General features: G+C 53.0%; 44 protein-coding genes, 2 tRNA genes and 2 pseudogenes (2 of these 48 only partly in view). 30 read left to right on the top strand and 18 right to left on the bottom strand.

What is annotated here, in order from left to right:
- The 4 genes from recC to recD all read left to right on the top strand — a co-directional run.
- Window positions 1-59, top strand: partial view of an exodeoxyribonuclease V subunit gamma gene (recC, locus tag ACLJRE_RS01445; RefSeq protein ID WP_023212725.1) — the final stretch only. 3,313 nt of this gene lie to the left of the window's left edge; the window shows 59 of its 3,372 coding nt (coding positions 3,314-3,372); its start codon lies beyond the left edge, outside the window; the stop codon is at window positions 57-59.
- Between the two features lie 177 nt (window positions 60-236).
- Window positions 237-3,125 (top strand): pitrilysin, encoded by a 2,889-nt coding sequence (ptrA, locus tag ACLJRE_RS01440; RefSeq protein WP_023212726.1) that lies wholly within the window; start codon window positions 237-239, stop codon window positions 3,123-3,125.
- Complete coding sequence (recB, locus tag ACLJRE_RS01435; RefSeq protein ID WP_023212727.1) at window positions 3,118-6,663, top strand: exodeoxyribonuclease V subunit beta; 3,546 nt, start codon at window positions 3,118-3,120, stop codon at window positions 6,661-6,663. The genes ptrA and recB overlap by 8 nt, the downstream gene beginning before the upstream one ends.
- On the top strand, window positions 6,660-8,495 hold the full coding sequence (gene recD, locus ACLJRE_RS01430; protein WP_023212728.1) for an exodeoxyribonuclease V subunit alpha: 1,836 nt from the start codon (window positions 6,660-6,662) through the stop codon (window positions 8,493-8,495). Before recB ends, recD begins: the two co-directional genes overlap by 4 nt.
- Window positions 8,496-8,597: 102 nt before the next feature.
- On the opposite strand, the gene argA is transcribed toward recD, so the two are convergent.
- Window positions 8,598-9,929, bottom strand: a complete 1,332-nt coding sequence (gene argA, locus ACLJRE_RS01425) for an amino-acid N-acetyltransferase (protein WP_023212729.1) — start codon at window positions 9,927-9,929, stop codon at window positions 8,598-8,600.
- A gap of 232 nt (window positions 9,930-10,161) precedes the next feature.
- Here argA and amiC point away from each other — a divergent pair, with 232 nt between their 5' ends.
- Window positions 10,162-11,415 carry an N-acetylmuramoyl-L-alanine amidase AmiC gene (gene amiC, locus ACLJRE_RS01420; protein WP_023212730.1) on the top strand — a complete coding sequence of 418 codons (1,254 nt, stop codon included), beginning with the start codon at window positions 10,162-10,164 and terminating at the stop codon, window positions 11,413-11,415.
- A gap of 109 nt (window positions 11,416-11,524) precedes the next feature.
- Here the strand turns inward: amiC and ACLJRE_RS01415 are convergent.
- Together ACLJRE_RS01415 and ACLJRE_RS01410 are read right to left on the bottom strand one after the other, a co-directional pair.
- A tRNA-Met gene (locus ACLJRE_RS01415) sits at window positions 11,525-11,601 on the bottom strand.
- Window positions 11,602-11,630: 29 nt separating this feature from the next.
- Window positions 11,631-11,707, bottom strand: a tRNA-Met gene (locus ACLJRE_RS01410).
- A gap of 207 nt (window positions 11,708-11,914) precedes the next feature.
- Between ACLJRE_RS01410 and mltA the strand changes: the two genes are divergently transcribed.
- Both mltA and tcdA read left to right on the top strand, forming a co-directional pair.
- Window positions 11,915-13,012, top strand: coding sequence for a murein transglycosylase A (gene mltA / locus ACLJRE_RS01405; RefSeq protein WP_000678621.1), 1,098 nt, complete (start codon window positions 11,915-11,917; stop codon window positions 13,010-13,012).
- 108 nt (window positions 13,013-13,120) lie between these two features.
- Window positions 13,121-13,927: a tRNA cyclic N6-threonylcarbamoyladenosine(37) synthase TcdA gene (tcdA, locus tag ACLJRE_RS01400; protein WP_000117748.1), complete on the top strand. Its 807-nt coding sequence runs from the start codon at window positions 13,121-13,123 to the stop codon at window positions 13,925-13,927.
- A 51-nt stretch (window positions 13,928-13,978) separates the two neighbouring features.
- Here tcdA and rarD read toward each other — a convergent pair whose 3' ends face one another.
- The 3 genes from rarD to csdA form a co-directional block, all read right to left on the bottom strand.
- Window positions 13,979-14,866, bottom strand: a complete 888-nt coding sequence (rarD, locus tag ACLJRE_RS01395; protein ID WP_014343890.1) for an EamA family transporter RarD — start codon at window positions 14,864-14,866, stop codon at window positions 13,979-13,981.
- A 290-nt stretch (window positions 14,867-15,156) separates the two neighbouring features.
- Window positions 15,157-15,600 carry a cysteine desulfurase sulfur acceptor subunit CsdE gene (gene csdE, locus ACLJRE_RS01390; RefSeq protein ID WP_000184197.1) on the bottom strand — a complete coding sequence of 148 codons (444 nt, stop codon included), beginning with the start codon at window positions 15,598-15,600 and terminating at the stop codon, window positions 15,157-15,159.
- A complete protein-coding gene (gene csdA, locus ACLJRE_RS01385; RefSeq protein ID WP_023212731.1) occupies window positions 15,600-16,805 on the bottom strand; it encodes a cysteine desulfurase CsdA in 1,206 nt (401 codons plus the stop codon). Before csdA ends, csdE begins: the two co-directional genes overlap by 1 nt.
- Window positions 16,806-16,997: 192 nt before the next feature.
- Between csdA and ACLJRE_RS01380 the strand changes: the two genes are divergently transcribed.
- The 4 genes from ACLJRE_RS01380 to rlmM all read left to right on the top strand — a co-directional run bounded on the left by ACLJRE_RS01380 (window position 16,998) and on the right by rlmM (window position 19,996).
- Entirely contained in the window at window positions 16,998-17,225 is a 228-nt protein-coding gene (locus ACLJRE_RS01380) for a YgdI/YgdR family lipoprotein (protein WP_000750393.1), read from the top strand.
- A gap of 346 nt (window positions 17,226-17,571) precedes the next feature.
- Window positions 17,572-18,489: a glycine cleavage system transcriptional regulator GcvA gene (gene gcvA / locus ACLJRE_RS01375; protein WP_000044409.1), complete on the top strand. Its 918-nt coding sequence runs from the start codon at window positions 17,572-17,574 to the stop codon at window positions 18,487-18,489.
- Window positions 18,490-18,507: 18 nt separating this feature from the next.
- On the top strand, window positions 18,508-18,903 hold the full coding sequence (locus ACLJRE_RS01370; protein WP_000203913.1) for a DUF423 domain-containing protein: 396 nt from the start codon (window positions 18,508-18,510) through the stop codon (window positions 18,901-18,903).
- Window positions 18,896-19,996 (top strand): 23S rRNA (cytidine(2498)-2'-O)-methyltransferase RlmM, encoded by a 1,101-nt coding sequence (gene rlmM / locus ACLJRE_RS01365; RefSeq protein WP_001045497.1) that lies wholly within the window; start codon window positions 18,896-18,898, stop codon window positions 19,994-19,996. Before ACLJRE_RS01370 ends, rlmM begins: the two co-directional genes overlap by 8 nt.
- A 58-nt stretch (window positions 19,997-20,054) precedes the next feature.
- On the opposite strand, the gene fucR is transcribed toward rlmM, so the two are convergent.
- The 5 genes from fucR to fucP all read right to left on the bottom strand — a co-directional run bounded on the left by fucR (window position 20,055) and on the right by fucP (window position 25,889).
- The gene (gene fucR / locus ACLJRE_RS01360; protein WP_000642330.1) at window positions 20,055-20,765 is read right to left on the bottom strand and encodes an L-fucose operon activator; all 711 of its coding nucleotides are present in this window, start codon (window positions 20,763-20,765) and stop codon (window positions 20,055-20,057) included.
- A 57-nt stretch (window positions 20,766-20,822) separates the two neighbouring features.
- Window positions 20,823-21,245 carry an L-fucose mutarotase gene (gene fucU / locus ACLJRE_RS01355; RefSeq protein ID WP_000920848.1) on the bottom strand — a complete coding sequence of 141 codons (423 nt, stop codon included), beginning with the start codon at window positions 21,243-21,245 and terminating at the stop codon, window positions 20,823-20,825.
- A 1-nt stretch (window position 21,246) separates the two neighbouring features.
- Complete coding sequence (fucK, locus tag ACLJRE_RS01350; RefSeq protein WP_023207777.1) at window positions 21,247-22,665, bottom strand: L-fuculokinase; 1,419 nt, start codon at window positions 22,663-22,665, stop codon at window positions 21,247-21,249.
- A 100-nt stretch (window positions 22,666-22,765) separates the two neighbouring features.
- Entirely contained in the window at window positions 22,766-24,541 is a 1,776-nt protein-coding gene (gene fucI / locus ACLJRE_RS01345) for an L-fucose isomerase (protein ID WP_000724126.1), read from the bottom strand.
- Window positions 24,542-24,572: 31 nt separating this feature from the next.
- A complete protein-coding gene (fucP, locus tag ACLJRE_RS01340; RefSeq protein ID WP_000528622.1) occupies window positions 24,573-25,889 on the bottom strand; it encodes an L-fucose:H+ symporter permease in 1,317 nt (438 codons plus the stop codon).
- Between the two features lie 555 nt (window positions 25,890-26,444).
- Between fucP and fucA the strand changes: the two genes are divergently transcribed.
- A complete protein-coding gene (gene fucA / locus ACLJRE_RS01335) occupies window positions 26,445-27,092 on the top strand; it encodes an L-fuculose-phosphate aldolase (protein WP_000440831.1) in 648 nt (215 codons plus the stop codon).
- Between the two features lie 16 nt (window positions 27,093-27,108).
- A complete protein-coding gene (gene fucO / locus ACLJRE_RS01330; protein ID WP_000013562.1) occupies window positions 27,109-28,257 on the top strand; it encodes a lactaldehyde reductase in 1,149 nt (382 codons plus the stop codon).
- Between the two features lie 91 nt (window positions 28,258-28,348).
- On the opposite strand, the gene xni is transcribed toward fucO, so the two are convergent.
- The 5 genes from xni to queF all read right to left on the bottom strand — a co-directional run bounded on the left by xni (window position 28,349) and on the right by queF (window position 34,881).
- Window positions 28,349-29,104: a flap endonuclease Xni gene (gene xni / locus ACLJRE_RS01325; protein WP_023207775.1), complete on the bottom strand. Its 756-nt coding sequence runs from the start codon at window positions 29,102-29,104 to the stop codon at window positions 28,349-28,351.
- Between the two features lie 170 nt (window positions 29,105-29,274).
- Entirely contained in the window at window positions 29,275-30,642 is a 1,368-nt protein-coding gene (gene sdaB, locus ACLJRE_RS01320; protein WP_000626384.1) for an L-serine ammonia-lyase II, read from the bottom strand.
- 58 nt (window positions 30,643-30,700) lie between these two features.
- On the bottom strand, window positions 30,701-31,990 hold the full coding sequence (gene sdaC / locus ACLJRE_RS01315) for an HAAAP family serine/threonine permease SdaC (protein WP_000450462.1): 1,290 nt from the start codon (window positions 31,988-31,990) through the stop codon (window positions 30,701-30,703).
- A 564-nt stretch (window positions 31,991-32,554) separates the two neighbouring features.
- Window positions 32,555-33,919, bottom strand: coding sequence for a nucleotide 5'-monophosphate nucleosidase PpnN (gene ppnN, locus ACLJRE_RS01310; protein ID WP_000627973.1), 1,365 nt, complete (start codon window positions 33,917-33,919; stop codon window positions 32,555-32,557).
- A 113-nt stretch (window positions 33,920-34,032) separates the two neighbouring features.
- Window positions 34,033-34,881 carry an NADPH-dependent 7-cyano-7-deazaguanine reductase QueF gene (gene queF, locus ACLJRE_RS01305; protein WP_000100465.1) on the bottom strand — a complete coding sequence of 283 codons (849 nt, stop codon included), beginning with the start codon at window positions 34,879-34,881 and terminating at the stop codon, window positions 34,033-34,035.
- A gap of 68 nt (window positions 34,882-34,949) precedes the next feature.
- Here queF and syd point away from each other — a divergent pair, with 68 nt between their 5' ends.
- The 8 genes from syd (at window position 34,950) to ACLJRE_RS01265 (ending at window position 43,444) form a co-directional block, all read left to right on the top strand.
- Window positions 34,950-35,495, top strand: a complete 546-nt coding sequence (gene syd, locus ACLJRE_RS01300) for a SecY-interacting protein (protein ID WP_000343990.1) — start codon at window positions 34,950-34,952, stop codon at window positions 35,493-35,495.
- A gap of 611 nt (window positions 35,496-36,106) precedes the next feature.
- Complete coding sequence (locus ACLJRE_RS01295; RefSeq protein ID WP_023207774.1) at window positions 36,107-36,436, top strand: YqcC family protein; 330 nt, start codon at window positions 36,107-36,109, stop codon at window positions 36,434-36,436.
- The gene (gene truC, locus ACLJRE_RS01290; protein ID WP_000890028.1) at window positions 36,436-37,218 is read left to right on the top strand and encodes a tRNA pseudouridine(65) synthase TruC; all 783 of its coding nucleotides are present in this window, start codon (window positions 36,436-36,438) and stop codon (window positions 37,216-37,218) included. Before ACLJRE_RS01295 ends, truC begins: the two co-directional genes overlap by 1 nt.
- Before the next feature lie 18 nt (window positions 37,219-37,236).
- Window positions 37,237-37,686, top strand: a complete 450-nt coding sequence (locus ACLJRE_RS01285; RefSeq protein WP_000807736.1) for a flavodoxin — start codon at window positions 37,237-37,239, stop codon at window positions 37,684-37,686.
- A 481-nt stretch (window positions 37,687-38,167) separates the two neighbouring features.
- Window positions 38,168-39,526, top strand: a complete 1,359-nt coding sequence (gene gudP / locus ACLJRE_RS01280; protein ID WP_000097015.1) for a galactarate/glucarate/glycerate transporter GudP — start codon at window positions 38,168-38,170, stop codon at window positions 39,524-39,526.
- Window positions 39,523-40,863 carry an enolase C-terminal domain-like protein gene (locus ACLJRE_RS01275; protein WP_023212187.1) on the top strand — a complete coding sequence of 447 codons (1,341 nt, stop codon included), beginning with the start codon at window positions 39,523-39,525 and terminating at the stop codon, window positions 40,861-40,863. Before gudP ends, ACLJRE_RS01275 begins: the two co-directional genes overlap by 4 nt.
- A gap of 20 nt (window positions 40,864-40,883) precedes the next feature.
- On the top strand, window positions 40,884-42,224 hold the full coding sequence (gene gudD / locus ACLJRE_RS01270) for a glucarate dehydratase (RefSeq protein WP_000107113.1): 1,341 nt from the start codon (window positions 40,884-40,886) through the stop codon (window positions 42,222-42,224).
- A gap of 77 nt (window positions 42,225-42,301) precedes the next feature.
- Window positions 42,302-43,444: a glycerate kinase gene (locus ACLJRE_RS01265; protein ID WP_000706486.1), complete on the top strand. Its 1,143-nt coding sequence runs from the start codon at window positions 42,302-42,304 to the stop codon at window positions 43,442-43,444.
- Between the two features lie 43 nt (window positions 43,445-43,487).
- On the opposite strand, the gene barA is transcribed toward ACLJRE_RS01265, so the two are convergent.
- Complete coding sequence (gene barA / locus ACLJRE_RS01260; protein ID WP_000186400.1) at window positions 43,488-46,244, bottom strand: two-component sensor histidine kinase BarA; 2,757 nt, start codon at window positions 46,242-46,244, stop codon at window positions 43,488-43,490.
- A gap of 57 nt (window positions 46,245-46,301) precedes the next feature.
- Between barA and rlmD the strand changes: the two genes are divergently transcribed.
- From rlmD to ACLJRE_RS01240, 4 genes and pseudogenes are all read left to right on the top strand, one after another.
- Window positions 46,302-47,597: a 23S rRNA (uracil(1939)-C(5))-methyltransferase RlmD gene (rlmD, locus tag ACLJRE_RS01255; RefSeq protein ID WP_023212186.1), complete on the top strand. Its 1,296-nt coding sequence runs from the start codon at window positions 46,302-46,304 to the stop codon at window positions 47,595-47,597.
- Window positions 47,598-47,648: 51 nt separating this feature from the next.
- A complete protein-coding gene (gene relA / locus ACLJRE_RS01250; RefSeq protein ID WP_023212185.1) occupies window positions 47,649-49,883 on the top strand; it encodes a GTP diphosphokinase in 2,235 nt (744 codons plus the stop codon).
- A gap of 84 nt (window positions 49,884-49,967) precedes the next feature.
- Window positions 49,968-50,324 (top strand): type II toxin-antitoxin system ParD family antitoxin, encoded by a 357-nt coding sequence (locus ACLJRE_RS01245; protein ID WP_072196359.1) that lies wholly within the window; start codon window positions 49,968-49,970, stop codon window positions 50,322-50,324.
- Window positions 50,290-50,586, top strand: a pseudogene (locus ACLJRE_RS01240) (type II toxin-antitoxin system RelE/ParE family toxin). Before ACLJRE_RS01245 ends, ACLJRE_RS01240 begins: the two are co-directional and overlap by 35 nt.
- Before the next feature lie 18 nt (window positions 50,587-50,604).
- Here the strand turns inward: ACLJRE_RS01240 and ACLJRE_RS01235 are convergent.
- Window positions 50,605-50,748, bottom strand: a pseudogene (locus tag ACLJRE_RS01235) (fimbrial protein SteA); the annotation flags it as partial.
- A 591-nt stretch (window positions 50,749-51,339) separates the two neighbouring features.
- Between ACLJRE_RS01235 and mazG the strand changes: the two are divergent.
- The 5 genes from mazG to ACLJRE_RS01210 form a co-directional block, all read left to right on the top strand.
- Window positions 51,340-52,140, top strand: coding sequence for a nucleoside triphosphate pyrophosphohydrolase (gene mazG, locus ACLJRE_RS01230; protein WP_000210451.1), 801 nt, complete (start codon window positions 51,340-51,342; stop codon window positions 52,138-52,140).
- Between the two features lie 227 nt (window positions 52,141-52,367).
- Window positions 52,368-54,005, top strand: a complete 1,638-nt coding sequence (gene pyrG, locus ACLJRE_RS01225; RefSeq protein ID WP_000210864.1) for a glutamine hydrolyzing CTP synthase — start codon at window positions 52,368-52,370, stop codon at window positions 54,003-54,005.
- Between the two features lie 82 nt (window positions 54,006-54,087).
- Window positions 54,088-55,386: a phosphopyruvate hydratase gene (eno, locus tag ACLJRE_RS01220; RefSeq protein WP_000036734.1), complete on the top strand. Its 1,299-nt coding sequence runs from the start codon at window positions 54,088-54,090 to the stop codon at window positions 55,384-55,386.
- A gap of 135 nt (window positions 55,387-55,521) precedes the next feature.
- Entirely contained in the window at window positions 55,522-56,193 is a 672-nt protein-coding gene (gene queE / locus ACLJRE_RS01215; RefSeq protein WP_001199956.1) for a 7-carboxy-7-deazaguanine synthase QueE, read from the top strand.
- 971 nt (window positions 56,194-57,164) lie between these two features.
- Window positions 57,165-57,671, top strand: partial view of an MBL fold metallo-hydrolase gene (locus ACLJRE_RS01210; protein ID WP_001667037.1) — the 5' portion only. It continues 291 nt past the right edge of the window; the window shows 507 of its 798 coding nt (coding positions 1-507); it begins with the start codon at window positions 57,165-57,167; its stop codon lies beyond the right edge, outside the window.

Raw genomic sequence — 57,671 nt, 5'->3', positions numbered from 1 at the left:
TCATTGCGCAGTCCCGGCATTACCTGTTACCGCTGTTTCGTTTTAATCAGTCTCGTTGATTGTATGAAAATCGCGCCATTAAAAGGCTTCGACTATGATGCGCTCTTCGTCACGGACTGATGACTGATAAAAAGATGCTGCCTGGTTCAGCACAATAATATCCCGTTCTGCTCAGGTCGATGGTTTACGTGACCATACAGATGAGTGGGAATGAAAGTTAATGATGAGGTCCGTGAATGCCCCGCAGCACCTGGTTCAAAGCGTTATTGTTATTGGTCGCCCTCTGGGGGCCTGCAGTTCAGGCGGATATCGGTTGGCAACCGCTGCAAGAAACTATCCGTAAAAGCGATAAAGATACCCGGCAGTATCAGGCGATACGTCTTGATAATGACATGGTGGTGTTGCTGGTATCCGATCCGCAGGCTGTAAAGTCACTTTCTGCGTTAGTGGTGCCCGTTGGATCGCTTGAAGATCCTGAGGCTCATCAGGGGCTTGCTCATTATCTTGAGCATATGTGCCTGATGGGGTCAAAAAAATATCCGCAGGCGGATAGCCTTGCCGAATACCTTAAAAGACATGGCGGTAGCCACAACGCCAGCACCGCGCCTTATCGAACAGCCTTCTACCTGGAGGTTGAAAACGACGCGCTACCAGGCGCCGTAGATCGCCTGGCCGACGCCATTGCCGCGCCATTGCTCGATAAAAAGTATGCCGAACGCGAACGAAACGCGGTGAATGCCGAGCTGACGATGGCGCGCACCCGCGACGGTATGCGTATGGCGCAGGTAAGCGCCGAAACCATTAACCCGGCGCATCCAGGCTCGCACTTTTCTGGCGGCAATCTGGAAACGCTAAGCGATAAGCCGGGCAATCCGGTGCAACAGGCGTTGATCGCTTTTCATGAAAAATACTATTCATCTAATCTGATGAAGGCGGTGATTTACAGTAATAAACCCTTGCCGGAACTGGCGAGTATTGCCGCCGCAACCTATGGTCGCGTGCCGAATAAACAGATTAAAAAACCGGAAATTACCGTACCTGTCATCACCGAGGCGCAGAAGGGCATCATTATTCATTACGTGCCGGCGCTACCGCGTAAAGTGCTGCGCGTGGAGTTTCGTATTGATAACAATAGCGCGCAGTTCCGTAGCAAGACCGATGAACTGGTCTCTTATCTGATTGGCAATCGTAGCCCGGGGACGCTCTCTGACTGGCTGCAAAAACAAGGACTGGTCGAAGGTATTAGCGCGGATTCCGATCCGATTGTTAATGGTAACAGCGGCGTATTTGCCATTTCGGCAACGCTGACCGATAAAGGTTTGGCCAATCGTGATGAAGTCGTCGCAGCTATCTTTAGCTATCTCAATACGTTACGTGAAAAAGGGATAGATAAACGTTACTTTGACGAGCTGGCGCATGTGCTGGATCTCGACTTCCGCTATCCGTCGATTACCCGCGATATGGACTATGTCGAATGGCTGGCGGACACTATGATCCGCGTCCCGGTAGCGCATACGCTGGATGCGGCGAATATCGCCGATCGTTACGATCCTGCCGCTATCAAAAATCGCCTGGCGATGATGACGCCGCAGAATGCGCGCATCTGGTACATTAGTCCCCAGGAACCCCATAATAAGATTGCGTATTTTGTGGATGCGCCTTATCAGGTCGATAAGATTAGCGAACAGACGTTTAAAAACTGGCAGCAAAAAGCACAGGGCATTGCGTTGTCGCTGCCGGAGTTAAACCCCTATATTCCTGATGATTTCACGCTTGTGAAGAATGACAAAAACTACGTGCGGCCAGAACTGATTGTCGATAAAGCGGATTTGCGCGTGGTTTATGCGCCGAGTCGTTATTTCGCCAGCGAGCCAAAAGCTGACGTGAGCGTGGTATTGCGTAACCCGCAGGCGATGGACAGCGCCCGCAATCAGGTACTGTTCGCCCTTAATGATTATCTGGCGGGAATGGCGCTCGATCAGCTCAGCAACCAGGCGGCAGTGGGCGGCATTAGCTTTTCCACTAACGCCAACAATGGTCTGATGGTCACTGCGAACGGTTATACCCAGCGTTTGCCGCAGCTTTTCCTGGCGTTGCTGGAAGGATATTTTAGCTACGACGCCACGGAAGAACAGCTGGCGCAGGCGAAATCCTGGTATACGCAGATGATGGATTCTGCGGAGAAGGGAAAAGCCTACGAACAGGCGATTATGCCGGTGCAGATGATTTCGCAGGTGCCTTATTTTTCCCGTGATGAACGTCGCGCTTTGCTGCCGTCCATTACGTTGAAAGAGGTGATGGCCTATCGTAATGCGTTAAAAACGGGCGCTCGTCCGGAATTTCTGGTTATAGGAAATATGAGCGAAGCCCAGGCGACCTCTCTGGCGCAAGATGTTCAAAAACAGCTCGCGGCGAACGGATCGGCGTGGTGTCGTAACAAAGACGTGGTGGTTGAGAAAAAGCAGTCCGTAATATTTGAAAAAGCGGGCAGTAGCACCGACTCTGCGTTAGCCGCGGTCTTTGTCCCGGCCGGCTACGACGAGTACGTCAGCGCCGCCTACAGCGCGATGTTAGGTCAGATTGTTCAACCGTGGTTTTACAATCAGCTACGAACCGAAGAGCAACTGGGATACGCCGTTTTCGCCTTTCCGATGAGCGTTGGCCGTCAGTGGGGAATGGGATTCCTGCTACAGAGCAACGATAAACAGCCCTCTTACCTGTGGCAACGCTATCAGGCATTTTTCCCTGACGCCGAGGCGAAGCTGAGGGCGATGAAGCCGGAAGAGTTCGCCCAAATTCAGCAGGCGATCATTACGCAAATGCGTCAGGCGCCGCAAACGTTGGGCGAAGAAGCATCCCGTTTAAGCAAGGATTTCGATCGGGGTAATATGCGCTTTGACTCGCGTGATAAAATCATCGCTCAGATAAAATTGCTGACGCCACAAAAGCTTGCCGACTTCTTCCACCAGGCGGTGGTGGAACCACAAGGTATGGCAATATTGTCACAGATTGCCGGTAGCCAGAATGGAAAAGCAGAATACGTGCATCCGACAGGCTGGAAAGTGTGGGATAACGTCAGCGCATTGCAGCAAACGTTACCTCTAATGAGCGAAAAGAATGAATGATGTCGCCGAGACTCTTGATCCTCTGCGCTTGCCCCTGACAGGCGAGCATCTGATTGAAGCATCAGCGGGCACAGGCAAAACGTTTACTATCGCGGCGCTGTATCTGCGGTTATTGCTCGGTCTGGGCGGCAGTGCCGCATTTCCCCGTCCGTTGACCGTTGAAGAACTGCTGGTGGTAACCTTTACGGAGGCCGCCACTGAAGAGCTGCGTGGGCGAATTCGCAGTAATATCCATGAGTTGCGCATCGCCTGTCTGCGAGAAAGCACGGATAATCCGCTGTATGCCCGCTTGCTGGAAGAAATTAGCGACAAAAAGCAGGCCGCGCAGTGGTTATTACTGGCGGAACGACAAATGGATGAGGCCGCGGTTTTTACCATCCACGGTTTTTGCCAGCGTATGCTCAGCCTGAACGCTTTCGAATCCGGTATGTTGTTTGAGCAACAGCTTATTGAAGACGAATCTTTGTTGCGTTATCAGGCCTGCGCCGATTTCTGGAGGCGTCATTGCTATCCGCTGCCGCGCGACATCGCGCAGGTGGTGTTTGACGTATGGAAGGGGCCGAAGGCGCTCTTAAAGGATATCGATCGTTATCTGCAGGGCGAAGCGCCGGTCATTAAAGCGCCGCCATCGCAGGAGGAGACGCTGGCATCGCGTCATGAACAGATCCTGGCGCGCATCAACCAGGTGAAGCAGCAGTGGTGTGAGGCGGTTAGCGAGCTGGACGCGCTAATCGAATCATCCGGCATCGATCGCAGAAAATTCAACCGCGGCAATCAGGCGAAATGGATCGAAAAGATCACCGCGTGGGCGCAAGAAGAGACCAAAAATTATCAATTACCCGAGGCGTTGGGAAAATTTTCACAGCGTTTTTTAGCTGAGCGCACCAAAGCTGGCGGCGTGACGCCCCAGCACCCATTGTTTGTCGCCATTGATAACCTGTTGGGCGAACCGCTATCGATTAAAGATCTGGTTCTTACCCGAGCGCTCTCAGAGATCCGTGAAACGGTGGCTCAGGAAAAACGACGGCGCGGCGAGCTGGGGTTTGACGATATGCTCAGCCGTTTAGATACCGCGCTGCGTAGTGAAAGCGGCGAGGCGCTGGCTGCGGCGATTCGCATCCGTTTTCCGGTGGCGATGATCGATGAATTTCAGGATACCGACCCACAACAGTACCGTATTTTTCGCCGTATCTGGCGACATCAACCCGATACGGCGCTATTGCTGATTGGCGATCCTAAGCAGGCGATTTATGCGTTTCGTGGCGCGGATATCTTTACCTACATGAAGGCTCGCAGCGAAGTGAGCGCGCACTATACGCTTGACACTAACTGGCGCTCCGCGCCGGGGATGGTGAATAGCGTTAACAAGCTGTTCAGTCAGATGAACGACGCCTTTATGTTCCGCGATATTCCCTTCAGTCCGGTAAAGTTTGCGCCCAGAAACCAGTCGCTGCAATTTAAAGTGAATGACGCGCCTCAACCGGCGATGACCCTGTGGCTAATGGAGGGGGAAAGCTGCGGTTCGGGCGATTATCAAAGTTATATGGCGCAGGTGTGCGCCACGCAAATTCGCGACTGGCTGCGCGCCGGACAAACGGGCGACGCGCTGCTGACGAATGGCGATTCGTCGCGGCCCGTTCGCGCCTCGGATATCAGCGTGCTGGTGCGCAGCAGGCGTGAGGCCGCGCTGATACGGGATGCGCTGACCATACTGGCGATCCCCTCCGTCTATCTTTCTAACCGCGACAGCGTATTCGAAACGCTCGAAGCGCAGGAAATGCTGTGGGTGTTGCAGGCGGTGATGGCGCCCGAACGTGAGAATACGCTACGTAGCGCTCTGGCGACATCAATGATGGGCCTTACCGCGCTGGATATCGAAACGCTTAACAATGATGAAAATGCGTGGGATGCGGTTGTTGAAGAGTTTGATGGCTACCGACAGATTTGGCATAAACGCGGCGTCATGCCTATGCTGCGCGCGTTAATGTCGGCGCGCAATATTGCTGAAAACCTGCTGGCGACAGCGGGAGGCGAACGTCGGCTGACGGATATTCTGCATATTAGCGAACTGTTACAGGAAGCCGGTTCGCAGCTGGAAAGCGAACATGCGCTGGTGCGTTGGCTGGCGCAACATATCCTTGAACCCGATAGCAATGCTTCCAGCCAGCAACTACGTCTGGAAAGCGATAAGCATCTGGTGCAAATCGTCACCATTCATAAATCGAAAGGTCTGGAATACCCGCTGGTCTGGTTACCTTTTATCACCCATTTCCGCGTGCAGGACCAGGCTTTTTATCACGACAGGCACTCCTACGAGGCGGTGCTGGACCTTAGTCACGCCGAAGAGAGCATAGCACTGGCGGAAGCCGAACGTCTGGCGGAAGACCTGCGCCTACTTTATGTCGCGCTGACCCGTGCAGTGTGGCATTGCAGCCTCGGCGTCGCGCCGCTGGTGCGGCGTCGCAGCGATAAGAAAGGCGAGACGGATGTGCACCAAAGCGCGCTTGGGCGACTCCTGCAAAAAGGCGAACCGATGGATGCCGCAGGCCTTCGCGCCTGTATTGAGGCGCTATGCGACGAGGATATCGTGTGTCGAACGCCAGGCAATACGGATAACGACCGCTGGCAAATTTCCGCTGCATCGCACGCGGAACTCAGCGCCAGAACGCTGCAACGTCTGCTTTATGATAGCTGGCGCGTCACCAGTTATTCCGGTTTGCAGCAGCGGGGACATAGCGTGGCGCAAGATCTTATTCCTCGTCTCGACATTGACGCCGCAGGCGTTGGCGAAGCGGCGGAAGCGCCGGCAATGACGCCGCATCACTTTCCTCGCGGGGCATCGCCGGGAACATTTTTGCACAGCCTGTTTGAAGAGCTTGATTTTACTCAACCGATAGACCCCCAATGGGTACAGGAAAAACTGGAGCTGAGTGGTTTTGAAACGCGATGGGAGCCCGTACTTACCCGCTGGCTGGACACCGTGTTACACGTTCCCCTTAACGAGACGGGCGTTAGTCTGAGCGTGCTGACCGGGCGTGAAAAACAGGTCGAAATGGAGTTTTATCTGCCGATTGCCCAGCCGCTTACCGCCGGAGAGCTGGATGCGTTGATTCGTCGATACGACCCGCTTTCAGCAGGTTGCCCTGCTCTGGATTTCATGCAGGTTCGCGGCATGTTAAAGGGCTTTATCGACCTGGTTTTTCGTTATGAGGGGCGCTATTACCTGCTCGACTATAAATCTAACTGGCTGGGCGAGGATAGCGCCGCTTATACCCAGACGGCGATGGCTGCGGCGATGCAGGCGCATCGCTATGATTTGCAGTACCAGCTTTATACGCTGGCATTGCACCGTTACCTTCGTCATCGAATGGCGAATTACGACTATGAACGCCATTTCGGCGGCGTCATCTATCTCTTTTTACGCGGGGTGGATAGCGAACGTCCGCAGCAGGGTATTTTTACCACTCGTCCTGCGGCGGCGTTAATTAACCAACTGGATGATATGTTTGCAGGTGAAATGAGTGAGGAGGCGCAATGACAATCCAGGAGCGGTTGCTGGAGGCCGTTGAACAAAAACTCTTACGGCCCATTGATGCCCAGTTTGCTTTAACCGTCGCCGGTAACGACGATCCCGCCGTGACGCTGGCGGCAGCGCTGCTTAGTCATGACGCAGGTGAAGGTCACGTGTGTCTGCCGTTGTCGCGTTTAACGTTAACGGAGGAGGCGCATCCCTTACTGGTCGCCTGGATAAGCGAAACGGCTACGCCAATTGACTGGAAAAAGCGGTTACTGGCGTCTGCGACGGTTAGCTGCGGCGATAGCCCCGCGCCGTTAATTCTGTGCGGCGATCGCCTCTACCTGAATCGCATGTGGTGCAACGAGCGTACGGTTGCGCGCTTTTTTAACGAGGTTAACCAGGCCATCGCCGTAGATGAAGATCAGTTATCCCGTATTCTGGACGCGCTATTCCCTCCGACAGACGAGGTGAACTGGCAAAAGGTGGCCGCCGCTGTAGCGCTAACTCGCCGTATCTCCGTGATTTCAGGCGGTCCCGGCACCGGTAAAACCACCACCGTCGCGAAGCTGCTGGCGGCATTAATTCAAATGGCGGATGGCGAACGTTGCCGTATCCGGCTGGCGGCACCGACCGGGAAAGCGGCCGCACGCCTGACGGAGTCGCTCGGCGCGGCGTTGCGTCAGCTTCCTCTTACCGATGCGCAGAAAAAGCGTATACCGGAGGACGCCAGTACGCTGCACCGACTGCTGGGCGCACAGCCCGGCAGCCAGCGATTACGCCATCATGCGGGCAACCCGCTGCATCTGGACGTGCTGGTGGTCGATGAAGCATCAATGATTGATTTGCCGATGATGTCACGTTTGATTGACGCTCTGCCGCCGCACGGGCGGGTCATTTTTCTTGGCGATCGCGATCAGTTGGCATCCGTTGAGGCGGGTGCTGTGTTGGGCGATATTTGCGCCTATGTCAACGCAGGGTTTACGGCGGAACGCGCCCGACAGCTAAGTCGACTAACAGGGAGCGCCATTCCGGCGGGGGCCGGAACGCAAGCCGCGTCTTTACGCGATAGCCTCTGTTTGTTGCAAAAGAGCTATCGTTTCGGCAGCGATTCTGGCATCGGCAAGCTGGCGGCGGCGATTAACTGCGGCGACAGGTCGGCAATCCAGGCTGTTTTTCAGCAGGGGTTTAGCGATATAGAGAAGCGTACATTGCAAAGCAGCGACGATTATGCCGGGATGCTGGATGAAGCGCTGGCGGGCTATGGTCGCTACCTGCGGTTGCTGCATGAGAAAGCGACGCCGGAGGCAATCCTTCAGGCTTTCAATGAGTATCAACTGCTTTGCGCGCTGCGTGAAGGCCCATTTGGCGTGAGGGGACTGAATGACCGCATTGAGCAGGCGATGGTGCAGCAACGAAAAATTCAGCGGCACCCGCATTCTCGCTGGTATGAAGGGCGTCCGGTAATGATTGCGCGCAACGATAGCGCGTTGGAGCTATTTAACGGCGATATTGGTATTGCGCTCGATCGCGGGCAGGGGTTACGCGTCTGGTTTGTGATGCCGGACGGCACGATCAAGTCCGTTCAGCCCAGCCGTCTGCCGGAACATGATACAACCTGGGCGATGACGGTACATAAATCACAGGGGTCTGAATTTGATCACGCCGCGCTGATTTTACCCAGCCAGCGTTCGCCGGTCGTGACGCGGGAGCTGGTGTATACCGCTGTTACGCGGGCGCGGCGGCGGTTATCGCTGTATGCCGATGAACGGATCCTGGCAAGCGCGATTGTGACGCGTACGGAGCGGCGCAGCGGATTAGCCACCTTATTTGATGAAGTCAGTCGTACCGGATAAGACGAGTTCTCGCCGGATGGCGACGCGTAGCGGCTTATCCGGCCTCCAAATGATGCTTTCGAGCGTAGGCCTGATAAGCGCAGCGCCATCAGGCCCCTCTTGTTATCCTAAATCCGCCATCAGCACCTTTGAACGTCGCTGATAGTTATACATTTTTTTCTTGCTCTCAGGCAGTAACTCAATATCGACAGGCGTGAAACCGCGCTCCTGGAACCAGTGAATACTGCGCGTCGTCAGCACAAACAATTTACTCAGCCCCATTTGCCGCGCCTGGGCGGCAACCCGCTCCAGAAGCACTTCTCCACGCGATGAGCTGCGATAATCCGGATGTACCGCTACGCAGGCCATTTCGCCTATTTTCTCTTCCAAAAAAGGATACAGCGCCGCGCAGGCGATAGTCATATTATCGCGCTGAATAATGGTAAATTTATCGATCTCCATCTCCAGTTGTTCACGGGAACGGCGTACCAGAATGCCCTGCTGTTCCAGTGGGCGGATAAGCTCCAGAATACCGCCAATATCGTTGATGGTGGCGCGGCGGATCTGCTCGGCGCTCTCCATGACGATCTGCGTACCGATACCATCACGCGAGAACAATTCCTGTAATAGCGAGCCATCTTCCTGATAGCTGATCAGATGGCAACGACGGACGCCGCTACGACAGGCTTTTACCGCGCCGCGCAAAAAACGTACGGTTCCGGAGTTGTAATCGCCCAGCGCTTCCAACTCTTCCACCCGCGCCTGCGCTTCATTCGGGAAGAGTTCAGAAATGATGCCGCCCTCGCTATTGGTAACGCCCTGAGAAGAACAGAAACCGATCATTTTTTCCGCTTTCAATTTAACGGCGAGTTGAGTGGCAATCTCTTCTGAGGTCAGATTAAAACTTTCGCCGGTCACTGAGACGGCGACCGGCCCCATCAGAACGATCGCGCCGTTATCCAACTGGCGGTTGATCGCATCTTCATCAATGCGCCGGATACGGCCGCTATGACAGTAGTCCACGCCATCATCAACGCCCAGCGGCTGCGCAATGGTGAAATTGCCGCTGACGACATTAATGTGCGCGCCCTGCAACGGCGTATTGTTCAGACTCATCGACAGACGGGCGGTAATATCAAGCTGGAGTAAACCGGCGGCCTGTTTCACCAGCTCCAGTGCTTTGGCGTCCGTCACCCGCGTGTTTTTGTGGTAAATCGGTTCATGATGATGCGCGGCCAGATTGGCGTCGATTTGTGGTCGCGCGCCATACACCACGACAAGGCGAATACCGAGGCTATGCAGTAGCCCGATATCGCTAACGATGCTGGAAAAATTGTCATGCTCAATGGCTTCGCCGCCGAGCATAATGACAAAGGTTTTTCCGCGATGGGTGTTGATATAGGGAACTGAATGGCGAAACCCTTCTACCAGTTCGGTTTTACGTTCCTTTATCATTGCGCGCCCCACTAGTGAATTATTATTCGAAATTAGTGTATTTTTATTCTGTTTTTGCCCTCTGTGCAAGCGTAAATTTTATGCGGTCCGATCGCTTTTCTTAGTAATGCCGTGAATATAAAAAGAATGTTTACCCTTTTATAGATGACAGATTATGCGTCATTCGCTAAAGTTTCCGGTCAATTTGGATGAACTTTGTATGATCTCTATTTAGTTTTTGCTCGGGAGAAGCATGTCGGGAGCCAATTCAGCAATCAGCCGTCGCCGTTTACTACAAGGCGCGGGCGCCATGTGGCTATTAAGCGTGAGCCAGGTCGGGCTGGCTGCCGTAAGCCAGGTCGTTGCGGTGCGTATCTGGCCTGCGTCCAGCTATACCCGCGTCACGGTAGAGTCGAATCGTCTGCTGAAATATAAACAATTTGCCTTAAGTAACCCGGACCGCGTGGTGGTAGATATTGAGGATGTGAATCTGAACTCGGTGCTTAAAGGCATTGGCGCGCAGATTCGCAGCGACGATCCGTATATCAAATCCGCAAGGGTAGGGCAGTTTGATCCTAAGACTGTGCGTATGGTCTTTGAGCTAAAACAAAACGTGAAGCCGCAGCTATTTGCGCTGGCGCCTGTGGCAGGCTTTAAAGAACGTCTGGTGATGGATCTTTATCCTGTCAATGCGCAGGATATGCAGGATCCGCTGCTGGCGCTGCTGGAAGACTACAATAAAGGCGATCTGGATAAACAGGTGCCGCCTTCGCAAAGCGGGCCGCAGCCCGGTAAAGCGGGGCGCGATCGTCCTATTGTCATTATGCTTGATCCGGGACACGGCGGCGAAGACCCCGGTGCGATAGGCAAATACAAAACGCGTGAAAAAGACGTGGTGCTCCAGATAGCCCGCCGCCTGCGCGCGTTGATCGAAAAAGAAGGCAACATGAAGGTCTATATGACGCGCAATGAAGACATCTTCATTCCGTTAAAAGTCCGGGTGGCGAAAGCGCAGAAACAGCGCGCCGACCTGTTTGTTTCTATTCATGCGGATGCCTTCACCAGCCGGCAGCCTAGCGGTTCATCCGTATTCGCGCTATCGACCAAAGGCGCCACCAGTACTGCGGCGAAATATCTGGCGCAAACGCAGAACGCCTCGGACTTAATTGGCGGGGTGAGCAAAAGCGGTGACCGTTATGTCGACCATACGATGTTCGATATGGTGCAATCGCTGACCATTGCCGATAGTTTGAAATTCGGTAAAGCGGTGTTGAAGCAGCTTGGTAAAATTAATGACCTGCATAAAAACAAGGTCGAGCAGGCGGGGTTTGCGGTGTTAAAGGCGCCCGATATTCCGTCTATTCTGGTCGAGACGGCGTTTATCAGTAACATTGAAGAAGAACGCAAGCTCAAGACCGCGACGTTCCAGCAACAGGTCGCAGAGTCGATTCTGGCGGGCATTAAAGCGTATTTTGCCGATGGGGCGACGCTGGCGAGAAGAAGTTAACCTGAGATAACGGCGAGTTTATTGCGCGGGTAAGTAGGATGCTGCCCGCACTGTTGTTGCGGACCAGACGACAGATACAAAAAAACACCCGTAAGGGTGTTCATTAAGTTGGTTGCGGGGGCCGGATTTGAACCGACGACCTTCGGGTTATGAGCCCGACGAGCTACCAGGCTGCTCCACCCCGCGTCCGTCTAAACTTGCATTCTCATTGTAATTGGTTGCGGGGGCCGGATTTGAACCGACGACCTTCGGGTTATGAGCCCGACGAGCTACCAGGCTGCTCCACCCCGCGTCCGTGGATGCGCACTATACTCCGCTGAGCTTTTGTTGCAACCCTTTTTTCATATAAATCGCTAATTTCTCATGAATTGCGCAAATACACCGCAGATAGCGCGATTTTTAAACGAATTTACATAATGAGATCGCGATCGCATTTCATTACTTCGGACGGTTTGTTATCTTCACCGGGCACTTTCGATTACGCAGAAGACGAGACACCATGAAAGGACGTTGGGCAAAATATGTGGCGACAGGCGTAATGCTGGCAATGCTGGCTGCCTGTTCATCAAAACCGACCGATCGCGGTCAGCAATATAAGGACGGGAAATTTACCCAGCCCTTCTCCCTGGTAAACCAGCCGGACGCAGTGGGTGCGCCGATTAATGCTGGTGACTTTGCCGAGCAGGTCGACCAGATCCGTTCCGCGTCGCCGCGTTTATACACCAATCAAAGCAACGTCTATAACGCTGTCCAGAACTGGTTACGTTCCGGAGGCGATACGCGTACTATGCGTCAGTTTGGTATCGATGCCTGGCAGATGGAAGGCACCGACAACTACGGTAACGTCCAGTTCACGGGCTACTATACGCCCGTCGTTCAGGCTCGCCATACGCGCCAGGGCGCGTTCCAGTACCCTATCTATAGTATGCCGCCAAAACGCGGGCGCTTACCGTCCCGCGCCCAGATCTACGCAGGCGCGCTGAGCGATAAGTACATCCTGGCCTGGAGTAATTCGCTGATGGATAACTTTATTATGGATGTCCAGGGCAGCGGCTATATTGATTTCGGTGACGGTAGTCCACTGAACTTCTTTAGTTATGCCGGTAAAAACGGCTGGCCTTATCGCAGTATTGGTAAAGTGCTTATCGATCGCGGTGAAGTGAAAAAAGAAGATATGTCGATGCAGGCTATACGCGAATGGGGAGAGAAGCACAGCGAAGCGGAAGTGCGTGAATTACTGGAGCAGAACCCGTCGTTCGTCTTCTTTAAGCCGCAATCTTTTGCGCCGGTCAAAGGTGCCAGCGCTGTACCGCTGATTGGGCGAGCATCCGTCGCCTCCGACCGCAGCATCATTCCGCCTGGCACGACCTTGTTGGCGGAAGTACCGTTGCTGGATAACAACGGTAAATTTAGCGGTCAGTATGAGCTACGTTTGATGGTCGCACTGGATGTCGGCGGAGCGATTAAAGGCCAGCACTTTGATATTTACCAGGGGATTGGCCCGGATGCCGGGCATCGTGCCGGATGGTATAATCACTATGGTCGCGTCTGGGTGTTAAAAAGCGCGCCGGGCGCCGGTAACGTGTTTAGCGGCTGATTGTGGTATTCTGCGACATCCGGATTGCCCGATAACGCGATCGCTATCGGGCCTGAAAATAGTGAGCAGGGGTGAGGAATAACCTCACCTTTTTTATTCTGAGGTCATATGTCAGTGGTGATAAGTGATGCCTGGCGCCAACGCTTTGGCGGCACCGCGCGTCTGTACGGTGAAAAAGCGCTGCAGCGGTTTGCTGAGGCGCATATCTGCGTCGTGGGAATCGGCGGGGTGGGATCATGGGCGGCAGAGGCGCTGGCGCGTACGGGCATCGGCGCGATTACGCTGATTGATATGGACGATGTCTGCGTGACCAATACGAACCGCCAGATCCATGCGTTGCGTGATAACGTTGGGTTGGCGAAAGCGGAAGTGATGGCCGAACGGATTCGTCAAATTAACCCGGAGTGCCGGGTAACGGTTATCGATGATTTCATCACGCCGGATAATGTGGCGGGTTATATGAACGCGGGTTTTACCTATGTTATTGACGCCATTGACAGCGTTCGTCCAAAAGCCGCGCTGATTGCGTACTGTCGCCGATATAAGGTTCCTTTAGTGACCACTGGCGGCGCGGGCGGGCAGATCGATCCGACGCAAATCCAGGTCGCTGATTTGGCGAAAACCATCCAGGATCCGCTGGCGGCAAAACTGCGTGAGAGATTGAAACATAATTTTGGCGTAGTGAAGAACAGTAAAGGTAAGCTGGGCGTGGACTGCGTTTTTTCCACCGAAGCGCTGGTTTACCCACAGGCGGACGGTTCCGTATGCGCGATGAAAGCTACCGCAGAAGGGCCAAAACGGATGGATTGCGCCTCTGGCTTCGGCGCGGCGACGATGGTGACGGCAACGTTCGGTTTTGTCGCCGTTTCCCATGCGCTGAAGAAGATCATGGCTAAAGCGGCGCGACAAGAATAAAAGGACGGGGCGGAGTGTCACGCAGACGCGTATCCGGCCCTGCGCCCTTTGTTAGCGAAAGAAGCGCTGTACCCTGCCGAACACCGGTTTCAGACGGGCGCGGAGATAATGGGAATATAAATTTTCAGATATGCATAGAAACAACCCGAACCATACTGCACAAAAGCAGAGCAGTTCCGCGTAATTAATGTGCTCGCCAAATATCATAATGGCAAGTAAGAACTGTAAAGACGGCTCTATATATTGCGCCAGTCCGGTGACAATCAACGAGGTGTGATTTAACGCGATGGCAAATAATACCAGTGGAATGATTGTCACTGGCGCCGTCATAACATACAAAAAGAAAGGAGTATTAGCGGATATAATTGGTCCAGTGTCGCTAAAGAGAAAAATTAATAGTGAGACAGGCAATGCCCATAATGTTTCAATCGTTATCGATGTCATCACATCATAATGTATAAACTTTCGCGCCAGGCCATATAGCGCAAATGATAATCCCATGGTTAGCGCCAGCGCCGGGAAATGCCGAAGCATGATAATTTGAAAAGTCAGGCCACAGACACCGGAAAAAACGGCGATGGCCTGAAACAACGACAGTTTTTCTTTAAGGAAAATGCATCCCAGTGCAATAACAAATAGCGGGTTGATAAAATAGCCGAGGCTGGCATCAAGTACCAGATGATGGGTTAGCGCATAAATAAAAGATGACCATGAGACAATCATCAAAAGTCCGGCGATCATGCAGAAGAAAAAAGATTTTTTATCTTTCCAGGCATCATGAAATCGCGTTCGCTGCCGAAATAACAATCTTACTGCCAGTAATAATGGAATTGACCAGAACACCCGGTATATCAATATTTGTGCGAGATTTCCCCCTGATAAATATTGATAATATAAAGGTGTTAACCCCCATAATATAAATGCCAGTACCACAAACATGGTACCGCTACGCAGATATTTTTCCACTTATCCATATCCTGTTATAACTTCACCCGATGCGTATGAATTTTCCAGTTCTCCTGCTACGCTACATCGAGTGGCTTTATTTACTCTAAAATCTTCACGCCGTTTTAACATGGATTCTAACATTGTAATTTCATTGTGATAGCTGATAAAAATCAAAAGAATGCTTATCAGGGAAATCTGACGCCGAAACTAATAAAGTGACTGGATTATTTTATCTGCATCGCCTGACCGCCGCTGTCAGGCGACAGAATATTTACGCTATTTCAACCCTTATGCGTTGCGGCAACAATCGCTTCGCTCAGCGCGTTCAGCCCCTGACTGCGTGAGGCGCTAAGCTGGGCGCGTAAACCCAGCTCATCAAACAGCGCCAGCGGTGAACGAGCCTGTAATTCGGCGGCGTTTTTTCCTTCCACTGCGGTGAGCAATACCGCCAGCAGGCCGCGGACAATCCGCCCCTCACTGTCGCCGAAAAAGTGCATCATTCCGTTATCTGATCGGGTAAAGCCCAGCCAGACGCGGTTCTCGCAGCCGGCTATCTCTTTCGCCTGCGCTTTGCATTCATCCGGCAGAGCGGGGAGCTGTTTTCCTAACAGAATCAACTGACGATATTTATCCTCCCACTGGGTCAGCGGGAGAAAGATAGCGCGTAACGTCTCTTCCGTTACCGTTGTGCCGAACGGGTGTCCGGTATAAAGAGGGTTTGTCATTAATCCACCAGCAGTTCCAGCGCGCGGTCAACGGCGTTAACCAACGCATCCACATCATGTTGGGTATTATACGGCGCAAAAGAGGCGCGCAGAGTCCCTGTGACGCCAAGTTCCGCCAGCAATGGCTGGGCGCAATGTTGCCCGGCCCGGAGCGCAATACCGTATTCCGCCAGCAGTGTCACCATATCGCCGTGGTGCACGCCGACAAAATCAAAGGCCAGCAGGCTGGAGTCCTGGCAGCGGAACGAACGAAAGCCCGGACGTTTCGCCAGTGCGTCTTCCGCCAGCGTTGCCAGCCCCCGGCTCCAGTTTTCGGCCTGTTCAATATCGATATCGGACAGCCATTCCAGCGCAGAGCTCAGGCCGATGACCCCGGCGACGTTCGGCGTCCCCGCTTCCAGTTTCCAGGGAGCGCTTTGAGTGGTGAAGCCTTCAAAGCTAACGTCACGGATCATCTTGCCGCCGCCGAGCCAGGGCGACATCGCCTCAAGAAGCTCCGGCTTACCGTACAGCACGCCGATACCGGTCGGGCCATACAGTTTGTGAGCGGAAAAAGCATAAAAATCGATATCAAGCTGCTGAACATCCGCCGGGAAGTGTACCGCGCCTTGCGCGCCATCTACCATCACGACCATTCCCGCTGCGTGAGCGGCGCTGATAGCGCTTGCGAGATCCGGGCAGCCGCCCGTTACGTTCGACATTTGCCCCAGCGCCAGAATCCGGCTGCGCGACGTGATCAGTTCCGGCAGACGCTCAACATCAGGAAGACGCCGGTCATTAAGCGGCAGTTTTATGACCTGCGCGCCGGTTTGTTGCGCCACCATCAGCCAGGGCACAAGGTTGGCGTGATGCTCGGCGACGCTAACGATAATTTCATCGCCGGGGCGCAGACGAGGACGGGCGTAACACTGCGCCACCATGTTGATCGCTTCGGTGGTGCCGCGTGTCCAGACGATACTTTTTTCATCGGGCGCGTTTAACAGCCGCGCTGCTTTTGCTCTGGCCGCTTCATATTGCGCCGTCAAGCGCTGCGCCTGCGCAAACTGGCTACGATGAACGTTACCGGCGCTCAAACAATAAAACTGGTGCGTGGCGTCAATGACTGCCTGTGGCTTTAATGCCGTGGCGGCGCTATCGAGATAAACACCCGCATCGGCTAGCGCGGGAAACTGCGCGCGAAACTGCGTGGGATTAAAAGCGTTCATGATATTCCTCGGTTCAGTTTACCGATCGTGGCGTAAAAGCGCGGCTGATACAAGGTTTGTCCTAACCATCGGAATCGTCTGTATATCCTGGCGAATTATGTAAAGGAGGTTATGCTGAATAATGTTAGGCGAATGTTTAAGCCTGTTACGGAGTCCGCTTTAAATAGCACAAACAGCTTTAAGGAGAAGAAGATGAAAAAGACTGCCGCAATTATCTCTGCATGTATGCTGACTTTTGCCCTGAGCGCCTGTTCCGGTCCTAATTACGTTATGCACACCAATGATGGACGTAGCATTGTGACCGACGGTAAACCCCAGACCGATAACGATACCGGTATGATTTCGTATAAAGACGCTAATGGCAACAAACAGCAGATCAATCGTACTGACGTGAAAGAGATGGTGGCTCTGGAAAACTAACCGTTTGTTATACAAAAAAAAGCACCGCAATATGGCGGTGCTACATTAATCACTATGGACAGACAGGGTAAATGTACAGGAAGTGAAAAAGGGTAGTCTCGCTACCGTGGTCTGAATCGCAGACCAATTGCAAACACAACAACACAACATCACAACCGTAAGCCAAAAGCCCATCAGAACACGCATTCCGATAAAACTTTTCGTTCCGGCTCAGGAAGTGCCGCCACTATAGGTATTTGCTGGTAGAACCTCAACGGACAATTTATAATGTCTCAGATTAAAAAAACTAATAGGTTACATATTGTTACCTATTTGTTAAATTCATTCGACATTAAGTCCAGAGGCCATGTCAAAACGATTACCTCCTTTAAATGCGTTACGCGTTTTTGATGCTGCCGCGCGCCATTTGAGCTTTACGCGAGCAGCGGAAGAACTTTTTGTGACGCAGGCCGCAGTAAGCCACCAAATTAAGTCACTTGAGGATTTTTTGGGGCTAAAACTGTTCCGCCGCCGCAATCGTTCGCTGCTGCTGACGGAAGAAGGCCAAAGCTATTTTCTCGACATTAAAGAGATATTTTCCCAGCTCACGGAAGCAACGCGTAAGCTCCAGGCGCGCAGTGCCAAAGGGGCGCTGACGGTGAGTTTACCGCCCAGTTTTGCCATCCAGTGGCTGGTGCCCAGACTCTCCAGCTTTAACTCAGCTTATCCGGGAATTGACGTTCGGATACAAGCCGTTGACCGTCAGGAAGATAAACTGGCAGACGATGTCGATGTCGCGATTTTTTATGGCCGGGGAAACTGGCCGGGCTTGCGCGTCGAAAAATTATACGCAGAATATTTACTGCCCGTCTGTTCTCCTTTATTGCTCACAGGCGAAAAACCGTTAAAAACGCCGGAAGATCTGGCGAAACACACGTTATTGCACGATGCTTCCCGGCGTGACTGGCAGGCCTACACTCGTCAGTTAGGACTCAACCATATTAACGTTCAGCAAGGGCCGATATTTAGCCACAGCGCGATGGTGCTACAGGCCGCTATTCACGGACAGGGGATCGCGCTGGCGAATAATGTTATGGCGCAGTCGGAAATTGAAGCCGGGCGACTGGTGTGTCCATTTAACGATGTTCTGGTGAGTAAGAATGCTTTTTATCTGGTTTGTCATGACAGCCAGGCAGAACTGGGTAAAATAGCCGCCTTCCGTCAGTGGATTTTGGCGAAGGCGGCGACGGAGCAAGAAAAATTCCGTTTTCGTTACGAACAATAATTAACTTAGGGTATGACCATGACCAGCCGTTTTATGCTGATTGTCGCCGCTATCAGCGGTTTTATTTACGTTGCTCTGGGCGCGTTCGGGGCGCATGTTTTGAGTAAAACCCTGGGCGTGGTTGAAATGGGCTGGATTCAGACCGGCCTGCAATATCAGGCGTTCCATACGCTGGCGATCTTTGGCCTGGCGGTGGCGATGCAGCGCCGTATCAGCATCTGGTTTTACTGGAGCAGCGTTTTTCTGGCGCTGGGCACGGTGCTGTTTAGCGGCAGCCTGTACTGCCTTGCGCTTTCGCATCTGCGCCTGTGGGCGTATATCACGCCTGTCGGCGGCGTCAGTTTCCTGGTGGGCTGGGCGCTATTGCTGATTGGCGCCATTCGTATGAAACGTAAGGGCGCGAGCCATGAATAAAGTTGTATTGCTCTGCCGTCCGGGGTTTGAAAAAGAGTGCGCTGCAGAAATTACCGATAAAGCGGGAAAACGGGAAATATTTGGTTTTGCACGCGTAAAAGAGAACGCAGGCTATGTCATTTATGAATGCTACCAGCCGGAAGATGGCGAAAAGCTGATTTCAGAACTGCCGTTCAGTTCGCTGATTTTCGCCCGCCAGTGGTTTGTGGTGGGTGAACTGCTGCAACATTTACCGCCGGAAGACAGAATTACGCCGATTGTCGGCATGTTGCAGGGCGTAGTGGAAAAGGGTGGCGAGCTGCGGGTTGAAGTCGCCGACACCAATGAAAGTAAAGAACTGATGAAGTTCTGCCGCAAATTTACGGTGCCGCTGCGCGCGGCTTTGCGTGATGCGGGCGTATTGACGAATTATGAAACGCCGAAGCGTCCGGTCGTTCATGTCTTTTTTATCGCGCCAGGATGCTGCTATACCGGTTATTCGCTCGCACATAACAATTCACCGTTTTATATGGGCATCCCGCGTTTGAAGTTTCCGTCTGATGCGCCGAGCCGCTCAACGCTGAAACTGGAAGAGGCGCTCCACGTTTTCATCCCGGAAGATGAGTGGGATGAACGTCTGGCGAACGGCATGTATGCGGTGGATTTGGGCGCCTGTCCCGGCGGATGGACGTACCAGTTAGTGAAGCGCAATATGTGGGTCTACTCCGTAGATAACGGCCCGATGGCGCAAAGCCTGATGGACACCGGACAGGTGACCTGGTTGCGTGAGGATGGCTTCAGGTACCGTCCGAACCGGAATAATATTTCATGGATGGTCTGCGATATGGTGGAGAAGCCGGCCAAAGTCACCGCGTTAATGGCGCAGTGGCTGGTGAACGGCTGGTGTCGGGAGACGATTTTTAACCTTAAACTGCCGATGAAAAAACGCTATGAAGAGGTATCGCATAACCTGGCGTATCTTCAGGCGCAGTTGGATGAGCATGGCGTTAATGCGCAGATCCAGGCGCGTCAGCTTTATCACGATCGCGAAGAAGTGACGGTGCACGTGCGTCGGTTGTGGGCGGCTGTTGGCGGACGTCGCGACGAGCGATAAAAACGCGCTGCCGTCATCCGGCGCGTCATCAGCGCCGGATGGCGCACGCTTATCCGGCCTATGACTGCGGCGCATCTGAAACAATATGCGTCACGTCATCCAGATGGCCGATGCGCGCCTCTCCTGAACGATTAAATTTACTTTTATCAATCAATAGCAAAGACTGCGAGGCGCGCCTGAGCAGGATAGATTTAAAATCGGCGTTGATCGCATTTGAGTCCCACAGATCGCCGCCGCCGTCGATCCCCTCGCAGGAAAAGATGAACAGATCGATATCAAGCGATTTTAGCTGTGAGATAAGCGACGGATTAACGTAACAGCCATATTTACGTTCAAGCTGGCCGCCGGAACTTATCAGCGCAATGCGTTCGCGTTTTCCCAGCTCCTGACAGATAGGATGGCTATTGGTAAAAACCTGAATGGGAATATCCGGCAACTGGCGGGCCAGATACCAGCAGGTTGAACTGGCATCCAGCGCAATCGTCATTCCTTCTTCTATCCACGCTAACGCTTCACGGGCAATATCGGCTTTATGCGCATAATGGCTTTTCAGGCGGATATGGAATGGATCGCCGCTGTCCTGATTTTCACGATGAATATATTTAGCTCGTCCGTGATTACGCAGCACTTTTCCCTGCGTCTGTAGTTCACTGAGATCGCGGCGGATGGTCTCTTTACTGACGTTAAGCCGGGTGGCCAGCGCTTCGGTGGTCAGACTTTTATGATTGATCAGCAGATCGACTATCGCTTGTTGGCGTGCCGCTTTCATTTTTCTCACCCCATCATTCGATGAACGCCCGCGTCATGCGGGCGCACCGGCAAGAGATTACGGCGTTACCCCTTTTTTTAAAAGAATATTTCCGTACTTCGCGCACTCACCTGTGATAACGATCGCAAACGCTTTTTGCGCCCGCTCATAAAACGCATAGCGGTCGATACGAACGATATCCGGGCACGGCGCTTCTAATGACAAGGCATCGCGATAGCGCGCTTCAACGCTGGGATCGAGCGTGTCGCCTTCCACGGCGGCCATCATCACCAGCGGAGGGGCGTAGCTATCCAGCTCAAAGAGCGGAATAATTGCCCGCAGTAGATCGCTGACGCTAAGACCATCGGCGCGAATCACCTGCGGGCCCAGGCTATGCGCGGGAAAGTGAGCGTCGGAAAAAATGATTTCGTCCCCGTGGCCCATCTCGGCCAGCACTTTGAGCAGTGTCGGGGAAATTAACGGTGAAATGGTTTTTAGCATTTCATACTCCCTCAATAATTTCGGGTTCGGTTTGCGGCCAGAAATAGCGATACTGATAATTGACCTGCGCGCGCGCCTGCTCCGGGCTACTAAATTCGCCTACGCCGTACCAGCCAAACATGGCAGCGCCGGCCACGGTGGTTTCCGCGTCGTCCAGCACTTTGATAGGGATATCAAGTTGATTCGCTTTAATTTGATTCCACAAAGCGTTGCGACTGCCGCCGCCAACCAGTAACAGTTCTGTGGCGTTAAAATGGCCGATTTTCTCCAGCGTGCGCAGATTACGCTGAAGTTGCGCCGTCAGGCCTTCCAGCGCGGCGCGATAGAAATGGCCGCGGGTGGTATTGAGCGTCACGCCCTGCCAGCCTGCATTTTGGCAGGCGAGCAGATCGCACTGCATCCGCACGCCTTCCGCGCCAGCGGGAATAGCGCGCGCTTCGTCGATCAGCGTTTGCCATGGCGTTTCCGGCGTCCACAGCAGTTTTCGTACCCATTCGAGTACGCCGGAGGCCAGCCACTGCATTCCGGGGTTATAAAGCCCCGACTGACTGTCCAGTTCACAGGTCGAGCCCGGATACTGACTGAGCAGCGAGGTATCCACCTGACCGCTGCGCACCATCAGAATCTCCCATGTTCCGGAGGAGAGCACTGGTTCACCTTGCTGCGCGCCAGCGCCGAATAACGCAAACTGAGTATCGTGTCCGGCAGAGATCACCGGCACACCCGCCGGGAGACCGAGTAGCCTGGCCGCGTCTGTCTGTAGCGTGCCTATCGGGGCGCCCGCTTCCACGATACGCGGGAACAGGCGTCGCGCCAGGCCCGTCGCCTGCAGGATTTCCGGACTAAAGTCGCGCTGATGGATATCCAGTAGCTGGCTGGTGCCTGCCATAGTGATATCGGTCGTAAACTCGCCGGTCAGACGGTGGTTAATCAGCGACGAGATAAACAGCCAGCAGTGAGCTTGTTCCAGCAGGCGCGGATGATTCTCTTTAAGCCAGACCAGTTTGTACAGCGTGTTAAAGCTGAACGCGCCGACGCCGGAGAGCGTCTGCAATTGCCGGGGCGAGATAAAGCGCCCAATCGTTTCCATCACGGCAGCGGTTCGCGGGCATTTCCAACTGATGACCGGGTAGAGCAGCTCGCCCTGCGCATCGACCAGCGCGCCATCGACGCCGAACGTAGTCACCGTAATACCGCGAACAACACACTCCGACAGGGCGCTGGAAAGTGACCTGCAACAATCGGCGAAACGTTGCAGGATGGCGTCCAGCGACCACTGATGCCAGGTGCTATTTTCTGCGGCAATGTCGCTGGCGTTAGCGGTTGAGGCGCGGGCGACAATTTTCCCCTGGCGATCAACGGCGATCGCCCGAACGTTAGTCGCACCGCAGTCGAGAACCAGGATAACGTCTTGTTTCATAGATAACTCCATAAACGCCGCCCGATGGCGCTACGCTTATCCGGCCTACGGTTCACGCGCCCGTAGGCCCGGTAAGCCTGCGCCACCGGGCTAAGCCGCATTAACGTTTATACAGCGGGCCATAATTTTGGCAGGCGCGATAATCCTGGCCTTCGATATCCATACCGTGAGCCGCCCAGGCGGAAGGACGGTAGATCTTCGCCTCCTCCACGTTGTGCATACATACCGGGATACGCAGCATCGCGGCGAGAGTAATAAAGTCCGCCCCTACATGGCCGATGGTGAGTACGCCGTGGTTAGCGCCCCAGTTCGCCATCACCGAATAGACATCGGTAAACGGGCCTTTGCCGGTAAGACGCGGCGCAAACCAGGTGGTAGGCCAGGTAGAGTTGGTGCGGGCATCAAGCTGATCGTGCATCGCTTTCGGCAGTTCGACGCTCCAGCCCTCGGCGATTTGCAGTACTGGTCCCAGGCCTTTGATGATATTCACGCGGGTCATGGTGAATGGCACGCCGCCTTCGGTCAGGAAACGGGATGAGTAGCCGCCGCCGCGGAAGTATTCGTGAATCGCCGGGCACCATTCAGTGGCCGCCAGACACGCATCCGCCTCTTGTTGGCTGATTTCCCAGTGTGGTTTCATGGTCGGCTTGCCTTCGCTGTCGCGCTGTTTACAGGCACCGTCCAGAGCGGCAGAACCGGAGTTAATCAGGTGAATAATGCCGTGTTCCGCCAGGCCGCTGAGCGCCTGGCCGGTGACGCGTTCTACGGCTTCCGGCGACCAGTAGGTTCGTACGTCGGCGAATATCTGCGCGGTACCAGTGAGTTGATGGCCAAACAGCATCGCTACGCCGTTCAGACTGTCATTTTCGGTGGCGACGACAAACGGTTCGCGTACGCCGTTCCAGTCAAAAGAGCTATTGAGCAGCGCTTCGGCGGTATCGCCGTTCGGGTATTGATCGGTCCAGTGGCGCTGGCCCTGGAAGCCGGCGGCAATGGCGTTGTAGCCCAGCGATTCTTCAACTAACCCTTTGTCCGCCAGCGTCTTGTTGCCCTGCATCATATCGCGAATACACATCGCCATCAGCAGGCTCTCTTTTAGCACCGCGCGGTTCTGGGCTTCATTGCGCTTATACTGCGAGGCATTCTGATCTTCGCCGTAGCGGAAGTTTTTATCCGCCCACGCCAGCGCCATCTCCAGTTCGGCCTCATCATAAATTTTTTGATCGATACGGCGGCGCAGTTCGGTCATATCTACCGCTTGCACCTTCATGCCCAGCCAGGATTCGAAGAAGTTATGATCGACAATGGAACCCGCGATCCCCATCGACACGCCGCCGACGGAGAGGTAGCTTTTGCCTTTCATACTGGCAACCGCTAACCCTGCCCGCGCAAAACGCAGCAGTTTTTCTTCGACGTCGGCGGGAATGGAGGTATCGTCGGCATCCTGCACGTCATGGCCATAAATGGAGAACGCCGGAATGCCTTTCTGGCTGTGCGCCGCCAGCGCCGCGGCAAGGTAAACCGCCCCAGGACGCTCTGTGCCGTTAAAGCCCCAGATGGCTTTCGGACGCATCGGGTCCATATCAATGGTTTCGCTGCCATAGCACCAGCACGGCGTAACGGTAATGGTCACGCCCACGTTCTGGCTACTGAATTTTTCTTCACAGGCGGCGGATTCCGCCATTCCGGCAATACAGGTATCCGCAATGACGCACTCCACCTGTGCCCCGCAGGCGTGGCGGATTTTCTCGGTGATGAGCGCCGCCGTCGCTTTCGCCATGTTCATGGTTTGCTCTTCGAGCGACTCGCGTACGCCCATACGACGTCCATCAATCACCGGGCGGATACCGATTTTCGGTAAGCTGATTTTTTTCATGACAGATTCCTCACGTTATTCGGATAAATGTTCAGTTTGTCGCCGCTTGTGAACGGAAACGGGCAAAAATGAAGATGACGGCAAAGCACAATGCCGGAACCAGTTCGGCGGTCGGGATTTTGCCTGCGGCGTCGCTAACGAAGCCCATTACTGGCGTGACAATACCGCCGCCAATGATGGTCATGACGATAAAAGACGAGCCGTACTTAGTGTCCTGTCCCAGATTTTTGATACCCAGCGAGAAGATGGTCGGGTACTGGATTGACATAAATGCGCTACACAACGTCAGCGCCAGCAGGCCGATATGTCCGCCGCTAAAGGCGGAAATCAGACACAGGAGCATGGCAAACAGGGCGTAGGCGGCCAGCACTTTATGCGGCGCGAAGCGGCTGATAAGCCAGGTCCCGGTGAAACGGCCGATAAAGAAGCACACCATCGTGCCGGTCAGGTAATTGGCGGCGAAACCGGGCGTCATTCCAGGGATCTCCTCAATGGCGTAGCGGATCAGATAGCTCCAGCAGGCGGTTTGCGCCCCCACGTAGCAGAACTGCGCCAGCACCGCCCAGCGCCAGTGGCGGATACGGATGAGTCGGGAGAGAGAAGATAAGAAAGAGCTTTGTTTAGCATCGCTATGATCGTCACTTTGCAGGGCCGGAAATTTGGTCAGCATAATCAGCAGCGCAACTACTAATACGATGGCGACGATAATCATGTATGGCGTTTGTACCGATAACACCAGGCTGTGTTTATAGGCGCTAAGCTGATCCGGCGTCATTTTATCAAGCGCTTCTTGCGATTGATGCGGCACGTTAGACAAAATAAGGCTTTGCCCAAACACAACGGCGATAATAGCGCCAAAGGAGTTAAAAGTTTGCGCCAGATTAAGCCGGAAATGTCCGCCGCTTTCTGGACCTAATACCGTAACAAAAGGGTTGGCTGCAGTTTCAAGACAGCCTAAACCGGCGGCGATGATAAACAGGCCAATTAAAAATAATGTGTAATTCATTATCTCGGCGGCAGGCCAGAATAATGCGGCGCCAACAGCATACAAAAAAAGCCCGGTGATAATTCCTGCTTTATAACTGAGTTTTTTCATCAAAATCCCAGCAGGAATTGGAATGACGAAATAACCGAAATAAAAGGCTGACTGAATAAGTCCGGCCTGAAAGTTAGTTAGCGTAAAAGCTTGTTGAAACTGCGGTAGTAAAATGTCATTCAGATTATTGGCGACGGCCCACAGAAAAAATAGCGAGCAAAGTAAGGCGAATGGAATAATGTAGCGCTTGCTCTTGCTTTGCTCTGCATCCACAGCACGAAAACTCTGCGTTTGTATTGTTGTGTTTCCCATAGCATCCTCATCGGTTCAGAAGCTTTTGCGTGCGGTCGGTTCTGGTCACCAGACCGTAAAATTAGGTGAGTTCGCTTTTCTTACCGGTAATAAATTGGCGTCCGGAATGAACTCATGGATTCATTTTCAAATAAAAAAGGCCTTTTAATATGATGGCGGTCACATTTATACCTGAGAGCAGAGCGTTCTGTGATTATCATCACTTTAATTTTCATAAAAAAATGACCGTTTGAGATGTTTAATTTAAAAAACCACAGACTGAATGCCCGAATTAAATTATTGCCACGAAAACGGGCAGTAGTAACTTATTCTTCATTTTTGCCCGTTTAAAAAAATATTATTAAGAGCGGGCATTTATCGGCGAGAGAAACGGTAGTCGTCTGGTTTATCGTGGCGAATTAATTGATGTGAATCACAAAATATCGTTATTTAAATTCCCTTCTCTTTATTCAGTATGATGATAGTTGCTAACTATTCGATTATTTCAACAGGACAGCAGTGCGATGCGAAAGGCGGTTTTGTTGTCTCATTTTGAATCACAGAGAGAGGTAAATAATGGAACGAAATAGACTGGCGCGGCAGATTATTGATACCTGTCTGGAAATGACGCGGTTAGGGTTAAATCAGGGGACGGCAGGTAACGTGAGCGTACGTTATCAGGGCGGAATGCTGATTACGCCGACGGGGATCCCCTACGAGAAGCTGACAGAGTCGCACATTGTCTTTATTGATGCAGACGGTCAGCATGAGCAGGGCAAACTGCCTTCCAGCGAGTGGCGTTTTCATATGGCGGCATACCAGACGCGCCCTGACGCCAATGCCGTGGTACATAACCACGCTGTCCATTGTACGGCAGTCTCGATCCTGAATCGCCCGATTCCGGCAATTCACTACATGATTGCCGCCGCAGGGGGAAACTCTATTCCCTGCGCGCCCTACGCCACTTTTGGCACCCGCGAACTTTCTGACTATGTTGCCGTGGCGCTTAAAAATCGTAAAGCGACACTGTTACAGCATCACGGGCTTATCGCTTGTGAAGAAAATTTAGACAAAGCGTTGTGGCTGGCGCATGAAGTGGAAGTGCTGGCGCAGCTCTATTTAAGTACGCTGGCCATTGTCGATCCGGTACCGGTACTGGATGACGAGGCGATCGCTATCGTACTGGAGAAATTTAAAACTTACGGATTACGTATTGAAGAGTGATGTCAGGAGACAGGCGATGGCGAACAGAATGATTCTGAATGAAACGGCATGGTTTGGCCGGGGAGCGGTGGACGCATTAACCGATGAGGTGACGCGCCGCGGTTATCATAAAGCGCTGATTGTTACGGATAAAACGCTGGTGCAATGCGGTGTGGTCGATAAAGTGACAAGCAGAATGGATGCCGCAGGGCTGGCGTGGGAAATCTATGCGGGCGTGATCCCTAATCCTACGATTTCCGTTGTCCAGGAAGGGCTTAAGGTCTTTACCCAAAGCGGCGCGGACTATCTCATCGCCATTGGCGGCGGTTCTCCGCAGGATACCTGCAAAGCGATCGGTATTATCAGTAACAATCCGGAATTTGCCGATGTGCGCAGTCTGGAAGGGCTATCGCCGACCCGTAAACCCAGCGTGCCGATTATGGCGATCCCGACAACGGCGGGAACCGCGGCGGAAGTCACTATCAATTATGTGATTACCGATGAAGAGAAACGGCGCAAATTCGTTTGTGTCGATCCACATGATATTCCGCAGGCGGCATTTATCGATGCCGATATGATGGACGGTATGCCGCCCGCGCTGAAAGCGGCAACGGGCGTGGATGCGCTAACCCATGCTATTGAAGGCTATATTACCCGGGCCGCATGGGCGCTGACGGATGCATTACATATCAAAGCCATTGAGATTATTGCTGGCGCGCTACGCGGCGCCGTAGCCGGAGAAAAAGAGGCTGGTGAGGCGATGGCGCTGGGGCAATACGTTGCCGGGATGGGGTTTTCCAATGTGGGGCTGGGACTGGTGCATGGGATGGCGCATCCGTTGGGCGCGTTTTACAACACGCCGCACGGCGTCGCGAATGCTATTTTGCTTCCGCATGTGATGCGTTTCAATGCCGGGTCTACCAACGAGAAATTCCGTGATATCGCCCGGGCGATGGGGGTGAAGGTAGAAGGATTGAGTCTTGAAGAGGCGCGTAATGCCGCAGTGGAAGCCGTATTTGCGTTAAATCGCGATGTGGGAATTCCGCTGCATTTGCGTGATGTCGGCGTTCGAAAAGAGGATATCCCGGCGCTGGCGCAGGCGGCGTTCGATGATGTCTGTACGGGCGGCAATCCGCGTGAAGCGAGTCTGGCGGACATTGTCGAATTGTATCATATCGCCTGGTAATTTTGCCGGATGGCGCTGCGCTTATCCGCTCTACATTTCGTGCAGTCCTGTAGGCAGGATAAGGCGTTCACGCCGCCATCCGGCAACAAAACTACCGCGCCAGCCGTAGCTGCTGTAAGTTTCCGTCAATATGTAAATCGGTTTGCAGACGTGCAATATCGCGGCAGAGAAATGCCATTTCTTTATGCGTCTCAAGCTTTTTGCGCCACTTTTTCGGCACCTCGTCCAGATGGGCGTAAATTCCCTCCAGATTTTGAAACTGAATCAACAGCTGGGTCGCGCTTTTGGGGCCGATGCCGGCAACGCCGGGGACTTTCGAACTGCTGATTCCTGCCAGACCCCAGTAATCCGGCAACTGTCGGGGAAGTACGCCAAACTCTTTTTCAATAAACGGCGCGTCCAGCCAGCGTTTCTGGAAGTAGTCGCGAATGCGCAATCCCGGAGAGAGCAACTGGCAATAGCCTTTATCGGTTGACACAATGGTTGCCTGGTGTCCGGCTTCGGTAACTTTTAGCGCCAGCGTCGCCGCCAGATCGTCAGCTTCATTACCATCTGATGCCCAACAGCGTACGCCGCGCTGTTCAAACGCGGCGCGTAGGGCGGGCATTTCATTATGTAAATCGTCAGGCATCGGCGGACGTCCTGCTTTGTAGTCCGGCAAACGCTGATGACGCCAGCCGCTGCTGCGCGCGTCGTCATCAAATACCGCTACGGCATGGGTTGGCTGGCTGTGGATAATCAATTGATCGAGCGCGTGTTGGCAGGTTTCCACACAGGGCGATCCCTGAACGGCGTGAATACGGCGAATCAAATTGAGCGCGTCGACGATAAGCAGATGAGCAGCCACGGTGTTCTCCCTTACAAACCTGCGCGTAGGGTAACATTCACGGCGGGGGGAGGCGAGCATTGCGAAATAGCGCTATCCGTAGGCCTGATAAGCGAAGCGACATCAGGCAACAAAAGCCGGATGGCGGCGAGCGCCTTATCCGGCCTACAGATCCTAAAATGTGCTGAGAATTAATCGCAGGTAACGATCTTCATCGCCAGGCCGCCGCGCGAAGTTTCGCGGTACTTAGCGTTCATGTCTTTACCGGTTTCGTACATGGTCTCAATCACTTTATCGAGGCATACGCGTGGTTCGCTGGTACGGCGCAGCGCCATACGCGCGGCGTTGACCGCTTTGACTGAAGCAATCGCGTTACGCTCAATGCAGGGAACCTGGACCTGACCGGCAACCGGATCGCAAGTTAACCCCAGATTATGCTCCATGGCGATTTCTGCGGCGATACACACCTGCGCCGGACTACCGCCCAGCAGCTCGGCCAGACCCGCTGCCGCCATGGAACAGGCCACGCCGACCTCTCCTTGACAACCCACTTCGGCGCCGGAAATAGAGGCGTTCATCTTATACAGCGAGCCAATCGCGCTGGCGACCAGCATATAGCGAGCAAGTGAGTTAGCATTTACTTCGCGGATAAACTTGTCATAGTACGCCAGCACCGCCGGAACAATACCACATGCGCCGTTAGTCGGCGCAGTGACTACTCGTCCGCCTGCGGCATTCTCTTCGTTCACCGCCAGCGCGAACATATTGATCCAGTCGACGACCGCCATCGGATCGGTGGTGGTCTTATCCTGACTGACCAGCACCCGACGCAGCGCCGCCGCGCGACGCGGAACGCGCAGTTTGCCCGGCAATACGCCCTCGGTGGTGATACCGCGCTCAATACCGCTGCGCATTACCTCCCAGACCCTGGCGAAGTGCTGCTCCAGCGCTTCTTTACTGTGCAGGGCCAGTTCGTTTTGCATCATCAGACCGGAGAGCGACAGACCCGTCTCCTGGCAGTGACGCTGTAAATCCGCGGCGGTTTTGTAAGGGTACGGCACGTTAACAGGTTCGCTATTCGTCAAACCAAAGTGCTCTTCATCGACGATAAAGCCGCCGCCAATGGAGTAGTAGGTTTGGCTGTAGAGCACCTTATCGCCCGCCAGCGCGGTAATACGCATCCCGTTTTCATGCAGAGACAGGTTGTCGGCGTGGAAATTCATGCATTTATCGACCGGAAATTCGACTTCATGCTGCCCATTGGCCAGTAGTAAACGCCCATGGGTGTTCACATCCTGGATAAAGGACGGAATGGCGTCGATATCGACGGTGTCCGGCAGATTCCCCGCCAGGCCCATAATAATGGCGATATCAGTGTGGTGGCCTTTACCCGTCAATGACAGAGAGCCGTAGACATCCACCACGACGCGGGTGACATCTGTAAGGATATGGCGGGCAATCAGATCGTCCGTGAACTGCTTGCCTGCTTTCATTGGTCCGACGGTGTGAGAACTGGAAGGGCCAATGCCGATTTTAAAAATATCGAATACGCTAATCATAGGGCATCCATTGCGGTTGTATCATAGAGAAGCGCCGCGGTAAGCGGCGCTAAAGGACTTAGCTGAACAGTGAGTAGAAAATAGCGGAGATGGCAATCAGGCCCATAATCACAACGAATACGTTGCTGATATGACCGCTGTACTTACGCATTGCCGGTACTTTCTGGATGGCATACATCGGCATCAGGAACAGAATCATCGCGATGATCGGGCCGCCCAGGGTTTCAATCATGCCCAGGATGCTGGGGTTCAGCGTCGCCACAATCCAGGTGGTGACCAGCATGAACAGCGCGGTAATTTTATTCAGTTTGTTGATTTCGATGGATTTACCTTTACCACGCAGCGATTTAATCACCATACCGTTAAAGCCTTCACGCGCGCCCAGGTAGTGGCCGAGGAAGGATTTGGTGATAGCAATCATCGCAATAATCGGCGCCATCCAGGCGATGATCGGCGCGTTAAAGTGGTTCGCCAGGTAAGACAGAATAGAGATGTTCTGCTCTTTTGCCGCCGCCAGATCTGCCGGCGTCAGGCTCAGCACGCAGCTGAAGACGAAGAACATCACGGTCAGCACCATCATGATGTGGGCGAAGGCCAGAATTTTAGAACATTTCTTCTCAGCGCCTTCACCGTACTCTTCACGCTTCGCAACCGCGAAGGAGGAGATGATCGGGGAGTGGTTGAAAGAGAAAACCATCACCGGAATCGCCAGCCACAGCGTCATCCACAGACCGTTACCGGTAGACGCGGCGGAATCAAAGGACAGCGTTTCCAGCGCCGCGCCGTTCCACTGCGGGATCAGGTACAAGGCCAGCAGCATCAGCGCAGCGACGAACGGGAATACCAGGATACTCATCGCCTTAACGATCATTTGCTCGCCGAAGCGCACGATGGTCATCATGCCAACAATCAGGATCAGGGAAAGAATCGCCCGCGGCGGCGGATTAATCGCTAACTGGTGGGTCAGGAAGCTTTCCACGGTATTAGTAATCGCCACGCTGTAAACCAGCAGGATGGGGTAAATCGCGAAGAAGTAGAGCAGGGTAATCAGTTTACCTGCGCCGATACCGAAGTGTTCCTCAACGACTTCAGTGATGTCTTCACCCGGGTTTTTACCGGACAGCACGAAGCGGGTTAAACCACGGTGTGCGAAAAAGGTCATCGGGAAAGCGAGAATCGCCATGATGATGAGCGGAATCATGCCGCCGACGCCTGCGTTGATCGGCAGGAACAGAACGCCCGCGCCGATTGCCGTGCCGTAAAGGCCCAGCATCCACATGGTATCCGTTTTGCGCCATGCGCTTCGAGAGTCAATCGAAGCAATAGTGCTGGTCTGAGTGGTTTCCATCTATTTCTCCTGGAGGATGCTAAAAATCAGGTTGCTGGTCTAATCCAATGAAAAAAGACCTGATCGTAAAATGAAATCTGCTTAGGGACGCTTTTTATATAATTTTTCGCCGTAATAATTTTCGGGCGGAAAGATACATTTAAGTGATGAATCTATCAGTGATCCCGATCTCAAATGCAATAATCCGCTTCTTACATGGATAAATTTGGACCATTAATCTATTAAAAAAACGTCATAACGAATTTCCGGGCGCGAAGGCTACCATTAACGATATAAGGCCGGAAAGATTGGGGCGCAAGATACGGAGGTTTGACTATAAAAATCAAGGTTTTTAGTGAATTCTGGCGAAGAATAAGAGTTTGGACCGATAAATCACGGCAAGAGGAGTGAGGTAAACGTTTGCCTGGCAATCTATTTATGGTGAATTATAAATGGTGTTTATAAAACAATGCGGGCTATGCCTCTGATGATCATCATAAAAAATGAAGGCATACGTTAATCGCCATACCGCAATGAAAGGAATGGGAGAAGCGCCCGGCTGCTGGCGGCAACCGGGCATAAGCGCTAAGCGCAGATCTCGTAACAGGGGATGTAGGCGGAACCTGGCAATTTCATACGATGCTGCGCGACGAATCCCTGCAGCAGATCGTCCATGCGACGCATCATCTCTCGATCGCCGTGGATTTTATACGGACCATTAGCTTCAATGGCGCGTATCCCGACCTCCTTCACGTTCCCCGCGACAATACCGGAGAAGGCGCGCCGCAGATCCGCCGCCAGAATCTCAACCGGTTGATCCGGGTACAGTTTCAGGTTGGCCATATTCTCATGCGACGGCTCAAACGGCACCTGCAGATCCGGTGCAATACGCATCGACCAGTTAAAACTATAGGCGTCGCCGGTATCGCGGCGATTCTCTTTCACTTGCGGCATCGCTTTCTTCATCAGCCGCGCTACCTCCGCCGCATCGTCAATGATGATGCGGTAATGACGGCGGGCCGCTTCGCCCAGCGTATGGGTAATAAACTCATCCAGCACGCGGAAGTAATCGGCGCTCTCTTTTGGTCCGGTCAGGATCAGCGGCAGCACCTGATTTTTATTGGCTGGATTCATCAGAATCCCCAGCAAATAAAGCAGCTCTTCCGCCGTACCCACGCCGCCCGGGAAGATGATGATACCGTGTGCGATACGGACGAACGCTTCCAGGCGTTTTTCGATATCCGGCATGATGATCAGTTCGTTCACCAGCGGGTTAGGCGGTTCAGCCGCAATAATGGAAGGTTCAGTCATGCCGATAAAGCGGCTGTCTTTATAACGCTGCTGCGCGTGACCGACCGCCGCGCCCTTCATGGGGGCTTCCATCGCCCCAGGGCCGCAGCCGGTGCAGATGTTCAGCTCGCGTAATCCCAACTGTGTGCCGACGCGACGGGCATACAGGTACTCGTTTTCGTTAATTGAGTGGCCGCCCCAGCATACCACCATGTTTGGCGCTTCGCCGACGTGCAGCGCCCGGGCGTTGCGCAAAATGGAGAACACCAGATTGGTGATATGTGTTGAGCTTTCAAGATCCAGATGCTGGAAACGACCGGCATTGTGGATCTGCCCATTCACAAAGAGAATGTCGCGCAGCACCGCGAACAGGTTAGCCTGTAGCGCACGAATAATCCGCCCGTCAACAAAGGCGTCTTCAGGCGGATTAATCAATTCCAGCTTCACGCCGCGCTCGCGGCGCAGCACGTTAATATCGAAATTTTCAAAGCGGGACAGCAGCTCTTTGCTGTTGTCGGTCAGGCTGCCGGAGTTAAGAACGGCAAGTGAACAGTTACGAAACAGTTGATACAGGTCGCTACTGGCCGTGCGTTTCAGCATGTCCACTTCCAGTTGCGACAACATATCCATTGAGCCAAGCGGGCTAATATGTGTAATCAAGTAAACTCCTTATGGGACGCAACACGCCATTCCCTGTTGATTACAATAGCCCTGGCTGATGACCTTTCACAACCTTACATGCGCAATCCGGCACGCAAAATTGACAAAAAAGATTACTGACGCGCCAGCCTGCCCGTGGCGGGCACAAAATCGGCATTGCTGCGCCAGGGATTAATGTCCAGCCCGCCGCGGCGGGTATAGCGCGCATAAACGCTTAACGTTTCCGGCTGGCAGAAGCGCAGAATGTCATTAAAAATACGCTCTACGCACTGCTCGTGAAATTCATTATGGTGACGGAAGGAGACCAGATAACGCAGCAGTTTTTCCCTGTCGATTTTGCGCCCGCGATACTGAATTTGTATTGAGCCCCAGTCCGGTTGGTGGGTGATCAGGCAGTTGGATTTCAGCAGATGACTGACCAGCGTCTCCTCTACTTGCTTCTCGCCGCTGACCGCATGTTGCAGATAGTCGGTAGTAAACTGGTAGTTGTCGATACTGATATCCTGATCGTCAATACAGGTGCCGTGGAAATGGGCGACAGGCTGTCCTTCCAGCTCATCAAGACGATGAAGCCTCACGCTAACGTTGCCCTGCGCGCAGGCGCGCAGATCGCGCTCCAGCGTCTGGCGCACCGTCTCCCAGGTGTCAAAGCGCGTCTGGTTAAAGCTGTTCAGATACAGTTTAAAGCTTTTGGATTCGATTAAATTAACGCTGGTGTAATCCAGTTCGACATGCCCGACGGCGACCTGCGGAAGACCACGGCTGTTAAGCCAGGAAAGTTCATACAACGTCCAGATATCCGCGCCGTGGAACGGCAAATTATCGGCTGTTAATCCGAGCGGGTCGCGATTCAAACTGCGCGGTACGCCCTGCAGCAGGCTGGCGTCATAATTGTCCCGGTAATCCGTTGATTTTCCGAGAGTCAGGCCATCGAGAGCCTGATGGTTTTCATAAGAAGACATGTTTCACCGTCATAAACCAGATACACTATGCGCCAAGTGTATCCTGGCTTTTATGAAGAGAGAAACTGGTGGACGAACTGACAGCGCAGGCATTGAAAGCCTTTACGACGCGTTACTGCGACGCGTGGCAAGAAAAACACGGTAGCTGGCCGTTGAGCGAAGAACTGTATGGCGTACCTTCTCCGTGCATTATTTCTTCAACCCGCGATGCCGTTTACTGGCAGCCGCAACCTTTTGAAGGCGAAGAAAATGTAAACGCGGTTGAACGCGCCTTCGATATTATGGTACAACCTGCGCTCCACGCGTTTTACACCACGCAGTTTGCTGGCGACATGCCCGCGCAGTTTGCGGATGAAAAGCTTACGCTACTGCAAACCTGGAGTCAGGATGACTTTCGGCGCGTGCAGGAAAATCTGATAGGCCACCTGGTCACGCAAAAGCGGCTCAAGCTTCCTCCCACGCTTTTTATTGCGACGCAGGAAAATGAGCTCGAGGTCATTTCGGTCTGTAATCTGTCCGGCGAGGTGATTAAAGAAACGCTGGGCACCCGCAATCGTACCGTTCTTGCCGCAACGCTTGCGGAATTCCTTACGCAACTTAATCCTCTTCTGTAATCGTTTGCCCTAACGGGTGTGAGAGATCTCTTACAAAGTCTGTAGGAGATCGCCAGGATATCAGCGGATACTGAGCCCCGTTTTCTTATGTAAGTCTATATAAAACAACTAATTAAAATGTTTTTGCGCACTTTCATATGAAAATTTACTTAAGGTATTGTCTGTAAGCGTCTTGTAAGACAAGGTGAAACAGGCGATTCTATCTTCGTCGACAGGGAGTCGTACAACGAAGCGAACGTCAGGATGATGACGCTTCAGCAGGACACGCCAGGATGGTGTTACAAGGAAAGGCTTCAGGATGAAGCAAAGTGGAAAGCGCAGGATGCGTTAAAGGACACCTCCAGGACGGAGAACGAGAGCCGATCAGGATGTTCGGCGGGTCTGGATGACCAGGGACGCTTCAGGATGAAGCTATCACATTGGGCGATGTGCGCAGGATGCAAACGTTCAGGATGAACAGGCCGTAAGGTCACAGGAAAAGTTGTCACGGATGAGCAGGGAGCACGAAAAGTAGCTGGAATGCTGCGAAACGAACCGGGAGCACTGTTTATACAGTGCTCCCTTTTTTTTGTTATTCTGCGCGCCAGATTTTCATCATTGAGGTTTTTAACATGACGACTCATGACCGTGTGCGTCAGCAGTTACATACGCTTGAAACGCTGCTGCGCGAGCATCGCCACTGGCGGCAGGATGCGCCGCAGGCGCACCTGTTTACCAGCACCCAACCATTTTTTATGGATACCATGGAACCGCTGGAATGGCTGCAATGGGTATTGATCCCACGTATGCATACCCTACTTGATAATGCGCAGCCGCTGCCCGAGGCGTTTGCCGTCGCCCCTTATTATGAAATGGCGCTGGCGGCGGATCATCCGCAGCGGGAGGCGATCCTGGCGGTTTTGCAGGATCTGGATGCGCTATTCGCCCGCGATGAATCCTGATGCTGGAGATCCTCTATCAAGACCCGTGGCTGGTCGCCGTGAATAAACCCGCAGGCTGGCTTGTTCACCGGAGCTGGCTGGATCGCGACGAAAAAGTCGTGGTCATGCAAACGGTGCGCGACCAAATTGGCCAGCATGTTTTTACCGCCCACCGTCTCGACAGACCCACGTCGGGCGTACTGTTAATGGGGCTGTCCAGCGAAGCGGGACGCCGTCTGGCGCAGCAGTTCGAGCAGCACCACATCCGTAAACGCTACCATGCTATTGTGCGCGGCTGGCTGATGGATGACGCGGTACTGGATTATCCGCTGGTGGAAGAGCGCGATAAAATTGCCGATAAATTCGCCCGCGAAGATAAAGCGCCCCAGCCGGCTGTAACGCAGTATCGCGGGCTGGCGACGGTCGAAATGGCGGTGCCGACCGGGCGTTATCCCACCACGCGTTATGGCCTGGTTGAGCTGGAACCAAAAACGGGACGCAAGCACCAGCTTCGTCGTCATCTGGCGCATCTGCGTCATCCTATCATCGGCGACAGCAAGCATGGCGATTTGCGACAAAACCGCAGCGCCGCAGAGCATTTTGCCTGTCGTCGCCTGATGCTTCATGCCAGTCGGCTTGAACTGACGCACCCCTTCACCGGACAGCCGTTGATAATTCAGGCCGGGTTGGATGAAACCTGGATGCAGGCGCTGACACAGTTTGGCTGGCGTGGACTTCTCCCTGACAATGAAAGGGTTGAGTTTACGGCGGCGTCCCGGCAGGATGAGACTCATCAGGCATAATTCAGGGAGATACGCATAATGGCAGAAATTGGTATTTTTGTCGGGACCATGTATGGCAACTCACTGCTGGTGGCGGAAGAAGCGGAAGCGATCCTCGCCAGACAGGGCCACAGCGCGACCGTGTTTGAAGATCCTGAACTGTCCGACTGGCAGCAATATCAGGATAAGGTTGCGCTGGTCGTTACCTCGACGACCGGGCAGGGCGATCTACCGGATAGCATTGCGCCGCTCTTTCACGGCATTAAAGATACGTTGGGTTTTCAGCCAAACCTGCGTTACGGGGTGATTGCGCTAGGTGATAGCAGCTACCCCAATTTCTGTAATGGCGGCAAACAGTTTGATGCCCTGTTGCAAGAGCAAAGCGCGCAGCGGGTGGGGGAGATGTTATTCATTGACGCCAGCGAACATCCGGAGCCGGAGAGCCAGTCCAATCCCTGGGTTGAAAACTGGGGAACTTTACTTTCCTGAGGTAAATCCCTCCCCCCTACGGGAGGGTACCTTTTCGTTTGCTTGCGTTGCCAGTAAGCAAAATCACGACCTGTATACAGTGTAAAGTAACTGAATCGTGTTAGCTTTGGGCATATGCCCGCAAAAGCGGCAGTTTTTTACGGGCGTTTTCATGTAATCAAGCGACCTGTTTCACATTCTTCTCTTTTTATTCCTCCTGCGTCGACGCCTGGCGCCTTCTGATTTCATTTCCGTGAAGTGGCTTCCACTGTCCTGGGCTTTTGCCATAAACAGGCGTAATTCATCGCCAAAATACTGTGTTGTTGCACGGTGAGTGTGTGTGGCGCGCTTTTTATACTTCTCCTGCCAGTGAATAAAAGCATGCAGCGTGCAAAGCAAACGACCTAATAAAAGCTGCAACAAGGAAACGTTATCTCTGATTCCCTACCGGTTGTGCAGTTCAGAGTGAGCGTAGCTAACGCGAAATTTCAGGAGTGCAACAATGAGTTCATTAAGTCACGCGGCGAGCAGTGCGGAGAAACGCACGAACGCCCGCTACTGGATAGTGGTGATGCTGTTTATCGTCACATCCTTCAACTACGGCGACCGCGCCACATTGTCCATTGCCGGCTCAGAAATGGCCAAAGATATCGGCCTTGATCCGGTAGGTATGGGCTATGTTTTTTCTGCTTTTTCATGGGCCTATGTTATCGGGCAGATCCCGGGCGGCTGGCTGCTGGACCGCTTTGGTTCCAAACGCGTCTATTTCTGGTCTATTTTCATTTGGTCAGTCTTCACCCTGTTGCAGGGTTTTGTCGATATCTTTAGTGGTTTCGGCATTATTGTCGCCCTCTTTACGCTTCGTTTCCTGGTTGGTCTGGCGGAATCGCCTTCTTTCCCGGGCAACAGTCGCATTGTTGCAGCCTGGTTCCCGGCGCAGGAGAGGGGAACGGCGGTGGCCATCTTTAACTCCGCGCAATACTTTGCCACGGTTATTTTCGCGCCGATTATGGGCTGGCTGACGCACGAAGTGGGCTGGTCGCATGTCTTCTTCTTTATGGGCGGGTTAGGGATCATCATCAGCTTTATCTGGTTAAAAGTTATCCATGAACCAAATAACCATCCGGGCGTAAATAAGAAAGAGTTGGAGTACATCGCAGAAGGCGGCGCGCTGATCAATATGGATCAGAAAGACACCAAAGCGAAAGTACCGTTTAGCGTCAAATGGGGCCAGATCAAACAGCTGCTGGGCTCTCGTATGATGATTGGCGTTTACATCGGTCAGTACTGTATTAACGCATTGACCTATTTCTTTATTACCTGGTTCCCGGTTTATTTGGTCCAGGCGCGCGGCATGTCGATTCTCAAAGCGGGCTTTGTCGCCTCGGTTCCTGCAGTCTGCGGCTTTATCGGCGGTGTGTTGGGCGGCATCATTTCCGACTGGCTGATGCGTCGTACTGGCTCCCTGAATATCGCGCGCAAGACGCCGATTGTGCTGGGGATGTTGCTGTCAATGGTTATGGTGTTCTGTAACTATGTGAACGTGGAATGGATGATCATCGGCTTTATGGCGTTGGCCTTCTTCGGTAAAGGTATCGGCGCGTTGGGCTGGGCAGTAATGGCGGATACCGCGCCGAAAGAGATCAGCGGTCTTTCCGGCGGCTTGTTTAATATGTTCGGCAATATCTCCGGTATTGTGACGCCAATCGCGATTGGTTACATCGTTGGCACCACCGGTTCCTTCAACGGCGCGTTGATCTATGTCGGCGTACATGCCCTGGTGGCCATCATCAGCTATCTGGTGCTGGTAGGTGATATTAAGCGTATTGAACTGAAACCTGTCGCAGGACAATTATCATGACAACGCAATCCAGTCCCGTTATTACGGACATGAAGGTCATTCCGGTTGCCGGACATGACAGTATGCTACTCAACATCGGCGGCGCGCATAACGCGTACTTCACCCGTAACATCGTCGTCCTCACCGATAACGCCGGGCATACTGGCGTCGGCGAGGCGCCGGGCGGAGAAGTGATTTATCAGACGCTGGTCGATGCTATTCCGATGGTATTAGGCCAGGAAGTCGCCCGCCTGAACAAAGTGGTGCAGCAGGTGCATAAAGGCAACCAGGCCGCTGATTTTGACACCTTTGGTAAAGGCGCATGGACGTTTGAACTGCGGGTTAACGCGGTGGCAGCTTTGGAAGCGGCGCTGCTTGATCTACTGGGGCAGGCGCTTAATGTGCCGGTCTGTGAACTGTTAGGACCCGGTAAACAGCGCGATGCCGTCACCGTGTTGGGCTATCTCTTCTATATTGGCGATCGCACTAAAACCGATCTGCCGTATCTGGAAAGCACGCCGGGCAGTCATGAATGGTATCGCCTGCGCCATCAGGAAGCGCTGAACAGCGACGCGGTCGTGCGGCTGGCGGAAGCGTCTCAGGATCGCTACGGCTTTAAAGATTTTAAACTCAAGGGCGGCGTGCTGCCGGGCGAACAAGAGATTGATACCGTTCGCGCGCTAAAAAAACGCTTCCCGGACGCGCGTATTACCGTGGATCCGAACGGCGCCTGGCTACTGGATGAAGCCATTGCGTTGTGCAAAGGGCTGAAAGATGTACTGACCTACGCGGAAGATCCGTGCGGCGCGGAGCAAGGATTCTCTGGTCGTGAAGTCATGGCGGAGTTCCGCCGCGCTACAGGACTGCCGGTGGCGACCAATATGATTGCCACCAACTGGCGTGAAATGGGACACGCGGTGATGCTCAACGCGGTAGATATTCCTCTTGCCGACCCGCATTTCTGGACCCTCACCGGCGCCGTTCGCGTGGCGCAACTGTGCGATGACTGGGGGCTAACCTGGGGCTGCCATTCGAATAACCATTTTGATATTTCACTGGCGATGTTTACCCATGTCGGTGCGGCGGCGCCAGGCAAACCCACCGCTATTGATACGCACTGGATCTGGCAGGAGGGCGATTGCCGCCTGACTAAAAATCCGATGGAAATTAAAAACGGCAAAATTGCCGTTCCGGATGCGCCAGGACTGGGCGTGGAGCTTGACTGGGAACAGGTGCGAAAAGCGCATGACGCGTATAAAAAGCTGCCAGGCGGCGCGCGTAATGATGCAGGCCCGATGCAATACCTGATCCCCGGCTGGACTTTTGACCGCAAACGCCCTGTTTTTGGTCGTCACTAATTCTGAATAAGGACACAGTTATGAGTACTCAATTTACGACGCCTGTAGTCACTGAAATGCAGGTTATCCCGGTTGCGGGTCATGACAGTATGCTGATGAACCTGAGCGGCGCGCACGCCCCGTTCTTCACGCGCAACATCGTCATTATTAAAGATAACTCCGGCCATACCGGAGTCGGCGAGATTCCGGGCGGCGAAAAAATTCGCAAAACGCTGGAAGATGCGATCCCACTGGTGGTGGGAAAAACGCTGGGTGAATATAAAAATGTCCTGACCGCCGTTCGCAACCAGTTTGCCGATCGCGATGCGGGCGGACGCGGTTTACAAACGTTCGATCTCCGTACCACTATCCATGTGGTGACTGGCATTGAAGCGGCAATGCTTGACCTTTTGGGCCAACACCTGGGCGTCAACGTCGCTTCGCTGTTAGGCGACGGTCAGCAGCGCAGCGAAGTCGAAATGCTGGGTTATCTGTTCTTTGTCGGTAATCGCAAGGCTACGCCGCTGCCGTATCAGAGCCAGCCGGATGAGCAATGCGACTGGTATCGTCTGCGCCATGAAGAGGCGATGACGCCGGAAACGGTAGTGCGTCTGGCGGAAGCCGCCTATGAAAAATACGGCTTCAACGACTTCAAACTGAAAGGCGGCGTGCTGGCGGGCGAAGAAGAGGCCGAGTCAATCGTGGCGCTGGCGAAACGTTTCCCACAAGCGCGCGTTACGCTCGATCCAAACGGTGCCTGGTCGCTGAACGAAGCGATCAGCATTGGTAAATACCTGAAAGGTTCTCTGGCCTATGCAGAAGATCCGTGCGGCGCGGAGCAGGGTTTTTCCGGACGTGAAGTGATGGCGGAATTCCGTCGCGCGACCGGATTACCGACGGCCACCAATATGATAGCGACCGACTGGCGTCAAATGGGGCATACGCTGTCGCTGCAATCCGTCGATATCCCGCTGGCGGACCCGCACTTCTGGACTATGCAAGGCTCTGTACGCGTGGCGCAAATGTGTCATGAGTTCGGTCTGACCTGGGGCTCGCACTCTAACAACCACTTTGATATTTCGTTGGCGATGTTTACCCATGTTGCCGCGGCGGCGCCGGGCAAGATCACCGCGATCGATACCCACTGGATCTGGCAGGAAGGCAACCAACGTCTGACTAAAGAACCGTTTGAAATTAAAGGCGGCATGGTGCAAGTACCGACCAAACCGGGGCTGGGCGTTGAGCTCGATATGGATCAGGTGATGAAAGCGCATGAGCTTTATCAAAAGCATGGCTTAGGCGCGCGTGACGACGCGATGGGAATGCAGTACTTAATTCCTGGCTGGACGTTTGATAATAAGCGTCCTTGCATGGTGCGTTAAGTCAGAGCCGGTTCCGTAAGGAACTGGTCCTTCTCTGGGTGTATGCTTAACAGGATCAACATGCGTAAGGACGACTTATGAAAATAGTGATCGCACCAGACTCGTATAAGGAAAGTTTGAGTGCTCTTGAGGTAGCGACCGCCATTGAACAAGGATTTCGCGAGATCTGGCCTGACGCCGATTACCTGAAATTACCGCTGGCTGATGGCGGAGAAGGTACTGTCGAAGCGATGGTTGAAGCGACGGCGGGTCGAATCGTGCATGTTGAGGTCACCGGGCCGTTGGGGCATCGCGTCAATGCGTTTTATGGGCTTTCCGGCGATGCGCGTTCCGCGTTCATTGAAATGGCGGCCGCCAGTGGGCTGGAGCAGGTACCGCCCGCGCAACGCGATCCGTTGAAGACCACATCATGGGGAACCGGCGAGCTGATCCGTCATGCGCTGGATGCGGGCGTTGAGCATATCATTATTGGTATCGGCGGTAGCGCCACCAACGATGGCGGCGCGGGGATGGTGCAGGCGCTGGGGGCCAGGCTACGGGATGCGCAGGGCAATGATATTGTGCAAGGCGGCATTGGGCTGGAAACACTCGCCAGCATTGATATCAGCGGCCTGGATAAGCGTTTGTCGGCGTGCCATATAGAGGTCGCCTGCGATGTCACGAATCCCCTTACCGGTAAAGAGGGCGCGTCTGCGGTTTTTGGTCCGCAAAAAGGGGCGACGCCGGAAATGATTGAACGCCTGGATACGGCATTGACTCGCTATGCGCATTTGATTGCCCGCGATCTGCATGTCGATGTGTTGGATCTGGCAGGCGGCGGAGCGGCAGGCGGCATGGGGGCGGCGTTATACGCGTTTTGCGGCGCGCAGCTACGGCGTGGTATTGAGATTGTCACCGATGCGCTTCATCTGGAAGCGTGTCTTGCGGATGCTGATTTAGTCATCACCGGCGAGGGACGCATCGACAGCCAGACCATTCACGGTAAAGTCCCTATTGGCGTGGCAAACATCGCCAAACGGTATAACAAGCCGGTAATTGGTATAGCGGGTAGCCTGACGGCAGACGTTGGCGTGGTTCATGAACATGGGCTTGATGCCGTTTTCAGCGTGATTTATACCATCTGCACGCTGGAGGACGCGCTGAAGAATGCGAGTGAAAACGTACGAATGACCGCGCGCAACGTGGCTGCAACGCTGAAAGCGGGGCAACAGTTACGCTGAGTTGTAGGCCGGATAAGGCGGTCACGCCGCCATCCGGCGAATATCAGCCTAATATCTTCTTCGCTTCACGCGCGACATTATCCATCTCATCCAGCAGCTCCAGAAACTCAGGCTCCAGCTCCTCTTCGTGGACGCCGCTGCGAAGCTGTTGCTCAATAAGCTGGCAAAGGTTCTTCATCCGCGGTACGCCGCTATAGCCGCAGCTCCCGTGTAGCTTATGGACCAGATCGACCAGACCGTTGGGATTTTCTCCCACCAGTTGTTCTTCAATTTTGTTGCGCACTTCCGGCAGAAAATCAATCAGCATTTGCAGCATATCCCGCGCCAGATCGGGCTTACCGGCAGCCTGGCGGAGCGCAAGCTGCCAGTCGAGCGTCGCATTCGGATTGAAGATAAACTCAGCCGGTTCCGGCGCCATCAGACGCGCTGCTACGTTGGCGCCAGGTTTATAGCGCAGCAACAGATTATGCAACTTCTCTTCTTCTATCGGTTTAGCCAGATAGTCGTTCATGCCCGCGCTGAGCAACTTCTCTTTTTGCCCGGCCATCGCATGTGCCGTAACGGCAATAACTGGTGTTTGCTGCTGATGAGGAAGCTGGTGAATCAATTCGCAGGCGCGTATGCCGTCCATATCCGGCATCTGAATATCCATCAAAATCAGATCAAACTGCATTTGTTTCGCCCGATCCACCGCCTGATGTCCGCTATCACAAAGCTCTACGTGCTGGACTTTATCTTCCAGTAACGCGCCGATAAGCTTCAGATTAGCGGGATTATCATCAACCGCCATAACCGTCATGGTGATTTTACTGGTATCCATTAGCAGCGGTTCAGGATGGTGATTCAACTGGCAATATTCCGTCAGCGCTGGCAACAGGCGCGTTGACGTCAATGGTTTTAACAGACAGGCCGCCGCGCCTCCTTGTTTCAGCTTTTCGGCGTTAATTTGCGCATGGCAAGGTAGCGCCAGCAGTAGAAAGTCCGTCATTGACGCCGCTTTCGCCAGACGTTCATGCTGCATGGTGAGCGGCTCGCGGAAGGTCACCGGAACGCTCAAAATCATAATATCGTAGTGCGCTAACGGCAGCGCGGAGAAGGTCGGGCTGTAAACCACCTCCACCGGCGTGTCGCTCAGTAGATCCAGGGTACATTGCGCGGCGGTAGCATTCGGTTCGACATAAGCCAGCCGTTTTCCGGCCAGACACGCGGTCGACGGACCGTCAATAATGACATTTGGGTTAAGATCAAGATTAATATGAAACCAGAAGGTCGAGCCGCGATTAGGCTGGCTGTGGAAAGAGATATCCCCGCCCATTTCGTTGACCAGCTTTTGCGTAATCACCAGCCCAAGGCCGGTGCCGCCGTGACGGCGAGAAATACTGGCATCGGCCTGGCGAAACGCCTGAAACAGTCGCGACTGGTCGCGTTCCGGAATGCCGATCCCCGTATCGCGGATCTGCACTTCAATCTGTACTTTGGTGTTACTGAGCGCCCGCTTTTCCACCAGAATGTCGATATTGCCACTCTCGGTGAACTTAATGGCATTACCCACCAGATTAGTAATGACCTGTTGCAGGCGCAGCGGGTCGCCAATCACATTATCCGGGACGTCGTTTTTAATATTTAACGTCAACTCCAGCCCTTTATCATGCGACGAGTGGGCCAGCAGCGTAACCACTTCATCCAGCGTGTTGCGCAGTGGAAAAGGGATACTTTCCAGAATGAGCTTACCGGCTTCCAGCTTGGAGAAGTCGAGCACGTCATTAATGATTGCCAGCAGATTATTCGCGGAACGCTCAATGGTGTTCAGATGGTCGCGCTGGGTGGGATTCAGCTCCGTTTTTAATGTCAGGCGGGTAAAGCCAATGACGCCGTTCAGCGGCGTTCGCAGTTCGTGCGACATGTTCGCCAGGAACTCCGACTTAATACGCGCCGCTTCCTGGGCACGCTTTTTCGCCAGATCCAGCTCAACGTTTTGGATTTCCATCTGCTCAAGGGTTTCACGCAGGTCCGAAGTGGCCTGATCGATATTATGCTGCATCTCTTCGTGATAGGCGGCAAGCGACATCGCCATGGAATTAATGCCGTTTTTCAGCATGTCCAGCTCGCCCAGCATAAATCCTTCCACCCGGCTATCCAGTTGTCCGCGGCGAATGCGGTCAACGGTATTCACCATGTTACGGATAGGCCCGGTGACATCGCGCATAAGCCGCCAGCCAAAGATCAGCGCAATGCCAATACAAAAAAGCATCATTACGCTGGAGATAAAAATCTCTTTGTATTGCTGTAGCCTTACCGACTTGAGATCCAGTTCAAGCGCCACATACCCCAGCATATTTTTGGTATTTTTCGCGTCGGCAATCGCTGACTCGTCCGGCGAATAGCTCTCCGAGATAATCGGGGTGCGCAGAATCATAATATCGCCGTGGCGATCGACGCTCAGACGACGTGGAAACGGCGCTCCGGCGGGAAGCTGCATCTGTGAGGGGTCCAGATGGAAATTAGACGTTACAAACAGGCGGTTATGATCGTCATAAACGGAAATCGCCCGCACAATATCAGAGTGTCTGCGGTGCAGGACGCTGATAAGTTGGCCGATAGACTCCCGGTTTTGTAAGTTCATACCATATTCGCTGGAGACGGCGAGCGGTTCAATAATACTGGCGCCGGCATCTTCCAGTTGACGCTGCAGGTCGTTATAGCGGTGCACTACAAAAAAGATACTGAGCAGCAAACCTATCAGGACGGTCGGGGCCAGGATCAGAATCATCATGCGTGCGCGCAGGCTGTAGTTGGTCATGGAGTTCCGTTATGGGACAATTAGGGTCACACTGTTAAATTGAGAAAAAGCTGGTCGATGGCGCAATTCTACTCTGCAAAACGGCGCGTGACGACGCGTCAGATCATAACCGTTAAAGTCAATGACCTCGATTCATTTGGTCAGGGCGTAGCCCGTCATAACGGAAAGGCGCTGTTTATCCCCGGTTTATTGCCTGAGGAAAGCGCAGAAGTCATTATTACAGAAGATAAAAAGCAATTTGCCCGCGCACGCGTTTCGCGCCGTTTGAATGATAGCCCGGAACGAGAAACGCCGCGCTGCCCGCATTTTGGCGTCTGCGGCGGTTGTCAGCAGCAGCATGTCAGCATCGCCCTGCAACAACGCAGCAAAAGCGCGGCGCTGGCGCGTTTGATGAAACACGAGGTGAATGACATCATCGCCGGCGCGCCCTGGGGTTATCGGCGTCGTGCGCGGTTAAGTCTGAATTGCCCGCCGGATAAACCGCTGCAAATGGGATTTCGCAAAGCGGGTTCCAGCGATATCGTCAATGTCGAACAGTGCCCTGTTTTGGTGCCCCAGCTTGCAGCATTGCTGCCCCGAATCAGGGCGTGTCTGGCGAGTTTACACGGCACCCGACATCTTGGGCATGTTGAGCTGGTACAGGCGGGAAGCGGTACGCTGATGATTCTGCGCCATACCGCGCCATTAAGTGCGGCGGATAAAGAAAAACTGGAACGCTTTTCGCATTCTGAGGGATTGTCTCTGTTTCTGGCGCCGTTTAGCGAGATACTGGAAACGGTATCTGGCGAAGCGCCCTGGTATGATTCGCACGGCTTACGTTTAGCCTTCAGTCCGCGAGACTTTATTCAGGTTAATGAGGCGGTAAACCAGCAAATGGTCGCCCGCGCGCTGGAGTGGCTTGATGTGCGCGCCGAGGATCGTGTCCTGGATCTGTTCTGCGGAATGGGGAATTTTACGCTGCCGCTGGCAACGCGCGCGGCAAGCGTGATTGGGGTTGAGGGCGTTCCGGCGCTGGTAGAAAAAGGCCGTGAAAACGCCATCCGCAATGGTTTACATAATGTGACATTCTTCCATGAGAACCTGGAGGAAGATGTCACGAAGCAGCCGTGGGCGAAAAATGGCTTTGACAAAGTCTTACTCGATCCTGCGCGTGCGGGGGCTACAGGAGTGATGCGACATATTATAAAATTAAAACCTATTCGCATTGTTTATGTATCCTGTAACCCGGCGACGCTGGCGCGCGATAGTGAAGCGCTGGTCAATGCGGGATATGAGGTTACGCGTTTAGCGATGCTCGACATGTTCCCGCACACAGGACATCTGGAATCAATGGTTCTGTTCGAGCGCATGTAATGATTACCGGCTTACCGACTTCGGTAGGCCTGGTCCCTTAAGGAGAGGACGATGGTCGCGGTAAGAAGTGCACATATTAATAAAGCTGGTGAATTTGATCCGAAGAAGTGGGTCGCAAGCCTGGGAATTTCCAGCCAGCAGTCGTGTGAGCGCTTAGCCGAAACCTGGGCGTATTGCCTGCAACAGACACAAGGACATCCGGATGCGGATCTGTTGCTGTGGCGTGGCGTGGAGATGGTAGAAATTCTTTCCACGCTGAGTATGGATATCGACACGCTGCGGGCGGCGCTACTGTTCCCTCTGGCCGACGCCAACGTAGTCAGCGAAGATGTACTGCGCGAAAGCGTCGGCAAATCTATCGTTACCTTGATTCATGGCGTGCGCGATATGGCGGCGATCCGTCAGCTAAACGCCACTCATAACGACTCTGTTTCTTCGGAGCAGGTTGATAACGTCCGTCGAATGTTATTGGCGATGGTGGATGATTTCCGCTGCGTGGTGATCAAACTGGCCGAGCGAATCGCTCATTTGCGCGAAGTGAAAGAGGCGCCGGAAGATGAGCGCGTGCTGGCGGCGAAAGAATGTACCAACATCTATGCGCCGCTCGCTAATCGTCTGGGCATCGGGCAACTGAAGTGGGAACTGGAAGACTACTGTTTCCGCTACCTGCATCCGGCGGAATACAAACGCATCGCCAAACTGCTGCATGAGCGCCGTCTCGATCGCGAACATTACATCGAAGAGTTTGTTGGACATCTGCGCGCCGAAATGAAAAACGAAGGCGTGCAGGCGGAAGTCTACGGACGACCAAAACATATTTATAGCATCTGGCGCAAAATGCAGAAAAAGCATCTGGCGTTTGATGAACTCTTTGACGTGCGCGCCGTGCGTATTGTCGCTGAACGTCTGCAGGACTGCTACGCCGCGTTGGGGATAGTGCATACGCACTATCGCCACCTGCCGGATGAATTTGATGATTATGTCGCTAACCCGAAACCGAACGGTTACCAGTCTATCCACACCGTGGTCCTGGGGCCGGGCGGTAAAACCGTTGAGATCCAGATTCGTACCAAACAGATGCATGAAGACGCCGAACTGGGCGTGGCGGCGCACTGGAAGTATAAAGAAGGCGCCGCGTCCGGCGGCGTGCGTTCCGGCCATGAAGACAGAATTGCGTGGCTGCGTAAGCTGATCGCCTGGCAGGAAGAGATGGCCGATTCCGGCGAAATGCTGGATGAAGTGCGCAGTCAGGTGTTTGACGATCGGGTCTACGTTTTTACGCCAAAAGGCGACGTGGTTGACTTGCCTGCCGGATCTACGCCGCTCGATTTTGCTTACCACATCCACAGCGATGTCGGGCATCGCTGCATTGGCGCGAAAATCGGCGGGCGTATTGTGCCATTCACCTATCAGTTGCAGATGGGCGATCAGGTTGAAATTATCACTCAGAAGCAGCCGAATCCCAGCCGTGACTGGCTGAATCCAAACCTGGGCTATGTGACGACCAGCCGCGGGCGCTCGAAAATTCACGCCTGGTTCCGTAAACAGGACCGTGACAAAAATATCCTGGCTGGACGGCAGATCCTCGACGATGAGCTGGCGCATTTAGGGATTAGCCTGAAAGAGGCCGAGAAACATCTGCTGCCGCGCTACAACTTTAATGAGCTGGAAGAGTTGCTGGCGGCGATAGGCGGCGGCGATATCCGTCTTAATCAGATGGTGAATTTCCTGCAATCACAGTTCAATAAGCCGAGTGCAGAGGAGCAGGATGCAGCGGCGCTGAAACAGCTTCAGCAAAAAACATACGCGCCGCAAAATCGTCGTAAAGACGACGGGCGCGTGGTGGTAGAAGGCGTGGGTAATTTGATGCACCACATTGCCCGCTGCTGCCAGCCGATTCCGGGGGATGAAATTGTCGGCTTCATTACTCAGGGGCGGGGGATTTCCGTGCACCGGGCCGATTGCGAACAGTTGGCGGAACTGCGCTCACATGCGCCGGAGCGGATCGTAGAGGCGGTATGGGGCGAAAGCTACTCGGCGGGATATTCGCTGGTGGTGCGCGTCCAGGCCAACGATCGCAGCGGTTTATTGCGTGATATCACCACCATTCTGGCTAACGAAAAAGTCAACGTGCTGGGCGTCGCCAGCCGCAGCGACATTAAGCAGCAGATCGCCACCATTGATATGACCATCGAGATCTACAACCTGCAGGTGCTGGGCCGCGTGCTCGGTAAGCTGAACCAGGTGCCGGATGTGATTGATGCACGGCGACTGCACGGGGGGTAAACCCCAGACAGTAATAATGTAGCGGCTTTGCTACTCGTTCAGCAAAGCCGCATTAATCAACCCCATAAGCATGAGATATGGGGTATGTTTTTGACGTACATTTCATTTCCGGTGTACTCTTATGTAAGATTTATACTTACAGTGGAGGCTGTTATGGCCAGAACAATGACCGTTGATCTTGGCGATGAACTGCGCGAGTTTATTGAATCGCTCATAGAATCAGGTGATTACAGAACACAAAGTGAAGTGATCAGAGAGTCTCTTCGTCTGCTGAGGGAAAAACAGGCCGAGTCACGACTCCTGGCGTTACGTGAACTTCTGGCTGAAGGTCTGAACAGCGGAGAGCCCCAGGCCTGGGAAAAGGATGCCTTTTTACGGAAGGTCAAAACAGGGATGATCAAACCCGATGAGAACGGTAAAATTAACGCCAAAGGCCAGTGAAGATCTGGAAAATATCTGGCATTACGGCTGGCAGCATTTTGGCGAAATACAGGCCGATCGATATATTAATCATCTATCTGAAATATTCAGCATTATGAGTGCCAATAACATTGGCACGCCTCGACCTGAACTGGGTGAATACATTTATGCCTTACCGTTTTAAAGGCATATTATCTATTTTATACAATCAGTTACGGAAGTTATCGTGATACGTATTCTGAGCCAGAATCAGGATGCTGGTAAGCATGTAAATTGGTTATAGCCTTTTTATCTAAAAAACAAGTGTGATAGAGCAGGGGGAATCAACAATATTACCAAGGAAAGTGACCTTTGCTGTGTTGCTACCCGCGGCTTGAGCGCCGGAGACAATTCCCATAACTAAAGATGCAGTTACTGCCAGTTTACAAAAATGAGATGACTTCATCGTGTTATCCTTAATTAACGTGTTTTATGGCAGCATTTTGTACGCGTATACCAAGGGATATGCGGCATAGAGCCATGCTGCGGGCTTTGGGTAAAAAATAGGCCATAATAAAATATTATATTTCTACATTTTTATGAGTATATTCTTAAGGGCTGAATGATCGTACAGGCTCATAAAATATTATATGTAATACTTTCAATATGTTTATTTCATGTATGTTCCAGAAAAAACAAAAAAAGTGGTCTTTTTTGGATATTAAACTGGCGTGCATGCTACTCGTTTTTCCGTAAAAGTGAAATAATTTATTTTTTTGAAAGGGAAGGCTCTTTGGGTGGGGTGCTTATAGCGTTTGCTTAATTGATGTTATTTATAATGTCTGGTGCAAATATCTGTTTTTTTAATAAGTTAGTTATATGATTATTATATTGTTGTGTATCGATTAATAATTTTAAAATTATACGGGAGAGGTAGCGTTCAACACCTGTTAACAATATATTTTATTATATAGGCGTTGCCGTAGTGTCTCTGTGCGTGAATGGTTAAGAATAATACGTTACAATTGTCGCTAGTATTTACAACCGATTAAAAACCATGACAACTAACCATCAAATTGACCGTCTTCTCACCCTCATGCAGCGTCTGCGTGATCCGGAAAACGGCTGCCCGTGGGATAAAGAGCAGACCTTCGCCAGCATCGCGCCTTATACGCTGGAAGAAACCTATGAAGTACTGGATGCGATTGCGCGTGAGGATTTTGACGATTTGCGCGGCGAACTGGGCGACCTGTTGTTCCAGGTGGTGTTTTACGCGCAGATGGCGCAGGAAGAAGGCCGCTTCGATTTTAATGATATCTGCGCTGCCATCAGCGACAAGCTGGAGCGCCGCCATCCGCATGTTTTTGGCGAGCTTTCCGCGGATAATAGCGAAGAAGCATTAGTTCGCTGGGAGCAAATCAAAACGGAAGAGCGCGCGCAAAAAGCGCAGCATTCCGCGCTGGACGATATTCCGCGCAGCTTACCGGCCTTAATGCGCGCGCAAAAAATCCAGAAACGGTGTTCAAACGTGGGCTTTGACTGGACGACGCTGGGACCGGTCGTCGATAAGGTCTATGAAGAGATCGATGAGGTGATGTTCGAGGCGCGGCAGGCGGTTGTTGATCAGGCTAAACTGGAAGAGGAAATGGGCGATTTGCTCTTTGCCACGGTCAACATGGCGCGTCATTTAGGTACGAAAGCGGAGCTCGCTTTGCAAAAAGCGAACGATAAATTTGAACGTCGTTTTCGCGAAGTTGAACGTATTGTCGCAGCCAGAGGCCTGGAAATGACCGGGGTGGACCTGGAAACAATGGAAGAAGTTTGGCAGGAAGTAAAACGCCAGGAAATTGATCTCTAAAGGTTTTAGGCGGTCAAGAGCGATTTGTGTGATTTTTTAAATAACAAGCGCTTGATTTACGTCAAAAACATTTACCTCAAAGGGGCTATTTTCTCCCTCCCTGTGTGAATGTCAGCCTGACGAAGAGGAGGAATAATGAAAGTTTGTGGCGTAGGTCATGTTCGGGTATACTGCTTTCCCGTCCTGGTTATTCCATCGTCTTTTAAACCTAACTTCTCAGGTTCCGCATGACAACGAACTATATTTTTGTGACCGGCGGGGTCGTATCCTCTCTGGGTAAAGGCATTGCCGCAGCCTCCCTCGCAGCCATTCTGGAAGCCCGTGGTCTCAACGTGACCATCATGAAACTGGATCCGTACATCAACGTTGATCCGGGTACTATGAGCCCAATCCAACACGGGGAAGTGTTCGTTACTGAAGACGGCGCTGAAACCGACCTGGACCTGGGGCACTACGAGCGTTTCATCCGCACCAAGATGTCTCGCCGCAACAACTTCACGACTGGCCGTATCTACTCCGACGTTCTGCGTAAAGAACGCCGTGGCGACTATCTGGGCGCAACCGTACAGGTAATCCCTCACATCACTAACGCGATTAAAGAGCGCGTGCTGGAAGGTGGCGAAGGCCACGATGTGGTACTGGTGGAAATCGGCGGTACCGTTGGTGATATCGAATCGCTGCCGTTTCTTGAGGCGATTCGTCAATTGGCGGTAGATATCGGTCGTGAACACGCGCTGTTTATGCACCTGACGCTGGTACCTTACCTGGCGGCTGCGGGCGAAGTGAAAACTAAACCGACTCAGCACTCCGTGAAAGAGCTGCTGTCTATCGGTATTCAGCCCGATATTCTGATTTGTCGTTCCGATCGAGCAGTTCCTGCCAACGAGCGTGCAAAAATTGCATTGTTCTGTAATGTGCCGGAAAAAGCCGTTATTTCAATGAAAGATGTCGATTCCATTTATAAAATTCCAGGCCTGTTGAAATCTCAGGGGCTTGATGATTATATTTGTAAACGATTCAGCTTGAACTGTCCGGAAGCTAACCTGTCTGAATGGGAACAGGTCATTTACGAAGAAGCGAACCCGGCAGGCGAAGTGACTATCGGCATGGTCGGCAAATATATTGAACTGCCGGATGCCTATAAGTCGGTGATCGAAGCGCTGAAACACGGTGGTCTGAAAAACCGCGTTACCGTCAACATCAAATTGATCGATTCGCAAGATGTTGAAACGCGCGGCGTCGAAATTCTGAAAGATTTGGACGCTATCCTGATCCCCGGCGGCTTCGGCTATCGTGGCGTTGAAGGTAAAATCGCCACTGCGCGCTATGCGCGTGAAAACAATATTCCTTATCTGGGCATTTGCCTGGGGATGCAGGTTGCGTTGATTGAGTTCGCTCGTAACGTGGCCGGCATGGACAACGCCAACTCAACGGAATTTGTGCCAGACTGTAAGTACCCGGTTGTGGCGTTAATTACCGAGTGGCGCGATGAAGACGGTAACGTTGAAGTCCGTAGCGAGAAGAGCGATTTGGGTGGCACCATGCGCCTGGGCGCGCAGCAGTGCCAGCTTAGCGATGACAGTCTGGTACGTCAGTTGTACGGCGCGTCGACGATTGTTGAACGTCATCGCCATCGTTACGAAGTCAACAATATGTTGTTGAAACAAATTGAAGCAGCGGGTCTGCGTGTCGCAGGCCGTTCCGGTGATGATCAGTTAGTCGAGATCATTGAGGTACCGAATCATCCGTGGTTCGTGGCCTGTCAGTTCCATCCGGAATTTACTTCCACGCCGCGTGATGGACATCCGTTGTTCGCCGGCTTTGTTAAAGCCGCCAGCGAGCATCAGAAACGTCAGGCGAAGTAAAAAAGTTAGAACAGCGGTGCACCCTAAGCGGTGCACCGTTTGTCTGAAGTTTTAGTTTAACTAGTGACTTGAGGAAAACCTAATGTCCAAAATCGTTAAAGTCATCGGTCGTGAAATCATCGACTCCCGTGGTAACCCGACTGTTGAAGCTGAAGTACACCTGGAAGGTGGTTTCGTAGGTATGGCGGCGGCTCCGTCAGGTGCTTCTACTGGTTCCCGCGAAGCGCTGGAGCTGCGCGATGGCGACAAATCCCGTTTCCTGGGTAAAGGCGTAACCAAAGCTGTTGGCGCGGTTAACGGCCCGATCGCTCAGGCTATTCTTGGCAAAGACGCTAAAGACCAGGCTGGCATCGACAAAATCATGATCGACCTGGACGGTACTGAAAACAAATCTAACTTCGGTGCAAACGCCATTCTGGCTGTCTCTCTGGCTAACGCCAAAGCTGCTGCTGCCGCTAAAGGTATGCCGCTGTACGAGCACATTGCTGAACTGAACGGCACTCCGGGCAAATACTCCATGCCGGTTCCGATGATGAACATCATCAACGGCGGCGAGCACGCTGACAACAACGTCGACATCCAGGAATTCATGATCCAGCCGGTTGGCGCGAAAACGGTTAAAGAAGCCATCCGTATGGGTTCTGAAGTTTTCCATCACCTGGCAAAAGTGCTGAAAGGCAAAGGCATGAACACCGCTGTGGGTGACGAAGGCGGCTATGCGCCGAACCTGGGCTCCAACGCGGAAGCACTGGCTGTTATCGCTGAAGCGGTTAAAGCGGCTGGTTACGAGCTGGGTAAAGACATCACCCTGGCGATGGACTGCGCAGCATCTGAATTCTACAAAGACGGTAAATACGTTCTGGCTGGCGAAGGCAACAAAGCGTTCACCTCCGAAGAATTCACCCACTTCCTGGAAGAACTGACCAAACAGTACCCGATCGTTTCCATCGAAGATGGTCTGGACGAGTCTGACTGGGACGGTTTTGCATACCAGACCAAAGTACTGGGCGACAAAATCCAGCTGGTTGGTGACGACCTGTTCGTAACCAACACCAAAATCCTGAAAGAAGGCATCGAGAAAGGCATCGCTAACTCCATCCTGATCAAATTCAACCAGATCGGTTCTCTGACCGAAACTCTGGCTGCAATCAAGATGGCGAAAGACGCTGGCTACACTGCTGTCATCTCTCACCGTTCTGGTGAAACTGAAGACGCTACCATCGCTGATCTGGCTGTTGGTACCGCTGCAGGCCAGATCAAAACCGGTTCTATGAGCCGTTCTGACCGCGTTGCTAAATACAACCAGCTGATTCGTATCGAAGAAGCGCTGGGCGAAAAAGCACCGTACAACGGTCGTAAAGAGATCAAAGGCCAGGCGTAATCCTGCTTTTACCTCTTAACGTATAAACCCGCTTCGGCGGGTTTTTTTGTATCTGTTCAATAGCGCAGCCGCTGTGCATGACCGGGCAGACGAAATCTGCAATAATTAACGATTATCCCCTTAACAGAGAACGCTATGCAGTACCCGATTAACGAGATGTTCCAGACCCTACAAGGCGAGGGTTATTTTACCGGCGTCCCCGCTATTTTTATTCGTTTACAAGGATGTCCGGTCGGCTGTGCCTGGTGTGATACTAAGCATACCTGGGATAAACTGAGCGATCGGGAAGTGTCTCTGTTCAGCATTCTGGCAAAAACCAAAGAGAGCGACAAATGGGGTGCTGCGAGCAGTGAAGATCTGCTGGCGGTGATTAATCGTCAGGACTATACCGCGCGTCACGTTGTCATCACCGGTGGCGAACCCTGTATTCACGACCTCATGCCGCTCACCGATCTGCTTGAAAAGAGTGGTTTTAGTTGTCAGATTGAAACCAGCGGGACGCACGAAGTGCGCTGTACGCCTAACACCTGGGTAACGGTTTCACCAAAAGTGAATATGCGCGGGGGATATGACGTGCTTTCCCAGGCGCTGGAGCGCGCCAATGAAATCAAGCATCCCGTTGGGCGAGTTCGTGATATTGAGGCGCTGGATGAACTGTTAGCCACGCTGAGCGATGATAAACCGCGCGTGATTGCTTTGCAGCCCATTAGCCAGAAAGAAGACGCGACGCGTCTGTGTATTGAAACTTGTATTGCGCGTAACTGGCGTTTGTCGATGCAAACACATAAATATTTAAATATCGCCTGATGCATTACTAATCCTACGGACGGCCTGCCGATGCCGTCTGTGACTCATCCATTACCTTGCATTGTTTATTTTCTCTATGTGAATTTCGATGAGTGTATAAAAGCGCTGATAAATTTTTCCATAGCGATGCACGGATCACGCTATTTTGGTAAATTTAAAGAAAAAATCATTCTATGAACTTTTTTGCATCAAAATCAGCAAATTAGCTGTTCTTTAATAATTTAAATTGTTGCGATTATGTTGGTAGAATGTGGTGCTGACAAAAAGTAGTTTATAAACAATGATATACGTTTAGTGTGTTCCCCGCGCCAGCGGGGATAAACCGCCCAGAAAAGTTTGTTTAGGCAATCAAGCCCCGTGTTCCCCGCGCCAGCGGGGATAAACCGGCGTATGAGGGCGCGCAACAGGCGATGCGTGAGTGTTCCCCGCGCCAGCGGGGATAAACCGGATTTACTAAGGTCAACAAGGGATTGAATTGGGTGTTCCCCGCGCCAGCGGGGATAAACCGCTCATGCGCAGCACTGGATCGAGAGCGAAGGGGTGTTCCCCGCGCCAGCGGGGATAAACCGGGTGAGAACAGGGTGCATGGGAGGGAATAATTGTGTTTCCCGCGCCAGCGGGGATAAACCGCGTTACAGCCAGTTCATGGAAAGTTTCAGGCAGTGTTCCCCGCGCCAGCGGGGATAAACCGATCCCAAAACATCTTTCCCTGGTTCCTCTCAGGTGTTCGCCGCGCCAGCGGGGATAAACCGGGGATCGCGTTGGCGGTCGCATCCGTTGCCGTGTGTTACCCGCGTCAGCGGGGATAAACCGTACCAACAATTCAGCGTTACGCCAACGGTAACGTGTTCCCCGCGCCAACAAGGATAGCCGTTGCATAATCATAATCTGTGTACCAGTAATGGCTGGTACAAACCTGTAAAGTAAAAAGGCCGCGTTTTTCCGGGGAGGCTTTTATACAGGAGAAGGCCATGGCGTTAAGGATCAGGGTATTGCTCGAAAATCATAAGGGAGCTGGAGCGGATAAATCGTTGAAGGCCCGACCAGGATTAAGCCTGTTGGTCGAGGATGAGTCTACGTCGATCTTGTTCGATACCGGCCCTGATGGCAGTTTTATGCAAAACGCGTTGGCGATGGGGATCGACCTGTCCGATGTGTCTGCTGTGGTGCTTTCGCATGGTCATTACGATCATTGCGGCGGCGTGCCATGGCTTCCTGATAACAGTCGAATCATCTGCCATCCCGATATTGCGCGCGAACGTTATGCGGCAATGACTTTTCTCGGTATTACCCGAAAAATAAAAAAATTGTCATGTGAGGTGGACTATTCACGCTACCGAATGATGTACACGCGTGGCCCCCTGCCGATTGGCGAAAACTTTATCTGGTCAGGGGAAATACCAGTGGTCGCGCCTGAAGCCTACGGCATTTTTGGCGGCCACGATGCGGAGCCGGACTCTATTTTGGATGAGGGCGTA

Source organism: Salmonella sp. SAL04157, assembly GCF_046551635.1.
GTDB classification, from domain to species: Bacteria; Pseudomonadota; Gammaproteobacteria; order Enterobacterales; family Enterobacteriaceae; genus Salmonella; species Salmonella enterica.
Note: the sequence above shows the minus strand (reverse complement) of the source record. Positions and strands in the feature narration are given on the sequence as shown.

Excerpts from the sequence above, each read along its gene's own strand:
- recD (WP_023212728.1), top strand. The coding sequence starts at position 6,660 with ATGACAATCCAGGAGCGGTTGCTGGAGGCCGTTGAACAAAAACTCTTA.
- argA (WP_023212729.1), bottom strand. The coding sequence starts at position 9,929 with ATGATAAAGGAACGTAAAACCGAACTGGTAGAAGGGTTTCGCCATTCA.
- pyrG (WP_000210864.1), top strand. The coding sequence starts at position 52,368 with ATGACAACGAACTATATTTTTGTGACCGGCGGGGTCGTATCCTCTCTG.
- barA (WP_000186400.1), bottom strand. The coding sequence starts at position 46,244 with ATGACCAACTACAGCCTGCGCGCACGCATGATGATTCTGATCCTGGCC.
- amiC (WP_023212730.1), top strand. The coding sequence starts at position 10,162 with ATGTCGGGAGCCAATTCAGCAATCAGCCGTCGCCGTTTACTACAAGGC.
- mltA (WP_000678621.1), top strand. The coding sequence starts at position 11,915 with ATGAAAGGACGTTGGGCAAAATATGTGGCGACAGGCGTAATGCTGGCA.
- ACLJRE_RS01245 (WP_072196359.1), top strand. The coding sequence starts at position 49,968 with ATGTTTTTGACGTACATTTCATTTCCGGTGTACTCTTATGTAAGATTT.
- csdE (WP_000184197.1), bottom strand. The coding sequence starts at position 15,600 with ATGACAAACCCTCTTTATACCGGACACCCGTTCGGCACAACGGTAACG.
- ACLJRE_RS01370 (WP_000203913.1), top strand. The coding sequence starts at position 18,508 with ATGACCAGCCGTTTTATGCTGATTGTCGCCGCTATCAGCGGTTTTATT.
- truC (WP_000890028.1), top strand. The coding sequence starts at position 36,436 with ATGCTGGAGATCCTCTATCAAGACCCGTGGCTGGTCGCCGTGAATAAA.
- rlmM (WP_001045497.1), top strand. The coding sequence starts at position 18,896 with ATGAATAAAGTTGTATTGCTCTGCCGTCCGGGGTTTGAAAAAGAGTGC.
- rlmD (WP_023212186.1), top strand. The coding sequence starts at position 46,302 with ATGGCGCAATTCTACTCTGCAAAACGGCGCGTGACGACGCGTCAGATC.
- sdaC (WP_000450462.1), bottom strand. The coding sequence starts at position 31,990 with ATGGAAACCACTCAGACCAGCACTATTGCTTCGATTGACTCTCGAAGC.
- fucU (WP_000920848.1), bottom strand. The coding sequence starts at position 21,245 with ATGCTAAAAACCATTTCACCGTTAATTTCCCCGACACTGCTCAAAGTG.
- fucO (WP_000013562.1), top strand. The coding sequence starts at position 27,109 with ATGGCGAACAGAATGATTCTGAATGAAACGGCATGGTTTGGCCGGGGA.
- gudP (WP_000097015.1), top strand. The coding sequence starts at position 38,168 with ATGAGTTCATTAAGTCACGCGGCGAGCAGTGCGGAGAAACGCACGAAC.
- rarD (WP_014343890.1), bottom strand. The coding sequence starts at position 14,866 with ATGTTTGTGGTACTGGCATTTATATTATGGGGGTTAACACCTTTATAT.
- queE (WP_001199956.1), top strand. The coding sequence starts at position 55,522 with ATGCAGTACCCGATTAACGAGATGTTCCAGACCCTACAAGGCGAGGGT.
- recB (WP_023212727.1), top strand. The coding sequence starts at position 3,118 with ATGAATGATGTCGCCGAGACTCTTGATCCTCTGCGCTTGCCCCTGACA.
- ACLJRE_RS01265 (WP_000706486.1), top strand. The coding sequence starts at position 42,302 with ATGAAAATAGTGATCGCACCAGACTCGTATAAGGAAAGTTTGAGTGCT.
- fucA (WP_000440831.1), top strand. The coding sequence starts at position 26,445 with ATGGAACGAAATAGACTGGCGCGGCAGATTATTGATACCTGTCTGGAA.
- ACLJRE_RS01275 (WP_023212187.1), top strand. The coding sequence starts at position 39,523 with ATGACAACGCAATCCAGTCCCGTTATTACGGACATGAAGGTCATTCCG.
- ACLJRE_RS01295 (WP_023207774.1), top strand. The coding sequence starts at position 36,107 with ATGACGACTCATGACCGTGTGCGTCAGCAGTTACATACGCTTGAAACG.
- mazG (WP_000210451.1), top strand. The coding sequence starts at position 51,340 with ATGACAACTAACCATCAAATTGACCGTCTTCTCACCCTCATGCAGCGT.
- sdaB (WP_000626384.1), bottom strand. The coding sequence starts at position 30,642 with ATGATTAGCGTATTCGATATTTTTAAAATCGGCATTGGCCCTTCCAGT.
- relA (WP_023212185.1), top strand. The coding sequence starts at position 47,649 with ATGGTCGCGGTAAGAAGTGCACATATTAATAAAGCTGGTGAATTTGAT.
- ACLJRE_RS01285 (WP_000807736.1), top strand. The coding sequence starts at position 37,237 with ATGGCAGAAATTGGTATTTTTGTCGGGACCATGTATGGCAACTCACTG.
- fucK (WP_023207777.1), bottom strand. The coding sequence starts at position 22,665 with ATGAAACAAGACGTTATCCTGGTTCTCGACTGCGGTGCGACTAACGTT.
- tcdA (WP_000117748.1), top strand. The coding sequence starts at position 13,121 with ATGTCAGTGGTGATAAGTGATGCCTGGCGCCAACGCTTTGGCGGCACC.
- csdA (WP_023212731.1), bottom strand. The coding sequence starts at position 16,805 with ATGAACGCTTTTAATCCCACGCAGTTTCGCGCGCAGTTTCCCGCGCTA.
- gudD (WP_000107113.1), top strand. The coding sequence starts at position 40,884 with ATGAGTACTCAATTTACGACGCCTGTAGTCACTGAAATGCAGGTTATC.
- fucP (WP_000528622.1), bottom strand. The coding sequence starts at position 25,889 with ATGGGAAACACAACAATACAAACGCAGAGTTTTCGTGCTGTGGATGCA.
- gcvA (WP_000044409.1), top strand. The coding sequence starts at position 17,572 with ATGTCAAAACGATTACCTCCTTTAAATGCGTTACGCGTTTTTGATGCT.
- eno (WP_000036734.1), top strand. The coding sequence starts at position 54,088 with ATGTCCAAAATCGTTAAAGTCATCGGTCGTGAAATCATCGACTCCCGT.
- queF (WP_000100465.1), bottom strand. The coding sequence starts at position 34,881 with ATGTCTTCTTATGAAAACCATCAGGCTCTCGATGGCCTGACTCTCGGA.
- ptrA (WP_023212726.1), top strand. The coding sequence starts at position 237 with ATGCCCCGCAGCACCTGGTTCAAAGCGTTATTGTTATTGGTCGCCCTC.
- fucI (WP_000724126.1), bottom strand. The coding sequence starts at position 24,541 with ATGAAAAAAATCAGCTTACCGAAAATCGGTATCCGCCCGGTGATTGAT.
- ACLJRE_RS01380 (WP_000750393.1), top strand. The coding sequence starts at position 16,998 with ATGAAAAAGACTGCCGCAATTATCTCTGCATGTATGCTGACTTTTGCC.
- fucR (WP_000642330.1), bottom strand. The coding sequence starts at position 20,765 with ATGAAAGCGGCACGCCAACAAGCGATAGTCGATCTGCTGATCAATCAT.